At 43.6% G+C, this 57,671-nt stretch carries 45 protein-coding genes (1 of these 45 running past the window's edge); 23 read left to right on the forward strand and 22 right to left on the reverse strand.

Annotated elements, in window-relative coordinates; genetic code table 11:
- Together BUA59_RS04915 and BUA59_RS04920 are read left to right on the forward strand one after the other, a co-directional pair.
- Window positions 1-228 carry the 3' end of an FAD synthase family protein gene (locus tag BUA59_RS04915; RefSeq protein WP_072838611.1) on the forward strand. 1,281 nt of this gene lie to the left of the window's left edge, so only the last 228 of its 1,509 coding nucleotides appear in the window; its start codon lies off the left edge, out of view; it ends in the stop codon at window positions 226-228.
- 271 nt (window positions 229-499) lie between these two features.
- Window positions 500-1,246 carry a SapC family protein gene (locus tag BUA59_RS04920; RefSeq protein ID WP_072838612.1) on the forward strand — a complete coding sequence of 249 codons (747 nt, stop codon included), beginning with the start codon at window positions 500-502 and terminating at the stop codon, window positions 1,244-1,246.
- Between the two features lie 305 nt (window positions 1,247-1,551).
- On the opposite strand, the gene BUA59_RS04925 is transcribed toward BUA59_RS04920, so the two are convergent.
- From BUA59_RS04925 to BUA59_RS04945, 5 genes are all read right to left on the reverse strand, one after another.
- Window positions 1,552-2,862, reverse strand: coding sequence for an NAD(P)/FAD-dependent oxidoreductase (locus BUA59_RS04925; RefSeq protein WP_072838613.1), 1,311 nt, complete (start codon window positions 2,860-2,862; stop codon window positions 1,552-1,554).
- A 181-nt stretch (window positions 2,863-3,043) separates the two neighbouring features.
- Window positions 3,044-3,814: an amino acid ABC transporter ATP-binding protein gene (locus BUA59_RS04930; RefSeq protein ID WP_072838614.1), complete on the reverse strand. Its 771-nt coding sequence runs from the start codon at window positions 3,812-3,814 to the stop codon at window positions 3,044-3,046.
- Window positions 3,814-5,172, reverse strand: a complete 1,359-nt coding sequence (locus tag BUA59_RS04935; RefSeq protein ID WP_072838615.1) for an amino acid ABC transporter permease — start codon at window positions 5,170-5,172, stop codon at window positions 3,814-3,816. The genes BUA59_RS04930 and BUA59_RS04935 overlap by 1 nt, the downstream gene beginning before the upstream one ends.
- Entirely contained in the window at window positions 5,173-6,405 is a 1,233-nt protein-coding gene (locus tag BUA59_RS04940) for an amino acid ABC transporter permease (protein WP_072838616.1), read from the reverse strand.
- Window positions 6,406-6,517: 112 nt separating this feature from the next.
- The gene (locus BUA59_RS04945; protein ID WP_072838617.1) at window positions 6,518-7,549 is read right to left on the reverse strand and encodes an amino acid ABC transporter substrate-binding protein; all 1,032 of its coding nucleotides are present in this window, start codon (window positions 7,547-7,549) and stop codon (window positions 6,518-6,520) included.
- A 200-nt stretch (window positions 7,550-7,749) separates the two neighbouring features.
- Between BUA59_RS04945 and BUA59_RS04950 the strand changes: the two genes are divergently transcribed.
- The 3 genes from BUA59_RS04950 to BUA59_RS04960 all read left to right on the forward strand — a co-directional run bounded on the left by BUA59_RS04950 (window position 7,750) and on the right by BUA59_RS04960 (window position 10,094).
- Window positions 7,750-8,679, forward strand: coding sequence for a LysR family transcriptional regulator (locus BUA59_RS04950; RefSeq protein WP_072838618.1), 930 nt, complete (start codon window positions 7,750-7,752; stop codon window positions 8,677-8,679).
- A complete protein-coding gene (locus BUA59_RS04955; protein WP_072838619.1) occupies window positions 8,666-9,259 on the forward strand; it encodes a DNA-3-methyladenine glycosylase I in 594 nt (197 codons plus the stop codon). The genes BUA59_RS04950 and BUA59_RS04955 overlap by 14 nt, the downstream gene beginning before the upstream one ends.
- A gap of 109 nt (window positions 9,260-9,368) precedes the next feature.
- Entirely contained in the window at window positions 9,369-10,094 is a 726-nt protein-coding gene (locus BUA59_RS04960; RefSeq protein ID WP_072838620.1) for a hypothetical protein, read from the forward strand.
- A gap of 28 nt (window positions 10,095-10,122) precedes the next feature.
- Here the strand turns inward: BUA59_RS04960 and BUA59_RS04965 are convergent, their stop codons facing one another.
- Both BUA59_RS04965 and BUA59_RS04970 read right to left on the reverse strand, forming a co-directional pair.
- The gene (locus tag BUA59_RS04965; protein WP_072838621.1) at window positions 10,123-10,968 is read right to left on the reverse strand and encodes a hypothetical protein; all 846 of its coding nucleotides are present in this window, start codon (window positions 10,966-10,968) and stop codon (window positions 10,123-10,125) included.
- Window positions 10,952-11,929 (reverse strand): type IV toxin-antitoxin system AbiEi family antitoxin, encoded by a 978-nt coding sequence (locus BUA59_RS04970; protein ID WP_072838622.1) that lies wholly within the window; start codon window positions 11,927-11,929, stop codon window positions 10,952-10,954. The genes BUA59_RS04965 and BUA59_RS04970 overlap by 17 nt, the downstream gene beginning before the upstream one ends.
- A 368-nt stretch (window positions 11,930-12,297) precedes the next feature.
- On the opposite strand from BUA59_RS04970, the gene BUA59_RS04975 reads away from it, so the two are divergent.
- From BUA59_RS04975 to BUA59_RS04995, 5 genes are all read left to right on the forward strand, one after another.
- Window positions 12,298-13,596, forward strand: coding sequence for a methyl-accepting chemotaxis protein (locus BUA59_RS04975; protein ID WP_072838623.1), 1,299 nt, complete (start codon window positions 12,298-12,300; stop codon window positions 13,594-13,596).
- A 791-nt stretch (window positions 13,597-14,387) separates the two neighbouring features.
- Window positions 14,388-15,671, forward strand: coding sequence for an S-methyl thiohydantoin desulfurase family protein (locus BUA59_RS04980; RefSeq protein ID WP_072838624.1), 1,284 nt, complete (start codon window positions 14,388-14,390; stop codon window positions 15,669-15,671).
- Between the two features lie 54 nt (window positions 15,672-15,725).
- Window positions 15,726-18,464 (forward strand): response regulator, encoded by a 2,739-nt coding sequence (locus BUA59_RS04985; RefSeq protein ID WP_072838625.1) that lies wholly within the window; start codon window positions 15,726-15,728, stop codon window positions 18,462-18,464.
- Between the two features lies 1 nt (window position 18,465).
- Window positions 18,466-19,386, forward strand: a complete 921-nt coding sequence (locus BUA59_RS04990; RefSeq protein ID WP_072838626.1) for a GGDEF domain-containing response regulator — start codon at window positions 18,466-18,468, stop codon at window positions 19,384-19,386.
- Window positions 19,387-19,962: 576 nt separating this feature from the next.
- Window positions 19,963-22,125: a methyl-accepting chemotaxis protein gene (locus tag BUA59_RS04995; RefSeq protein WP_072838627.1), complete on the forward strand. Its 2,163-nt coding sequence runs from the start codon at window positions 19,963-19,965 to the stop codon at window positions 22,123-22,125.
- 83 nt (window positions 22,126-22,208) lie between these two features.
- On the opposite strand, the gene BUA59_RS05000 is transcribed toward BUA59_RS04995, so the two are convergent.
- The 6 genes from BUA59_RS05000 to ypfH all read right to left on the reverse strand — a co-directional run bounded on the left by BUA59_RS05000 (window position 22,209) and on the right by ypfH (window position 28,323).
- Complete coding sequence (locus BUA59_RS05000; protein WP_072838628.1) at window positions 22,209-22,829, reverse strand: FMN-binding negative transcriptional regulator; 621 nt, start codon at window positions 22,827-22,829, stop codon at window positions 22,209-22,211.
- Window positions 22,830-22,852: 23 nt separating this feature from the next.
- Window positions 22,853-23,737, reverse strand: a complete 885-nt coding sequence (locus BUA59_RS05005; protein ID WP_139248837.1) for a GGDEF domain-containing protein — start codon at window positions 23,735-23,737, stop codon at window positions 22,853-22,855.
- A 444-nt stretch (window positions 23,738-24,181) separates the two neighbouring features.
- Window positions 24,182-25,699, reverse strand: a complete 1,518-nt coding sequence (locus BUA59_RS05010) for a pectate lyase family protein (RefSeq protein ID WP_084122179.1) — start codon at window positions 25,697-25,699, stop codon at window positions 24,182-24,184.
- A 219-nt stretch (window positions 25,700-25,918) separates the two neighbouring features.
- Window positions 25,919-26,680, reverse strand: a complete 762-nt coding sequence (locus BUA59_RS05015) for a sulfite exporter TauE/SafE family protein (RefSeq protein ID WP_072838630.1) — start codon at window positions 26,678-26,680, stop codon at window positions 25,919-25,921.
- Window positions 26,681-26,842: 162 nt separating this feature from the next.
- Window positions 26,843-27,610 (reverse strand): transporter substrate-binding domain-containing protein, encoded by a 768-nt coding sequence (locus BUA59_RS05020; RefSeq protein WP_072838631.1) that lies wholly within the window; start codon window positions 27,608-27,610, stop codon window positions 26,843-26,845.
- Between the two features lie 86 nt (window positions 27,611-27,696).
- Window positions 27,697-28,323, reverse strand: coding sequence for an esterase (ypfH, locus tag BUA59_RS05025; RefSeq protein ID WP_072838632.1), 627 nt, complete (start codon window positions 28,321-28,323; stop codon window positions 27,697-27,699).
- A gap of 232 nt (window positions 28,324-28,555) precedes the next feature.
- Here ypfH and BUA59_RS05030 point away from each other — a divergent pair, with 232 nt between their 5' ends.
- Window positions 28,556-29,626, forward strand: a complete 1,071-nt coding sequence (locus BUA59_RS05030) for a bifunctional transcriptional activator/DNA repair enzyme AdaA (RefSeq protein ID WP_072838633.1) — start codon at window positions 28,556-28,558, stop codon at window positions 29,624-29,626.
- Window positions 29,627-29,766: 140 nt separating this feature from the next.
- Entirely contained in the window at window positions 29,767-30,177 is a 411-nt protein-coding gene (locus tag BUA59_RS05035; RefSeq protein WP_245813094.1) for a gamma-glutamylcyclotransferase family protein, read from the forward strand.
- Here the strand turns inward: BUA59_RS05035 and BUA59_RS05040 are convergent.
- The 7 genes from BUA59_RS05040 to BUA59_RS05070 all read right to left on the reverse strand — a co-directional run bounded on the left by BUA59_RS05040 (window position 30,146) and on the right by BUA59_RS05070 (window position 37,277).
- Entirely contained in the window at window positions 30,146-31,321 is a 1,176-nt protein-coding gene (locus BUA59_RS05040; RefSeq protein ID WP_072838635.1) for an aldose 1-epimerase family protein, read from the reverse strand. The two genes, BUA59_RS05035 and BUA59_RS05040, sit on opposite strands and share 32 nt — an antisense overlap.
- A gap of 130 nt (window positions 31,322-31,451) precedes the next feature.
- Window positions 31,452-31,904, reverse strand: a complete 453-nt coding sequence (locus BUA59_RS05045) for a phosphatase domain-containing protein (RefSeq protein ID WP_072838636.1) — start codon at window positions 31,902-31,904, stop codon at window positions 31,452-31,454.
- Window positions 31,886-32,455, reverse strand: a complete 570-nt coding sequence (locus BUA59_RS05050; protein ID WP_072838637.1) for a histidine phosphatase family protein — start codon at window positions 32,453-32,455, stop codon at window positions 31,886-31,888. Before BUA59_RS05050 ends, BUA59_RS05045 begins: the two co-directional genes overlap by 19 nt.
- Entirely contained in the window at window positions 32,439-33,539 is a 1,101-nt protein-coding gene (locus BUA59_RS05055) for an MBL fold metallo-hydrolase (protein ID WP_072838638.1), read from the reverse strand. The genes BUA59_RS05050 and BUA59_RS05055 overlap by 17 nt, the downstream gene beginning before the upstream one ends.
- The gene (locus BUA59_RS05060) at window positions 33,536-34,579 is read right to left on the reverse strand and encodes an ABC transporter ATP-binding protein (protein WP_072838639.1); all 1,044 of its coding nucleotides are present in this window, start codon (window positions 34,577-34,579) and stop codon (window positions 33,536-33,538) included. The genes BUA59_RS05055 and BUA59_RS05060 overlap by 4 nt, the downstream gene beginning before the upstream one ends.
- A complete protein-coding gene (locus BUA59_RS05065; RefSeq protein ID WP_072838718.1) occupies window positions 34,567-36,249 on the reverse strand; it encodes an ABC transporter permease in 1,683 nt (560 codons plus the stop codon). Before BUA59_RS05065 ends, BUA59_RS05060 begins: the two co-directional genes overlap by 13 nt.
- A gap of 50 nt (window positions 36,250-36,299) precedes the next feature.
- On the reverse strand, window positions 36,300-37,277 hold the full coding sequence (locus BUA59_RS05070) for an ABC transporter substrate-binding protein (RefSeq protein ID WP_072838640.1): 978 nt from the start codon (window positions 37,275-37,277) through the stop codon (window positions 36,300-36,302).
- A 145-nt stretch (window positions 37,278-37,422) separates the two neighbouring features.
- Between BUA59_RS05070 and BUA59_RS05075 the strand changes: the two genes are divergently transcribed.
- A complete protein-coding gene (locus BUA59_RS05075) occupies window positions 37,423-38,172 on the forward strand; it encodes a DeoR/GlpR family DNA-binding transcription regulator (RefSeq protein ID WP_072838641.1) in 750 nt (249 codons plus the stop codon).
- A gap of 122 nt (window positions 38,173-38,294) precedes the next feature.
- Window positions 38,295-40,280: a methyl-accepting chemotaxis protein gene (locus BUA59_RS05080; RefSeq protein ID WP_072838642.1), complete on the forward strand. Its 1,986-nt coding sequence runs from the start codon at window positions 38,295-38,297 to the stop codon at window positions 40,278-40,280.
- Between the two features lie 63 nt (window positions 40,281-40,343).
- Here the strand turns inward: BUA59_RS05080 and BUA59_RS05085 are convergent, their stop codons facing one another.
- Window positions 40,344-41,774, reverse strand: coding sequence for a coniferyl aldehyde dehydrogenase (locus tag BUA59_RS05085; protein ID WP_072838643.1), 1,431 nt, complete (start codon window positions 41,772-41,774; stop codon window positions 40,344-40,346).
- Window positions 41,775-41,868: 94 nt separating this feature from the next.
- Here BUA59_RS05085 and BUA59_RS05090 point away from each other — a divergent pair, with 94 nt between their 5' ends.
- From BUA59_RS05090 to pbpC, 9 genes are all read left to right on the forward strand, one after another.
- Complete coding sequence (locus tag BUA59_RS05090; RefSeq protein ID WP_072838644.1) at window positions 41,869-42,489, forward strand: SGNH/GDSL hydrolase family protein; 621 nt, start codon at window positions 41,869-41,871, stop codon at window positions 42,487-42,489.
- Window positions 42,490-42,944: 455 nt separating this feature from the next.
- Complete coding sequence (locus BUA59_RS05095; protein WP_072838645.1) at window positions 42,945-43,814, forward strand: NAD(P)-dependent oxidoreductase; 870 nt, start codon at window positions 42,945-42,947, stop codon at window positions 43,812-43,814.
- 521 nt (window positions 43,815-44,335) lie between these two features.
- A complete protein-coding gene (locus BUA59_RS05100) occupies window positions 44,336-45,928 on the forward strand; it encodes an ABC transporter substrate-binding protein (protein WP_072838646.1) in 1,593 nt (530 codons plus the stop codon).
- Between the two features lie 120 nt (window positions 45,929-46,048).
- Window positions 46,049-47,059 (forward strand): ABC transporter permease subunit, encoded by a 1,011-nt coding sequence (locus BUA59_RS05105; protein WP_072838647.1) that lies wholly within the window; start codon window positions 46,049-46,051, stop codon window positions 47,057-47,059.
- A gap of 10 nt (window positions 47,060-47,069) precedes the next feature.
- Window positions 47,070-47,984 carry a dipeptide ABC transporter permease DppC gene (gene dppC, locus BUA59_RS05110; RefSeq protein ID WP_072838648.1) on the forward strand — a complete coding sequence of 305 codons (915 nt, stop codon included), beginning with the start codon at window positions 47,070-47,072 and terminating at the stop codon, window positions 47,982-47,984.
- An 11-nt stretch (window positions 47,985-47,995) separates the two neighbouring features.
- Window positions 47,996-48,964, forward strand: a complete 969-nt coding sequence (dppD, locus tag BUA59_RS05115) for a dipeptide ABC transporter ATP-binding protein (protein WP_072838649.1) — start codon at window positions 47,996-47,998, stop codon at window positions 48,962-48,964.
- A complete protein-coding gene (locus BUA59_RS05120; protein ID WP_072838650.1) occupies window positions 48,961-49,989 on the forward strand; it encodes a peptide ABC transporter ATP-binding protein in 1,029 nt (342 codons plus the stop codon). Before dppD ends, BUA59_RS05120 begins: the two co-directional genes overlap by 4 nt.
- A gap of 171 nt (window positions 49,990-50,160) precedes the next feature.
- Window positions 50,161-55,020: an alpha-2-macroglobulin family protein gene (locus tag BUA59_RS05125; protein ID WP_072838651.1), complete on the forward strand. Its 4,860-nt coding sequence runs from the start codon at window positions 50,161-50,163 to the stop codon at window positions 55,018-55,020.
- Window positions 55,020-57,308 (forward strand): penicillin-binding protein 1C, encoded by a 2,289-nt coding sequence (gene pbpC / locus BUA59_RS05130; protein ID WP_072838652.1) that lies wholly within the window; start codon window positions 55,020-55,022, stop codon window positions 57,306-57,308. The genes BUA59_RS05125 and pbpC overlap by 1 nt, the downstream gene beginning before the upstream one ends.
- Window positions 57,309-57,354: 46 nt before the next feature.
- Here pbpC and BUA59_RS05135 read toward each other — a convergent pair whose 3' ends face one another.
- Window positions 57,355-57,669, reverse strand: coding sequence for an antibiotic biosynthesis monooxygenase (locus BUA59_RS05135; protein WP_072838653.1), 315 nt, complete (start codon window positions 57,667-57,669; stop codon window positions 57,355-57,357).
- Window positions 57,670-57,671: the final 2 nt, after the last annotated feature.

The raw sequence follows: 57,671 nt of genomic DNA on the forward strand, positions 1-57,671 counted from the left end.
GCGCCCATGTCTCAAACCGAAGCCGCCGCTCAATGGATAAAATCGCTCAACGTTAACACAGTTGTTTGTGGCGAAGAGTGGCAAGGCAGCGAACGTTGGAATGCGCTGAGTCTGCGCTTAGAAAAAGACCACATTGCTGTTTTATATGCTCCTCGTACGGCAAACATCTCCACAACAGATTTAAAAAATTACATCCTAAAAACGCTTAACGAGACACACGCCAAATAAGTAATATCTTACTGTGAAAGCTGAGTTTATGTTGAATCAATCAGATAAGACGAATCGCAAAGAAATAGCCCAGTTGAATACCGCTAAATAGGACTCCATCATATTGTTTCGTTGTGAAAAAATGGCAAAACTACCGAACATGATTGCATATGCCTTTAGACAAATTGTCTATTCTATCGCTTTCCCAATAAAGTTAGATTAACCTAATAAAAATACACTAATGCTAATTCCTCTTGCTAATTTTAAAAAGAATACTAAAGGACTTAATGCGATGTTCACTAAATTGACACCAATAAATAAAGAACAGCACGCTAACTTAAAAGTAAAGGCCATTGAAAATTTCGATTTTGCCAGCAAATTTCATATCGCGTCTGTAATGGTGCATGAGTTTGTTAAAGCGGCATCGGTATATCCGATTGTTTTTTTAGAAGACAAGTCTCAGGATGAATTTAAACCTGTTGCTTTACTTAGCCTAGATGCAGGCGAAAACCTGTTCATTGGTGAAGATGGCAAATGGCAAGCGTCTTACGTTCCTGCGATCATTCGTCGCTACCCATTCGCTTTGGCTAAAAATCCCGATCAAGACAGCTTTACTGTATGCATTGATGAAGACAGTAAGTATGTGGGCACAGAAGACGGTCAACTACTGTTCAATGATCAAGGGGAGCCAACGGAAGTTATTGAAAATGTAAAACGCTATTTAGGCGAACTACAACAAATGGAAGTGTTTACTATAGCCTTTTGCCAATTTTTGGCTGAGAACAACTTGTTCACGCCACTAAACATGCGTGTTAAAGCCGCCGATCAGATCAAAAACGTTACCGGTTGCTACGTGATCAATGAAGAGCGTCTAAATAACCTTTCTGATAAGAAATTCCTTGAAATTAAAGCAAAAGGTTATTTAGCGCCGCTTTATTCCCACCTTACTTCTCTTTCTCAAATTGAGCGTCTAGCCTTGCTTAAACAAGGTATCAGTGCCGTTGAAACGCCTCAGCAAGCAGAAAGTAGCCTGCAATAAGCTAACACCGCCTATTTAAAGCTCCTAGAAGCCGTCTCAAATAACTATTTTAGACGGCTTCTGTTTATGAAGACTAAAAAAACAACATACAGACTAAGCCCTCTGCAGTATTTCACTTATAAAAACGCCTGTATTCGATTGGACAAACAATTTGATACCGCTTGCTAGAAATACAATAATAAATGAACACACTCTTCTTGTGGCAAAAGTCGACACCTTTTCTAAGACAAGGATTTAAATCATAAAACCCCAGTCGTTAACTGAGGTTTTGAGGGGTTGAAATCAGGCGTTTCTAATTGATGCTTTTACCAACCCCGACGGTCGGCGAAGTCATGCCATCTCATGATCGCTGGCAAGAACCAGGGCTTGCCAGTGTAAAGTGGACGAGTATTAAACGGGAACTGGTCAAAAGACGTTTTTCCTTCCACTTGGTTAAGCACTTGCTGCGCGATTTTGCGACCAAAATAATTCGCACGACCGACACCAGAACCACAATAGCCCATGGCATAATGCATGTCGTCCATTTTGCCGATGTGTGGCACATGGTCAAAGGTGTAGGCAACATAGCCCGACCAAGCGTAATCGATTTTTGCCTCTTCAAGCTGAGGAAAAGTACGAATCATAAAGTCCTGTAGGTATTTCGAATACAGCTGTGGCTGATCGCCACGACCAAATGCTCGTCCGCCAAACAAGATGCGTTTGCCATCAGGCGAAGGTCGATAATAGGCAACCAAACGCTCGGTGCCACCATGAGCGCGTAATTTCGGGCTCACGGAACGAATCACAGATTCAGGTAATTCTTCAGTGGCAATCATCGCAGAACGAATAGGAATGATGCGACGTTTGAATTTATCAAACTCGCCACCTGTGTAGCCATTTGTGGCGATAATCACTTGATCGGCATCGATAACACCACCATCGTACTGAACCTTGTAGCTAGCACCCTGTTTACTGACATCGCGCACCTTGGTGTGCTCTAGCATTAACACACCTGCTTGCTGAGCAATTTGGCAAAGTCCACGATGTAACTTGGCGGGCTGTAAGGTACCATCGGTCGGATAAATCACACCACCGTGATACGCGTTAGAACCTACTTCTTCGAATTGATCCTGACGGCTCACGGCAATAGCGGGGAAATCCACGACTTTCGCAAGCTCTTCCGCTTGCTCGATCAAGCCCGCGTAATGACTAGGGTGACTGGCACCACGGAAGCGGCCACACAAGGACAAATCACAATCAATTCCCTCTTCCTTGATAAAATCCACCAGCCAATTAAAGGCTACTAAGCTTTCACGAATCGTCTCATGAACATTGTCACGACCATACTGGCGTTCGAGTCCATCGACGCCTAATTTGCTGAAGCTTGGCCCAAGCAAACCACCATTTCGACAGCTCGCGCCTTCGCCTAAATGCCCAGCTTCCAGTAGAACCACTTTGAGTCCCGCTCGCGCCAATGTAATGGCTGCAGAGATGCCAGTAAAGCCGCCACCAACAATCACAGCGTCGACTTTTTGTGGGATTTCAAAGCGTGCATTTGTGTGTATTTTGCTCGCCAAAGACGTATCTGCCAGCCAAAAAGGCATGTTGGTATACGTCGATATATTTTTTGCCAACATATCGATTTCATTCCATAAATAAGGGTAAGTTCGTATTCTTCTGTGATCAATAACTTACGATGTCGCGAGCGAAGCTAAGACGAGGCAAAAATAGACGAGAAAGCAGAGTTTATAATTATAAATGAGCATTTTGAGTCTATTTTTAACAAAGTATTAACGAGCACAGCAATCGTAAAAATTTTTAAAGAACGTGTTGTAAAAACTCTCTCGTCCTATCCCACTGGGGATTAACCAGCACCTGCTCTGGCGGCCCAACTTCGATGATTTCTCCATCGGCCATGAACACCACGCGATCAGCAACCTGTCGAGCAAACTGCATTTCATGAGTAACACACACCATGGTCATGCCGGTTTTGGCGAGGTCGATCATCACGTCCAATACTTCTTTGACCATCTCTGGATCGAGTGCGGATGTTGGTTCATCGAACAGCATGATTTTGGGTTCCATGGCGAGGGATCGGGAAATCGCTACGCGCTGCTGTTGACCGCCTGATAATTGCCCTGGATAACGTGTCGCAAGATGGGCAATCCCGACGCGATCCAACAAACGCATCGCCATTTTGTCGGCGTCACGTTCTGACATCTTGCGCAGCCAAGTCAAACCCAAGGTACAGTTCTGCAAAACAGTAAGGTGAGGGAATAAGTTAAAGTTCTGAAACACCATGCCCATGGTTTGGTGAATGATCTTATGGCTTTGACGATCCCGAGAAAGCGGCTGGCCAAACACGGAAACCACACCTTCTTGGTATTCTTCAAGATGGTTCAACGAACGAATCAAGGTCGATTTACCTGAGCCCGACGGCCCACAAACCACCATGATTTCGCCTTCACTAATGTCTAGAGAAACGTCTTTAAGAACGTGATGATCTCCGTACCACTTGTTCAGGTTGTCGATTTTAATCGCCGTTTCAGTCACGGCTTTTTGAGCTAAATTTCCTGATGACGTCGTCATTAGCGATCCACCTTTAAACGTTTTTCAAGATTCAAACTGTATTGGGACATGCTGTAACACAAGATAAAGAAGAGCACAGAAATCATCACCAAAGGCTCGGTGTGCATTCCCACCCAGTCTTTGTCGTTGGCAATGTTGCGCGCCATCAACATGATGTCGAACAAGCCAATGATGGAAACCAGCGTGGTGTCTTTCAGCAAACTGATAAATGAGGTCATGATGTTTGGAATCATCATTCTTAGCGCCTGTGGCAGAATGACCAGCACCATGGTGTGCAAATACCCTAAACCAAGCGTAGCGGCCGCTTCGTACTGCCCTTTTGGAATCGCCTGCAAGCCACCGCGAATGTTTTCTGCCATATAAGCACCAGCAAATAAACACACCGCGACCAACACTTGTGTGAGCTTGTTAAACTCCATATCCGCAGGCAAAAAGATGGGCAGCAAGGTCACCGCCATAAATAAGACTGTTATCAAGGGTACAGAACGAACTAGCTCGATCACTGTCATCGACAACCAATGAATCACTGGCAATTTAGAACGTCGACCTAGCGCTAAAATCACACCAACAGGAATCGCCATGGTAATGGCAAAACCAGCAATAATGAAGGTTAGGAACAAACCGCCCCAACGCTCAATAGGCACTGGCTCAAGTGATACTTGGCTAAGGCCAAGAGCGATCACCAATGCAACAAGCAGCCAAACAGCAACAAAGCTCAACAGATGAATACGACGCTCAACCAAGCGAGACACCAGCGGCACAAACAGTTCGTTTAAGCCTTTTTTCCCCAGCGCCGACAAGATCCAGTTAGCGTAGATAATGATTAGGAAAGCCAAGGCAAGACAGGTCATCGCGCCATGTACCAAGCCCAATTCCTCGCCGAAACGGCCGCCTAAGAAAAGATAAGCACCCACAAAAGGATACAGGCCAATCCAAGACAACAATATAAAATTGCGTAATGGAATACGCTTCGACATCAGCGGCAATAACCAAACCAATCCGAGCAAGACGCCGATATTGACGCGCCATTGCTCGTCCACCGGAAAGCGCCCGTAAATTAAGCCATTAAACCAGCTAATAACACCGGCCCAACAGGCGCCGTCTGGGCTGATATCCATACATTGACGACGATTATCCGCGATAAAAACCGCATTAAATACCGCCCAATCCAACACATGTTTCGCTAAATAAAACAGTACAGTCGCCACACACAAGGTCAGCAAGCTGTTGCCAATACTGTTAAAACAACGATGACGAATTGTGCCGAAAATACCTCTTTCACTTTTACGTGGCGGACGAGGTGGCGTCGGGACAAATTGCTTTAAAACAGGTTGGTTTTTCACATTCAAATCGTCCATTTATCGCACCTTATACTGCACGCTGTCGTTGTACTTGTTGAGCAAGTAAGAGATCAGCAAACTGATGAAGATATAGAAACCCATAACCATAAAGATGATCTCGATAGCGCGTCCGGTTTGGTTCATGGAAGTTTGCATGAACACAGACACCAATTCCGGGAAGCCAATCGCCACCGCCAGTGACGAGTCTTTTGTCGCTGCCAACCAAGAGTTGGTCATTGGCGGAATAATGGATCGAATCGCTTGAGGAATCAGAATCAAGCGCAACGACTGAACGCGTGAGAAACCAATGGTAAACGCAGCTTCATGTTGTCCTCGGTCGATAGACTGCATACCAGCTCGAACCGTTTCAGCGATAGCCGCAGATCGATACACCGTCATGGCAACAAACGCCGCACCGAATGACGCAGGAAGAAACGCACCGCCGCTGAAGTTAAAGCCTTGTAGTGTTGGAACAGACAAGCTCGTCGAATTAGAAAAGCTCCAAATCGCCCAGCAAGCAACTAACGCCCACGCAACTAAGCCGATATAGAATCCTGTGGAACGAGAACCTGACAAGGTGTAATAAGGTTTAGACCAACGAAATAAGGCGTAAAGCGCAGTGATCAAGGCCACTCCAAGGGCAACAATCCATCCCCATGACAAGGTACTTTCCATTGTCATCACATAAAGACCACGATTATTTAGGAAAAGCCATTCGCCAAGGTGATAGCTTTGGCGAGGCGCAGGCAAGGTCGAAAACACTACAGTAAACCAAAAGATAATTTGGATTAATAAAGGCACATTACGCACAACTTCTACGTACCAGCGCGCAAGTTGAGAAACCAAAGGGTTGTCGGATAGTCTTAAAATCCCCACCACTGTACCAATAAGAGTTCCGACAACAATCACACAAAAAGACAAAATCAGTGTGTTGACAATACCGACTAAAAATACACGCCAGTAACTCATACCCGGGTCGTAAGGAATCAGACTCCAGCTAATATTAAATCCTGCCGTCACTTGCAGAAAATCAAAGCCAAACGTCATGCCTAAACGGTTTAAATTCTCACTGGCATTGGCGAATAAAAACCACAAGCCGAACAACACTAGCACTAAGACAATCGCTTGTAGGATCACCGCTCTACTTGAATCATTATTAAGCAGAGACATCCATTTTTGTGTCGTAGACGAAGGCAAACCAGTACCCTTAGTAGGACTTTTCTGTGGTTTACTCGTAGAGGACTGAATCATATCTATATACCGAACGAAGGAGGAAAACTAAAATTGCAATAGATAGGCCAAGAGACCTATCTATTCATATATAGAGACCTTTACACGATGTTTCGATCACAATAATCGTGTATTAACGGAATGATTTTGCGTACATCAACCCGCCCTTAGTCCACAATTCATTCAATGTACCTTCACGATCTAAACCCAAAACACTATCAGTTCCTACGTTACGTTCGTACACTTCACCGTAGTTACCAACATTTTTAATAACTTGATATGCCCAATCCTGAGGAAGTCCTAGACCTGTATTCAGATCGCCTTCAACACCAAGTAAGCGGCGAATCACTGGGCTTTGACTTTCTGCGCGCATTTTCTCAACGTTTTGTGAGTTCACACCAAATTCTTCTGCTGCAACCATGGCAGCAAAGCTCCATTTCACAACGTTCGCCCATTCGCTGTCGTTTTGTTTCACTGCAAACGATAAGGCTTCTTTGGAAATAGTTTCAGGCAAAATAACGTAATCATTTGGATTCGGTGCTGCAGAACGTTGCGCTGCTAAACCCGATTTATCATTGGTTAATGCGTCACAATTGTTGTTAAAAAAGGCAGTGTTACGGACGGAAGAGTCGTCAAATACGACGGTTTTAATATCTAAATTATTCGCACGGCTGTAATCCGCGATGTTCAATTCGCTAGAAGTTCCGGTCAATACACAAACCGTTGCACCATTTAGCTCTTTTACAGATTTCACGCCCAAATCTTTACGCACCATGAAACCTTGGCCGTCATAAAAATACGTATCAAGGAAATCTAAGCCCTGTGCTGAATCACGGGAAAGCGTCCACGTCATGCCTTTTGATAAAATGTCACCTTTACCACTCTTAATCGAAGTGAAGCTTTGCGCCCACTGTACCGGCAGAAATTTTACTTTAGAGGCATCACCAAAAACCGCGGAAGCCACGCCACGACACATATCAATGTCCATGCCCTGCCATTCGCCAGCCTTGTTTAAGCTGTAAAAACCTGGAAAAGAGTTACCAATTACACAGTTTACATAGCCACGTTCTTTTACCGCATCTAAGGTAGAAGTGGTATCCGCTGCATAACTATTCGCCGCTAGAAGCGTTGTAGTTGCTGCTAACGCTAGAGAAAATTTCTTCATTGTTCGTTCCTTTTATATGCTGTTGATTTTATGGTTTCTTTTTATTCGAACTCATTTTTATTATGAATCGAGTCCGCGATCCCATCGTTTTATTAAATCTTTTGATGCAGATCAAACAACTAACAGTTAGGATCTTATGTGAAGATTTTCTATAATCACACTGAATATTTTTAATAGTCTAATAACTTTAGGTTATGCCGATGAACATCAATAAATTGCGTATATTTCACGAAGTGTTTGTTACTGGCAGCATCACTAGAGCCGCAGAGCGGAGCTATGTCAGCCAACCAGCGGCCAGTAAAATGCTAGCGAATTTTGAAGATGAAATTGGCTATAAATTGTTTGTGCGTAACAACGGCAAGCTCATTCCGACAGATGAAGCGCTCTACTTGCACGAAGAGGTCTATGGCATCTTGCAAGGCGTAAACCATCTAGAAGACAGCATAAAACGAGCAAAAAACAGCAAAACAGGCAGATTACGCATCGCCACCATTTTCGGTCCGTCCTATCAATTTTTACCTGAACTCATTGCCGAGTATATGAAAGCAAACCCTGGCGTAGATGTGAGTTTACACCTCTCTGGCTGCTCGGCCATTCGACAAGGTATCGCATCAGGACAATATCAAATCGGCTTGGTTGATAAAGCCCAAAGTTCCTCAAAGCACGACTCAGTCGCCTTCGACTTACCTTGTTATTGTGCAGTACCAAAAGATCACCCAGCTGCCCAGCTAGACGTTATTCACCCTAATGATTTATTGGATCTTAGCTGGATTACTCTGGATTCAGAAAACGCTACTACAAAAGCATTAAAACGCATTTATGCTGAAATGGGATTGCCATTGAATCGAACCCTAGAAGTCCATACGACCATTCATGGCCTTTCCTTTGTTAACTTGGGAATGGGCGCCACCTTGGTCGACATACTGAACTTCCGCTACTTTGACAAAGTCTTTCAATTGCCCAACGTCGTGCTAAAACCCTTCTATCCCTGCATTGTTGAGCCCCTTGAAGTACTGACCTCTAACTTGAGTCCGTTATCAGGCCTCGCCAAAGATTTTTACGACGCATTGATACGTAAATTAGAGATACAAACTCAGCTTCCACCGGACACAAAGCATGCTTCCCGATGATAAAAAGCGCTGCGCGTGGGCCAGTTCCGCACCTGACTTTCCTGAATACCATGATAACGAATGGGGCTTTCCGGTTGATGACGACCAGCGTTTGTTTGAAAAACTCTGTTTAGAGACCTTTCAATCAGGCTTGAGCTGGCGAACTATTTTGACTAAGAGAGAAAATTTTCGCCTCGCCTTCCAGCAATTTGATTTTCATAAAGTGGCATTATTTGGTGAGAAAGAAATAGCAGAACTACTTAACAACCAAGGCATAGTGCGGAATAAACGCAAAATCCTCGCGGTGATTAACAACGCCAAACGCGCCCTAGAAATGGTCGACAAAGAAGGTTCGTTAGCTGCTTTCATTTGGCGCTACGAACCCGACGAAAACACCCTTCCTCCACCAGAAACCCAAACCACTTGCGCTGAATCTATCGCCCTTTCCAAAGAGCTCAAAAAACGTGGCTGGCAATTCGTCGGCCCAACGACAATGTACGCCTTCATGCAATCCATGGGACTCATCAACGACCACGCAGAACACTGCTTTATGCGGGAGGAAATTGATCAAGCGAGGAAGGGGTTTGTGAGGCCGCTTTAAAATATACTTTAACAACAAAAAATCTTTAGCCTTAACTTGAATCTCTCGCACTTATCAAAGATAGTAAACCTCCTGCCAAAACTTCGCAGCATAAGGACTAGATCAAAATATGAAGGATATTTTTGAAGCGATTGAAACCAGAGTCAAAAGCCCCGTATTTGGCTATTTTGTTTTATCCATGCTCGCGGTTAACTGGAAGCCTTTCTTCTTCCTATTTTTTGATGATAGTAGCGTCACATCCCGTTTTTCTTATTTTGATCTGCATTCGAGCTATACAACTTTGTTAGTTTATCCAGCCTTATTGGCCGCTCTTTATTCAATTATTTACCCATGGATTCAATACACATTTATCTGGATTAGTTCAAAACCAGCTCATCTTAAAAATCTACAAACTCTCACTGCCGAACATAAAAGACTAATTGAACAACAAAAATTAGAGAATGTACGTAATGAACAGAAAAAAGAAGCAGAGCTAGAAGTAATCGAAAGAGCAAAAAGAGACCAAAAGGTAGCGGAAGAAATTACGGACGAAGAAACTAGAGAAAAAGTCCAGTCTGAAATAGATGAGATTCGTCAAAACCCTCATCCTAGTAGCAGTGATGCGCTCAGCACAGAGCAAATAGAGATCTTAAAAATAATAGCTGAAAATAACGGCAGCATTTTTAAAGACTCACTGATCCAAAGCTTCTCTTGGGGCACAATTACAATTGAATATTACATCGAAGACCTAATAAGCAGAAAGTATGTAGTTTCTGATCAACGCTCTGCTGGCGGTACACGCTTTAGCCTTACAACAAAAGGAAAAAAATACGCGATAGATTGTGGATTTGCTTAAACACGCTATTGCTTACATGGCTTTTAAATTAAGCCAAAAATATATCCAATCCCTCCCAAAAGTCAGCCAACCTCTGCTCTATCTGATCAGGATCAAGCCCACAGCCTATTTTAAGCAAATCATTAATAAACATTTCGCTTTGAGATGTTTGCAGCGCTACCAGCTGACTCAGCGTTTTAGAATTGGTATTCGGGTGATACAAAATCATATTTAGGTCATGGCCCAATAAAAATGCACCTTGTCGCTCTATGTCGTAATTCAATTTTTCAGCGGGTATAAAATCGTCATAGAGTCGGTCGAATTCTACATTGGGATACTCTGTAAGGATGGTAAGAAAGTCTGTGACGTCTTTGTTGGTTTCTAATCGACGCTCTTGCCATGCCATTAATTTCAACAATACCAAACCCGCTAAAGACGTCACTTTTACACTTACACCTTGGCCTATATCGACCAATACAGCATGATCAAAAGCTTCTTGAAAACCGGTTACAGACATGGTGACGACGTGTTCTGGCGGCCATTGAATCTCACCTGTTTTGTCAGCAATAGAACCAAACGGAATGATATCGATAGGTAAACCACTGCTTTCATGCATCAATCGATGAGGCAATTTTGTCTCGCTTAGCCCTGAATCTAACAAAGCACTTTTGACATCGGTAAAACTGTCCCAACCTGATACTAATATTGCTGTATCTATATCATGTGTTTTTCGACCTGGATCTCGGCCGAACACATGAAAAAGTAGTAAATCTCGCGCTGTTGCTCCAGCAATAAAATACGGTATATCAAGCTGAGTGGTTACATCGATAATGATGTTAAGCACTGGCTCAAATGCTGAGTTTAACGGGTGCTGTAGTTTATAAATATTGCTCATGTATCATCCTTGCGACTTCTATATTGCGGCTGTCCTTGCTCGCTTCTAATTCTGCCACGGCCAATAAGGCTTGGCTTGTTTCTGACCATGCTAATTTGTCGCCCCAAAAGGCTGGAACTAACCATAAAAGCCCTTCTGGATTCGGGCGGCATTTAAGTTGAGCTAATTTTTGCTGTAACGGCTGGCGGGTAAACAGCTGTAACTCTTGAGGATGAAGGTATTGGGTTAACTTTTCTGCTGCGGCTTCTCCGCCCCAAAAATCGTCCTCTTCCATTGGAATATCTTGCCATTCCCTTTCTAACTGTAAACGAATGCCGCCTAGCTTAGGTCTAATCGATAAACGATAGGATTCGATCCAAAGGCTTAGCATCCGCTCTGTGTCTAGCATTCGTCTCGTATCGCCAAGGCTAATCAACGACTCGGCTTGAAGAATTCCCAAACCTTTGCTCACCATGCCCAATGAAATATTGGCGTATTCAGCAATCTCGCGGTATGACAAATTAAGCACATCGGGACTAGATAAAAGAGCAAACAACAACTTTGCTGCACCTTCACCTAACTTGTTGCTTTTACTTGCAAGGTTGAAGTCATTCTTCGATTGAATCGTTTGTTGAGATTCAATCCAAATATACAGAGCGCCGTTATTAATTCTCACATTCCCTGCGCTATCAATAAAATTAACCCCATTCTCTATACAGATATCTGCTAAGTAAGGCGTCAGACGATTACAAATCAGCAATGTATTAGGCGCTGTATCAGCTAATAATGAGCTTAAGCTTTCCTTGCGATGAATAGTTTTTACTGCAACATAGAAATGATATTCATCACCACTCACGGTTAAACACAATTCGCCATCGGTAAAGTACTCACCGTTAACACACTCATTTTGGACAAAGCCAACTTTAATGTGGGCAGGTAGTAACGCCAACGCATTCACAGCCAATGCAGATTGTTTTGTCATAGTTGATTTCACTTAAATTAAGCTATCGTTCACAAACCAAAACCGTTCATGATTCATGAACAGACTATAGACATGAACATAAAATAATACAAATGTCCTTTCGCCTTCATGCAATCCATGTGACTCATCAACGACCATGCAAAAAACGGCTTTATGCGGTAGGAGACAGATAAAAAATGAGTGGATTTTAAACAACAATCAGACAGTAAAAACTTAATTATGTAATTTACTTTTGAAGAAAAAGCGCCTAGTTTTATCGAATATAACTTAGGAAATAATGTGTAAATTTCATGTTTTACTGTGAGTTAAAAAACATGAAAAACCATAGTTTCTATGTGGGTTAAAGACCGTAATTAAGGACAGCCTAAATGATTTTTAGCAAGAACAAAGACAAGCCATCGACTTCGACCCCAGAGAACCAAAAACTAAAACAGTGTCATGATGAGTTAAACGCGATAAAGCAAAATACCGCGTGTATTAGCTTTGATGTAGACGGCATTATATTGGATGCTAATCCGATTTTCTTAGAAGCTGTGGGCTACACACTAGAGCAAATCGTCGGTAAGCATCACCGTATATTTTGTGATGCAGAATATACAAAATCAACAGAGTACAAAGCTTTTTGGGACGATCTAAAGAAAGGAAAATCCTTCCACGATACTTTTTTACGCTTCAAACAAAACAAGCAGCCAATCTATTTAGAAGCCAGCTATTTTCCTGTATCAGATGAAAGCGGTAAGGTTATAAAAATACTTAAAATAGCCAATGACATCACAGAAATGCAGGAGTCACTGAAAAATAAAAATGCCATATTAACCGCTCTAGATCGCTCACTAGCCGTAATTGAATTTGATCCTGAAGGCAATATACTTCACGCCAACAGTAATTTTTTAAGAGCAATGAAATACGATCTACAAGACATTGTTGGCAAACATCATAAAATGTTTTGCGATGAGAAATTCTACCGAGATAACCCAAGCTTTTGGTCTAATTTAGCGCATGGACAACACTCTTCAGGACGTTTTCAGCGCTTTGATGGTAACGGCAAAGTTATTTGGTTAGAAGCCACTTACAACCCCATCTTTGACGAAAAAGGCCGAGTCTATAAAGTCATTAAATTCGCTTCTGACATTTCAGAACGAGTTAATAATGCCATGAACGCGATTGAACTTGCCGCCGCCACTTCGGAGCAAACCAGTCAGGTATCATCAAACGCAGTAGAGATCCTCAATGCCTCAGTACAAACCTCCAATGATATTGCTGAAAAAGTAAAAAGTGCTGCCGAGATAGGGGATTTACTTAAATCACAATCCAAAAGCATTTCAGACATCGTTGTGACTATTCGTTCTATTGCTGATCAAACTAACTTGCTCGCACTTAATGCCGCAATAGAAGCTGCACGCGCAGGCGATGCAGGTCGTGGTTTCTCAGTGGTAGCCGATGAAGTTCGCAAACTTGCCAGCAATACCGCCACAGCGACAGCAGAAATTGGCTCGGTTGTAGAAAAGAATCACAACCTAATTAATGAAATGGATGACATGTTACGCTCGGTAACAGGCATTGCTCTTCATGGCAAAGAAAGTATCAACGAAGTATCACGAGGCCTTACTGAGATTTCATCTGGTGTCGCGAGATTCGTCGAAATGGTCGACAAAATGAAGGATTGATCGACCTTTAACTAAAGCGTGAAGAATTAAAAAGGTCTAATGCTGTACAACGGTAGCTTGTATACGGTGAGCACGCCAAGAGCATATCTCGATGTCGGTCGATTTGAATCGGGTCTTGTTATTCAACACCAGCCCACAAGGTATGCTGCTGAATGCAAGGGAAGTTTGAGGGGTTGGAGAAAATTAAACCTATCAAGCCATCCCCACGCCGATAGTTGCTCGCGCCGGAATACCTTCGGTGCTGAAGCCTTTTAAACTATAGGCGTTGATAAGTTGGTATTTGCTCTCATGCACTTTAACCATCAAGGCGTTTTTTCTGATGCAAATAGAGCAATTACATGTGATTAGTTCATGTGCATCGGGGACGATTTTGAATTGAACATTACCGCAATGGCAACTTCTTAATTACTCTTTTTCTTGCATATGGAGCGCCTTACAAGAGGTCATTTTTTCAACCATATCTGTTTACGGCCTTCTTGATTAAGATCACTTTAAAAAACTGTCTTATGCTCAATAATACAGTGCTCTATCTACCATAATTTGCTGCCTTGCCCATGCTTGCTTACGACATCACGCATAGAGCCAACACTCTATTTACTTTACATTCCCTCTGGGCCGAATACAAAAAATAACCTTAAAGCATAAGACGGCACCAAGGGAGCTATGGCATACAAGAATATATTTAATGTATAAGTTTAGTATCGGTTCGTCATAATTATGCATTTTCAAATTGATATAAAGAAAATATCAATTACTCATCAATATCAGTCGATTTAAAAGGACTTAACCTAATGACTATCTTAACAACAGAAGCACTTTTCAATATCGTCAATGGTTCAACATTATTAGCAAGTGGCGGCGGTGGTTCGATTAAAACGGCCTACTCGTTTGTTAACCAAATAGTAGAAACGAAAAAATCTATTACGCTGTGCTCACCCGGTTCGATGAAACACAGTGATTTTGGTGTGGTAGTTGGTGCAATGGGGTCTCCTGAAAGCTTTGAAAAAATAGGCTTACAAGGCGCAGAAAAAAGAGCGGTTGAGGTCATGCAAGACCTAAACAAATCAAAGAGAATCAATTTCACCATTTCTGTTGAAACTGGATCAAATATTTTTGTCGCTATGCTAGCGGCAGCAAAAACGCTAGATCCAGCTCTTGTTATTGATGCTGATGGTGCGGGACGTTCAGTACCGACTTTGTCCTGCTTGAGCTATAGCTCCAAAATAAACATCACGCCTTTTGTCGTACTAAATGCACCCCATGGAGAGGTACTTGTTGAAGGTGATATCGTTTTAAACTTGCCCCAAATTAGTGACGGGGACCTAGGTGAAGCAACGAAGAAGAAGGCTCAAGCCAGTATCGTTGAAAATATGGTTAGGCCTATTTTATCGTCTGAAGGCAGTTTTGACGGTGTAGGTGCTATTTCAGGCTGGATCATGAATGGCAATCAAGCAAAGTCAGCACTTGTATCAAATACAATCTCAATGGCGCAGAGCATTGGAGAACAACTGAATAAATTCAAAGTCGATGATAAGAACATTATCCATGACCTTGCTGTGTTTTTAAACACATTAAATATATCCCTATACTCTTTATCTGAGACCAACTCACCTTTTATTCTTAAAAGCAAAGACAGTGTTTCTCAGGGTGGGTTTGATTTTAATAAATTATCTTTTACTCAAACGGTTAGCGGCCGAGTAAGAGAGCAAATTGTCATTAACCAAAATGAAAACTTACTCATTTGGGACAAAGATAAAGATCATCCTCTGACTATCTGTCCTGATTCAATTTGCATGCTAGGTAAATTAGACGAGACGATTAAAGATGACATTCTGGCTGGTTTAAGCTCACTCAGTGGAATAGAGAAAGAAGAAGCTGATACATCACTTTCAGGATGGCATGGCCTTTCAGTAGAAGACCTCGTAGAGGGGCAAGAAGTGTATTTATTTAGTTTACCGGCCCCAGAAACACTCAAAAATGAAAACCAAGAAGTCTTTTCTGCTCTGGCAAAGCAATTTGGCTACTACGGATCATATGAGTCTTTAGACAAGCTGCTAACGAAAGAAAACATCTAACGCGCCAAACTCAACCGATAATCGTCAAATTTTTATTATTAACATGGAGGTGTCATGAAATTTAATGAGCTTTTTGATCAAGAAGAACATGACTTTATGATTAAAGAATGTCTTTTTCAGTTATGGAGTCATTCTGACGACCTCATGTTTATCGTTGCTGTCGAAGAGAATGGCGAATTTTCTCTTTATGATAACAATGCAGCTTCTCGGATTGCGATGGGTATTGAGCCAAACAAAATTTATCATCGCAACCGCATTCGCGATATGTTTCCTGAAGAGATTGTCGAAGGTTTTTACAGTACTTATCGGGAAGCCATCACCAGTAGAAAGCCTATTTCAATAGAGCAATATACCGTAAATGATGGAAAGGATTTATTCTACAACACCTTGTTAGTGCCTATATTTGATGAGCAAGACAATCCTGCCTTTATTTGCGGTATCAGCCATGAAACGACCAAAATCAAAACCGCCGAAAAAATGGCCGTTGAAGCAGGAGAAAAGCTGAAGGAATACAATGTTGGGCTGAAACAAATCAATGACAACCTTGATGCAAAAGTCAGGGAACGAACAGCCGCACTGGAACTCGCTAAAGCGGAGCTGGAAGAGGCGCTAGAAGCGAAGTCATCATTTGTCGCGAGAATGAGTCACGAAATCCGTACGCCTATTAACGCGGTTATCGGCCTAAGTGACCTAGCTCTCAATACTTCCCCCAATCATAAAGAACAGCAAGACTACCTACAAAAGATACGAGACTCCGGCGATATTTTGCTCAGTTTAGTCAACAATGTCTTGGACTTTTCCAAAATAGAAGCAGGTAAATTAACCGCTGAGTCAGTGCGTTTTTCAACGGAGAAATTAATTCGAACCACAGTCAATATGAATGTATTTGGAGCCTATGCGAAAAAGCTCGAGTTAGTAACAGACATCGCTGATGACATTCCTGAATACTTATTAGGGGACCCGCTCCGTATTCAACAGATATTGGTCAACTTAGTGAGCAACGCGATTAAGTTCACAGAAAGCGGGAGCATTGTTATTCGATTACGTTGCAATAAGTTGGATGGTGAGAATATTTTGCTGCAGTGCGAGGTCACTGACTCAGGTATAGGTATCTCATCCACTCAACTCGAACAGCTTTTTTGCCCCTTCACACAGGCAGACAATAGTGTCACACGCGTCTATGGTGGAACTGGATTAGGATTAACAATAACTCGTCAGTTATGTGAATTAATGAATGGGGAAATCAAAGTCGAAAGTGATGTTGGCAAAGGTTCAACCTTCACCGTCTTATTGCCTTTAAAAGTCCCCACTCTGCAGCCAAAAAATGCAGCAATCGACTCTGCAAATATGCTTAAAGCTCTAGTAGTGGATGATCATCCGTTATCTAGAGACATTCTAGCCAAACTATTAGCCAGCTTTGGTATAGAAAGCACGTGTGTGGGGAGCGGCTGGGAAGCCATCGATGCTATTCACCAATCAGATCAATCCGGCGTTGCATTCGATGTAGTTTTCATGGATTGGCAAATGCCAGGTATAGACGGCATAGAAACTTCAAAAAAGATAAAAAATTTATTCAAAGAATTAGCGCCGCCTATCTTGATGATATCAGCCTATGAAAAGCATCATATCCAGCCTCACTTGGACACAGGTATTATTCGGCAGTTTATAGAGAAGCCTATTGGTAAATCGACACTATTCGATGCAATAAATCAGTTTTTTAATATTGAGAAAATAGCAATATCGAATAAAAAAATAGCTCCGATACCTCAGCTATCGGATTTTCATATTTTACTTGTTGAAGATAATCTAATTAATCAGCAAGTAGCATTGGGGTACTTAAAAAGCACTGGGGTTCAAGTAGATTGCGCTGAAAACGGAAAAATCGCCATTGATAAGATAAAAGGTACTCAGTATGACCTTATCCTTATGGACATCCAAATGCCGGTTATGGATGGATTAACCGCATCAGCTATCATTCGTGGCATGGATCTTGGTTATGAACTTCCGATTATTGCCATGACAGCTCACACTTCTCCAGAAGACAAAGAGAAAAGTCTCTCTGCGGGAATGAATAATCATATCCCTAAACCTATTCCATCTGACTTACTTTATAAAACACTGAGTAACTACTTAATAAGTAATAAAAAAAATAGAAAGGCTGACGCTGAGCTATTGCCCGTAAAACCAGCTTTAAACGATAAATTATCTATGCTTTTCAAGATAAGTAGTCTAGAAGCTGGGAAGGCTATTGATTCTCTAAAAAATGACACATCAATTTACCTAAAAATAGTGAGATCTTTTTGGACGCAATATACATCGCTTTTAGAAGACCCTAATACTCGATTTTTAACCTTAGACAATCGCAACTTACTAAACGACATACACTCTTTGAAATCAAATGCGGCTTACATTGGCGCTCAAGATATATTTAAAGATTGCGTAGTCATTGAACGAAAATTACTAAAAAATGAGTATGTTGATGGTTCACTGTTAGATGCTGTGATCAGCAAACTATCGATTCTTTTGACAGCGCTAAATCTTGTCTTTGATCAAATTGAGTACAAGGATATTGATTCAAGAATCAATCTTAAAAGCACGCTTAGAAAGGTACTGCCATTGCTGGAGCAAAGTGACTTTAAAGTAGAAAATTATTTTCATGCATTACATCATAAATCCATGAACACTCAATATAGTGAGGATATTACTCAAATAATACAAAATATTACCGATATTGAGTATGAGCAGGCGGCAAAGCTTGTTCGTCAACTTTTAGTAAAATTACCAGGTAGCTAGAATGCCCAATTCATTTAGTGTCCTTATTATCGATGATGAAATCATAAACTTACAGATCATCAGTGATATCTTACGTAGCGAAGTCGACATTATAATGGCAAAAAGCGGAGAACAAGGTGTCCGTAAAGCGTTAGAGCTTTCACCAGACCTAATTTTACTCGACGTTATGATGCCTGATATGGATGGCTTCGAGACCATGGAAAAGCTGAGCCAAGATTCACGGACATGTGATATTCCTGTCATCTTTATAACGGCCTTAGATGACATAAAAAATGAAGAAAAAGGGCTCTTACTTGGAGCAAGTGACTATATTCAAAAACCAATACACGCTTCAATCATAAAAGCTAGAGTAGCCTTGCACCTTAAATTAATAAATCAACACCGTATACTTGAACGCTTAAGTACCATAGACCCATTAACCTCTTTAGCAAATCGTCGGAAGTATGAAGAAACAATCCGGTCTGAATGGAAATTAATGGAAGAAATTAATGAAACTTTATCCTTAGCCGTTATCGACATTGATAATTTTAAACAATATAACGACTTTTATGGACATGCTGCAGGCGATAAAGTTTTACAAAAAGTAGCGGCTATTCTAGCTAATAACTTTAAACATAATAGCAATCTAGTAGCACGATATGGTGGAGAAGAATTTGTGGCAATCATGCCCAGAACTTCAAAAAAAGAAGCTTTGCAACGTCTTAATAAATGCATTAGTGAAGTTCAAGAAATGGCCATTACCTGTAAAAAAGAAAACGACAATGTTGTCACTATTAGTGCTGGAGTCTCTTCTATCATTCCTAACGATGGCTTTAAATTTGAGTCTTTATTCGCTGCCGCAGATGAAGCTTTATACCTTGCGAAATATGAAGGAAAAAACCAAGTCAAATGGAAAAGTGCTAAAGCCAACGATATAGCTTGATTGTTTTTTACGCAACTCTGATAAATTTACATGGACGTAAAAACACTGTAGATAAATATTTTTTTCAACTTATCTATCTGCCTAAGAATAAAATTTTTTAATTTTCATACCTCAATTTTTTGTAATTCTGACTATTTTTCCTGACATGAATCAAACCTTTGTGTACTTTTAAATTAAAGCGATCCAAATAACACTTGATCTTGGTTATTTAGCATCTTTACTACTATGGTTAAACCATATTTTAAGAAGGTGATTTTCATCTTTTTTTCGTTATCTCCCTCTTATCTTTCTATTTTCAACTGAAAATCTCTAGTTTTCTAACGTTAACTAAGGAGATTGCATTTGTTGTTAATGCCATACCTACCTATCGTATCTCGCTTTAGTAAAGCCGAACGATATCTAAATAACAGTTCGATTATCTTTAAGTCTAAACGAATGGATTCAAGACCTTAGCCCATTGATGGGGATTCTTTGGGTCTACGGTTTCATCATTCATAGTACAGCCTGCGTTTATGTTTGGTTGCTTGAATTCGAGATCGTTCTCCGGCTATTTATCATCCATTACGAAGGTTCTCTATGAGTATAAAATCGATCAGAACAAAAATCGCCTTGGCTGCTGGGGTTTGTCTTATCGCCACATCCGGTGCGATTGTGAGTTTCAGTGTGTATACGTCATCGGCTTCTCAACAATCCGTTTCTCGACAAACATCCACTTTAGTAGCTGACGTTTCATTGCGGGAACTAAAAGAAGCCACAGCCAAGTCGGCACAGTTAATTAGCCAAAGAATCGAGGATGGGTTAGGACTTGCCAGAAACCTTGCTACTTCAGTATCGGCGATGAAGTCTTATGGCATCGCCAACAATGAGAGCAATTTAACTCGAACCTCTTTGAACGATATTTTAATGGCTGCGTTAAAACGCAACGAACAGTTAAACGGTACCTACAGTGCTTGGGCGCCCAATGCGTTCGATCAACAAGATATTAAGATGGCAAATACTGAAGATGGCAATAACCCACAGACGGGACGATTTACACCTTATTGGACTCGTAATAATAATGGCAATATCAGTGTTCAGCCGTTGGTAGAATACGATTCAACAGAGCAACACTCTAATGGCATCATGAAAGGGGCTTGGTATCAAGTTCCCAAAAATACGCTAAAAGAAACCGTTACAGCGCCACTACCTTATATTGTTCAAGGTAAGTCAGTATGGCTGGCAACTATGTCAGCGCCAGTCGTTGTGGATGGAAAGTTTTTGGGAGTAATGGGAGCAGATTTCAACCTAGATTTTGTCCAACAGCTCGCTAAGGATGTCTCTGCTCAAATTTATGATGGAGCGTCTCATGTCACCATCACAACAGACAAGGGTCTTATCGTTGCAGACAGTCTAAACCCAGGAATCATTGGACAAAGCACGACAAAGATTTACGGTGATAACGCGTCAAATATGATTACCTTAATCAAGGAAGGAAAAGACTATTCTAACGATAATGCACAAAACAATGTCTATACAGTTTTAGTTCCGATTAGCCTTGGCGATTCTGGAGTAAAATGGGGCATTACCCTAGAAGTAGATAAAAGCATCGTTTTACAAGAAGTGACGCAACTCAGTGATCAATTAGAATCTGATAATTCTACCGCCATCTGGTATCAATTAATCATTGGTGTGGCCGTCACCATTTTGGCAATTTTAGGACTAACGATTATTGCCAATAAGATTGCTCGCCCCATTATGCTGTCCGTCCAGATGGCGCAAAACATCGCAAAAGGTCGCTTTGATAGCCGTTTAAATTATCACTCTGAGGATGAAGTTGGCCAATTAGCCGCGGCATTAGATGATATGGCTGAATCTCTGCAGAAACAGGTGCATGTTGCAGAACGAATTGCCGAAGGTGATTTAACCGTGCGAGTCGTTTTGGCATCGGAACAAGATCAATTAGGCAAGGCGCTAGAAAGAATGGTCGGCGATTTAAATCATATTGTTTCGCAAATCACTCAACGTGGCGAAGTCATCGGCAATAATGCGAAATCCGTATCAGACTTAAGCCATGACTTAGCCAGTGGCGCGACGGAATCAGCGGCGTCGGTCACTCAAATCAGCGCGACAATTACTGAAATTGCAGCACAAATTCAACAAAGCTCTAAACACGCAAAAGAAGCCAGTACGCTTTCTCAGACCAGTTTTGATCTGGCGAAAAAGGGCGATGATTTAATGTCTGAATTAGGTGACGCCATGGTAGAGATCGAAACCTCTGGCAATAACATCAACAGCATAATTAGCACTATTGAAGACATCGCCAATCAAACTAATTTATTAGCCTTAAACGCCGCCATCGAAGCCGCACGAGCAGGCGAATATGGACGTGGTTTTGCGGTCGTTGCAGATGAAGTAAGAACCTTAGCGGCGAGAAGTGCTCAAGCCGTTCAAGAAACCTCCAAGCTTATAAGTGCATCGGCAGTGAAAACGCAACGCGGTATCAATTTGACATCGCAAACGTCCATTGCGCTAGCAGATATTGTGAAAAATATTAGCCAAGTGTCATCGCTGATGATGGAAATCGCCGAGGCATCCGCCGAGCAATCTATCGGAGCAGAGCAAGTATCAGAAGGTATTAGCCAGATTGATGAAGTAACACTGCATAATAGCCGTAACTCTGAATTATGCGCTCAAGCAGCTTCACAGCTAACCGAGCAATCTAAAAACTTAAGCGAGTTAATCAGACAGTTCAAACTCTAAATTTTCTGATTAAACACGTTACAAAATGGCCTCCCTTTGGTGAGGCCATTTTTTTGTTAATTAGAATGAAACCTTTGCCTTCGCTAAAAAGACGATTTCATTAAATCGGCCATAGGATGCTGAGTTTGGGTTAAGCCATCTCGTACGCCGTTTTTGTTTTCGGCACTTTGGTTTTGGCTAAGTTTAAATTTAGCCTGAATATCAGTCACGGTGATTTCAACGCCAACAACAGCAGCTTGAAGTCTGTCGATGTATTCCTGTGGTGCATCAGAAATTGACCAAGGCGCAGGTTGTTTTTGTTCGTGAGTATTGGTGAGTTTTTCCAGTAACGATAGTTTCCATTCAGCTTCATGCATAAAATCTATCGTGCCTTTAATGTGAACGGCGCGATAGTTCCACGTTGGAACCACTTTGCCATCTACTTTTTTAGAGGGATACCAGTTTGGCGTGATGTAGGCATTCTCACCTTGGAAAATAACCAATACATCCGCTTGATTCGCTAGGTTCTGCCAAAGCTTATTGGCCTTGGCGATATGGGCTTGCAAGACAACCCTATTCTCTGCATCGACATGAACCAACATAGGAATATGCTCGGCATTCAAACCGTCATCACCATTCGAAACTAACGTCGCGAAGGGAAAGGTTTTAACAAAGGCTAACTGCTCCTGGAGATCGTTTACTTCAAAATGCTTTGGTGTATACACTTAGATGCCCCTTACCATATGTGTTAACTAGCGATACTATAGGTATTTTTTCCGTTGGCTTTCGCATCATAAAGTGCTTGATCCATAGCTCGTATGCAGTCTCGATGCCTATTAGCATAGTGATTCGCCAATCCAATACTAATAGTGATCGGCCGTCCAATACCAAAATCAGTATGCGCAACACTATAATTTAGTTGCTTTAGCTTTTCCTCTAATTGGGCAAGGTTTTGTTCTGCAAAAATAATAATGAACTCTTCACCGCCCCAACGACCCACGGTATCCAACAGGTCAATATTATGCATTAAAACTTCAGCCAGCTTGATCAGTACTTTATCGCCCTGATCATGACCAAACTGATCATTCACTTTTTTGAAATCATCTACATCCAGCATGGCGATATAATGATTGCCTATAGCATTTAGTAATTGATCTTCCATGTAGCGCCGATTACGCAGCTTAGTTAATACGTCTGTGGTGGCCAACTCTTGTAACTGGCGATTAGTCTCTTCCATCATTTGGTAAGCTTTTCGACGGCTAGAATCATAGAAAAAAGACACAATTAGCAGTAACGAATAAATAAAAGAAAAGTGTATCAAGCTGATAGGAAGAAATATCTCGGGTTGCCAAGTATCCATTTGCGTAAAACAAAAATAGAAAATACCAGCAAAGTACACAAGGCTGAGTATCGACCCATTACGATAACCTAGAAGAAAAACCCCCATCACCGGCGTTAGAAATGCAAAAACGAGTGCAAATTCTTCATTACCATCGATTAAGATAAGTATAAAAGTATCAATAGAAACAATAAGTTGAAGAATAGTCGCAGCAACTTTGGGACGTTTTTTTATCAGCAGGTAATATCCACCAATGATACAAAAGAACAACGACACAGAGTTCGCTATTAACATTGGCGGAAAATAGTCTATGACCAAATTATAATAAATGAAGAAAACGAAACTAGAAGAGATAAACAGCAGCGCTGAAAATAAAAATCCTCGGAAACGAAAATCAGGATGCGTACGTTGAGTACCAAACCACTTCTCTAAAAGCGATACCACTAAGTAGACCTCTATCTTTAAAAATAAGTCATTCCTTACGTAATTGTAGAGTGCTAATTTTAGCGTAACTAATTAGTACTCCAGCAAAAGATGTGCCTGCATCGTTCCTTTATTGAAGAGTAAACGAACTTATTAAAAAAAAGAATAAATATAATGTAAATAATGGTTTAGCTGTGTAACGCACGATTTGTTGACAGAAAAAAACTGCCTTTTTGAAAAAAGATGATCAAAAAAATGCCGATGCATTTAGATAAAATGGCATCGGCATAAAAGAAAACGCTCTATATTTCAGATCTAAAGTTTACCAGCTCCTGCATTTTCTTTGACGTAGTCAATGACTTCACTAGCAGGCAATACTGGCGTTGGGCCATATAAGGTTGGTGTCCAGCCCACATCTTTAGAAAGTGGCTTGCCACTTGCTTTGTTCGCCCCTTCAACGATATCAATCATTTTACCGTTGAACATAGAGCCTTGATCATAAGCGACCTTACCCTTCATATTGCCAATCGCATGGGAAGGATTGCCGTTTTCAATTTCAAAAACGTTGGCTTCTGAGTATATCGCTGACTCTTTACCCGCACCCAAAACTTGACGAACAATATTATGTTTAGGTTTGTTAATCAAAGAATCCACATGGCGCTCATAAGCATTGGCGCCAACGCCGTCACCTTGTGCATTACCGACAAAATAGTTGTTATACACATGCACCTTGCCATAACGAACACGCGGCATACGCTGACCGACATTTTTAAAGTAATTTCCATGCAAGGTAACTCGTAAATAGCCAGTGTCTGCGGTTTTGCCATCACTGTTACCAATCAAGAAAGCCTTATCATGATCATGGAAATAGCTGTTAGAAATCGTCACTAGATCCGCCTGATTGGTAATATCAACCAAGCCATCATGATGCTGAACTTTTTGTGTAATTTCATTCTGTGGGAACGGATAGACGGGCGGGAACATGGAGTCTGGGCGATCCCCATCTGAGAAAGTGCTGTGATCGATCCAGACGCGCTTACCGCCGTTGATGGAGATCAGGTCGTATTCAGAATTCCAACGTCCGCCCGGACACTTCTGTGGTCCTTGATTGGCATTAACGTATTCCCCCATACAGCCGGGATAGTTTGGATCGATTTTGAAACTGTCACCTGGATCCCAACCTGGGAAATAATCAAATGCGTCTTCAAAGGCAATATTTCGAATGATGACATTTTCGACACCCGCACTAATTTGCAAAGTGCCTTTAATGATTTTTGCGTTCTTACCTAAACCAAGGATGCTGGTATTAGAAGGGACATCAATGACAATTTGATCTTTTTGTTTTTTAGCCGAGGCTAAACGAGCTTCTTCCTGAGGGCCGGTTAAATCTCTATTTGGACGTTTTTTGATAAGTGGCTGTATGTTCCAAACAGCAGGTGCATAAGCATTTTTATAATCTTCGAAATTATAAGGCGCAACACGATAATCTGCTTCGGTCAGTTCACGGCCTTGATCATTAGATGACAAGTTAATCGTGCCACTAATTCGAATAATCTTAGGCGAGTTGCCGGCTTCTTTTAGCGCATCAACAAAGGCTTTCCGACTACTGACGGTGTAAATATGTGCATCAAGCGCATCTGATCCACCCGTAACTTGACCTTCGGCAGCAGCCCAGCCATCGTTGTGAGGAAGCACAGGTCGCGTCATATCTTGCGACATACTATTCTTTCCAGTATTTGACAGCTTCTGTGACGTGTTATCCGTGCTTACAGCTGAACATCCGGCAATTAAGCTGGCCGCCAGACAAGACGCCGCTAAAATTTTTCTATTCATTTTATTCTCCAAAGATATTGAAAATAAGCAGATTAAGAAGACTCGCTATGCGTATTTTCAAATCGCATTTTTATTTTTATTAGCAAGAATATAGAGAACACGCTATGACAGTGCTCTCTATAGGAGAATAGATTATCAGGAAATATAAAAAATTAAAACATTGTTTTATTTTTAATAAATTACTGTTTTCAAATTCGAGCAAATGGATCCTTTAGCTCTTTAATCACTTAAAAGGGCTGCGGCACTGCCACAAACCGTCATGATAAAAAGAAACCATTTTAGATGGCTTGGATTGGCTTTTATCGCCATTTTCACAGCAAGGAATGAGCCTAGCATGGTGCCTGAAGCAAGGATCAATCCAGGAATCCATAGGATCTGGTCGTTCCATATAAATACGCCTAATGCTAAGGCCGTAAAACCTAATGTACAGACCATTTTTAGCGCATTAGTGCGCACTAGGTCATAACGTAAAGTGCCAGCCAATGCAGCGATCAGGATAAAACCGACACCCGCCTGAACAAATCCTCCATATACACCAGCGATAAACAAGGCAATCCATGCACTCGGTTTTTCCGAGACTTTAAACGGCACAGTGCCTTCTGGTGGCGCTATCATGGTAGGTCGGACAATCATAATTAACGTCATGCCTATCATGGCGCTTAACAATAGCGGCTTGAGCCAGGTTTCTGGTGCATAACTGGCTGCGAAAGCCCCCACTACGCCGCCCAGCAAGGATGGAATCATCACCGGCAGGATGTCAGCGTTATCCAACTTTTTGGCTTTACGAAAGCCAAATGTCGCTGCCACGTTTTGTAAAAATACCCCAACACGATTGGTCGCATTAGCGATGTCAGCCGGCATCCCCATGACCATCAAAGCCGGTAAAGTCAGGTTAGAACCACCGCCCGCCAAAGTATTAATAATGCCAGCAAGAAAACCTGTACCGATCAAAAGCGAAACAGTAAATAAACTGTAATCCATAACATCATCCTTAATTGACTCTTGAGCGAGTCGGAAGAGAATAAAAAGAGGAAACGAATAATAAGGAGAATTAGGCAATCTGACAAAAGATTATTAAGGAGAGGAAGATGAAACTGGCTCAACTTCCTCATCTAAGAAAAAGTTGAGCGGATAGAAAATGACTTATTTAAGAGAATTGTTTGCCATCAAGGTTTCATCAACACCTTTTAATTTCATCTCATCCATCATGAAATTAACGGTATTCAACAAGCGCTGCTCACCCTCTGGAATCAAATAACCAAATTGACTTTTGGTAAACGGATTTTCTTCACGTACCGCGTCTAAATTTTTGTTAATGACTTGATAATAAAGAGCTTCTGGCGTTTCTGTTACCATCACATCAACTGTGCCTGTTTCGACCGCTTTCGGTACATCTAGATTATTTTCAAAACGAACAATAGTTGCTTTGCTAAGATACTGATCGGCAAATTTTTCATTGGTGCCGCCAATATTTACGCCTACTTTCACTTCTGGCTTATTCACTTTTTCTAGCGTATCAAACAAGGATTCGCTACCTTGAGTAACAAGAAAACATTTACCAAATGTCATATAGCCTTGGCTTTGTTCCGCTGCCATTTGGCGAGAAATTCGACGAGTAATACCGCCCATGGCGATGTCATATTTGTCATCATCCAAACCTTTTAATAAGTCCTTCCACGTCGTTTGCACAAACTTCACTTCCACGCCCATCTCTGTCGCAAAGTACTTAGCCACATCAATATCGTAGCCCGAAAATGTACTGCCATCGTAATACGAAAAAGGCTTGTAATCGCCTGTGGTTCCAACAGTGATATAGCCTTGTTTTTGAATGTCTTCTAAACGATCGGCTTGCGCGATAGTGCTGTAAGCCATAGTGGACGCTAGTAATAAAAACGACGCAGTGAACTTCATAAGTGTGGACCTAACATGGAGATGAAAGAAATATATAAGCATTTGCTATGCCATGTTTTCAATTTTTATCGCGCTATTCAACGAACTCACAAACGCTGCAATAAACAATCCACCACCGCTTGGTTCACGCTGTGAGCGAGATGAGGAATAAGATCATAAGTCGTCATTACACCAGAGTCTATCAAGGCATCATACGCTGATTTAGACAGGCGATAGTCAATCACATTATCTTGATTACCATGGATAAAATGTATTTGCGTATTCACGAGATCTTTCTTTGGATCTCTCTTTGGTAGTAAGGCAAAGCGCCCTGACAACGACACGATTTTCTCCGCTAGTTTTTCATCGACCATTTGTGTCGAAGACAAGGACATAATTGCCCCTTGGGAAAAACCGATTAACGTCGTTTGTTCCGCGTTCAATCCACTTTTTTGCTGCCAATATTTCACTGTTTCAACAAAGGCTGGCATCGCCGCTTCAATGCGTTCCACTCGATTTTCCTCTGTCACGCCTTGCACTGAAAACCATTGGTAGCCTTTGCCAAAATCAGATGCATCAGGCGCTTGTATCGACACGACAACAGCCTTGGGAAAAGATTTAGCGAGAACATCACCCAAAGGAGCCAAGCTCTGTGGTGTGGCGCCAACACCATGGAATAATAAAAACAAACGCGTTGGCGAATTAGGTTCTTGTATCACAACAGTACTAGACATGAGGAATCCTTTAAAACAATCACTTAATAATATGATGAATACTCTATTCTTCTAAAAAAACAAGATATATAAGCTATTCCTTAAGTTTCTATTTCATATTTAGAAATAATCGATAGCCGAATAAAAAATAATAAAAAATGCTCGTCCAATTTTCGGTTGTTGCTTCATTGACAATCAGGCTAACCTAACTCAACAAACAACTTCAGTCATTATTCAAACAACGGACAAACGCATGTTAATAACAGATAAAAAACAAGCCGATAGTTATTATCAAGCCTTACTAAACCGTGAACCTAGTTATGTAGGCGTATTTTTTGTCGGCGTCAAAACAACCTCTATTTTCTGCATTGCAACTTGTCGAGCACGCAAACCAAAACGTGAGAACGTTGAGTTTTACACTCATTTCAAAGACGCCATGGACGCAGGTTTTCGCCCCTGTAAAGTCTGTCGCCCCACTGAAAACGCTCATGAAGCACCTTACGAAGTGCAAGCGGCAATGAACCTTGTGCGAGATTGTACTAAGGCGAAAATCAACGACCAAGAATTGAGAGAATCTGGAATACGACCCATCTTTGTGCGTCGTTGGTTTAATCAACATTACGGCATGACGTTTCAAACCTTTCAGCGCATGTATCGTATCAATTATGCGTTTCAAGAATTAAAGACAGGCAAAAGCGCCACCAATACTGCGTTAGATTCAGGCTACGATTCTTTGAGTGGTTTCGGTTACACTTTTAAAAAGTTACTCGGTCATGCACCGACCCTAAATTTGGAGAATGCTGTGATTTTAATCGATAGGCTGACAACACCCATTGGCCCTATGTTTGTCTGCGCCACTGACGAAGGAATTTGTCTGTTGGAATTTGTCGACCGACGCATGTTAGAAACCGAGTTTGAAGACTTACAACGTCGCTTAAAAGCGCCGATTGTTGCGGGTGAAAATTCTCATATTAAGCAGCTAAAACTAGAATTAGAAGAGTATTTCTCAGGCAAACGCAACGACTTCAGCGTGCCGCTTCATACGCCAGGAACCGACTTCCAAAATTCTGTCTGGCAAGCCCTTGGCACGATTCCCTTTGGAGAAACAGCCAGCTACCAAGAACATGCCACGCGTTTAAATAACCCAAAAGCAGTTCGAGCCGTCGCCAGAGCTAATGGCATGAATCGTGTTGCCATTGTTATTCCTTGCCATAGAGTGATCGGAAAAGACGGCAGTTTAACCGGTTACGCTGGCGGATTAGAGCGAAAACGCTGGCTACTTGATCATGAAAAAACGCATCGTCAAAGCCTCGAAAAAAGCTGAGATCAAGTGCTAGAGTGCCAGTAGTTTCATGAATGCATCAAGGTTATGTCATGGCAACGTAATTTACTTGTACAAGGCTTGAAATGACCATTAAGCCAGTTCATCTTCTACACTTTGATTGTAATTAGATGGAATTCAACATGCCTACAAACATTATTGCTGTATATGGGACGCTTCGTGAGGGGCTGAATAATCACGAACTTCTTGCCGACTGCAAACGCATCGGCCTAGGTTGGTTGACCGGTTTTCGCATGCACAATCTAGGAGACTTCCCAGGTATTGTATCAACCCATGAAAACGGCGGTCGGATACGCGTAGAATGGTATGATGTATCAGACGAAATACTCGCGTCTTTGGATCAACTTGAAGGTTATGACCCAAAGACACCAGAAAGCTCTTTGTACATTAGAAAACGTGTTTTCTCGCCCTATGGCCGAGGCTGGATTTACGTGTACAACAAATCCCTAGACCACGCACCGTATATGGAAGCAGGTGACTGGGAACGATATTCTCGAACCTCTATGCCTCACCAAGGCGCACAATCGGCGTAGACAATACTTGAGCCGTTTGAGTACTTTGTAATTGAGCGATATTTGCCACACTTGCTTGGACTTGATCTTCATCCGTTAACAAGCCAAAACGCACCACAAAGTGTTTCGATTCACCAGCACCAATTGTCGGCACCAAACCTAAGTCGCGCTGATAAGAACGGTTATAAGCAAAGCTAGTGCCCGGCTCGATTCCCACCACATAACCTTGTTCCAGTGTGTCCGTATTTTTCCACACGGTAAGCACTGGCAAGGTATCGATTTGATAACTCACTTCTATGCCACAGCACGCGTTGGCGTTATGTAACAGAGCATAAGAAAAACCTTTCTCGTCACTAATCGGACGAATATTAAACACCATTTCGTCAAAGTCTTTAGTTGGTGCAGGCATCTGATTCCAATCGTTCAAACCACCAGCTGCATAGTCGTTAAAAGGCGACAGTTCCGCCATAGGAACATGTAACTGCGCGCCATCTTCAAGAATCGGTTGGGCAAAGTTATTATGGTAGATAGCTTGGTATTCACGCGGATAACTACCTTTGTTGGTCAAGGTATCTTCAACCAATAAATAAGGCTCATCTGGCGTTAATGACAATACCGTTTGCAGTTCAAAGTTAGTGAATTTAAAACGTTTTTCATCGACTCGACCACGTAAAGTCACACGATAAGGCGGTACTTGCTCGACCTCTAAAACCACTTCGTCTGCAGGTGTGTTTTGGATACGCCCGTGTAATGTCAAAAACTCGTCGCCGTCTTGACCGGGATGCCCAGCCCATTGGTAACCACAACGCACTATCATCTCGTTAAAACCATCTAACCAACCAATGCCGCCGGACGCTTCTTGGTTAACAAAGCTTGGATGCACGATTTCTTTAACCGGCGAGTCCCAACCAAATCGTACTTCTTTTCCTGTCGTATCTTTCCTAACGACATCAAGAACCGCCATGCCACGAGTCGGCACAACACGAACCACAGAGTCACCCACTGTCAAAGTGATCAAGCGAGAGCCGGTTTGCTTGCCGCCCATAAGACATGTCTGCTGCACACTAATCGGAATATCTTTCGGTAAGCCCATTAATTCTGCGGATAGAGACAGATTTGCTACATCGATATGTTGTTGATTACTAAGAAGAACAAGTTGAAACATAGGCCAAGCTCCGAATAAAATTTACTCATGCTAGCGCGAGCTAGATAACAAGGCTAGCCATGAGGATAAAATCTGCTATTTATTCAATGTTGCTTGTCGCTCCGTTGAGTCGTTCTGGTAATAATTCTATTTAAAAATCCCCTGGCGCACACTGTAGGCAAGTCAGCCCTAAGTTACGCCAACCTTGAACCACAGCGTCGCGGTCGTCCAATACCAACCAAGGCGTAAAACCATCTTCGTGGATTTTCTCCAACAAGGCTTTTTTAACATCCTCGTCTGGCAAGGCATCAGCATTGTCTGGGCGTAGATAAATGCCATCGCACGGAATTTGGTGTTTTTGAATCCATTCAACCGAGTGCTGTTTATGGGACTCAGGACGGCCACTGCAAATTAAAATATGTTGGCCTTGTTGCTTGAGAATATTGACCAAACGCAGCACATTTTCGATCACTGGTGCATGTTTCATGTGTTCAAAAAAAGGGTCCCAATGCTTTTCTGCACCAAGCACCCAATGGGCTACTTCAGTGTGATCGAACTCAGCAAGAGTGCCATCTAAATCAACAATTACGGCATTTGGTAACATGTAAAGCTTCCTTTAAAAGGGGTAATTTCCCAGCCGTTTTCGTCTTGGCTAGGCACAAAAGAAATAGGAGTAACGTTGCCGATTCTTGGGCAATACGGCGTGCCGTTGATAACATTGTTTAGCACTCGATAAACACCAGAATGCGCGATGATCAGAGGCCACGAATGCTCGCTGAGGATCTCATTCAATGCGCCTAGCACTCGAGTCTCGAAGTCTCGCCAAGATTCACCATTAGGCGGCGTCACGTCATAAGGCAGCTGCTGTTCTATCGGGCAGCCTTCTAAGTCGCCCCAATTGCGCTCTTTAAGTTGCTCATAAGCCATAATGGTTTGTTTTGGCACCGCATGAAATGCGGTCTCTTGCGTACGTTGTAACGTACTGGTTGCCACAACACTCCAATCAATGGCGCTTAATATTGGCGCTGCATCTTTGGCTTGCTGAATTCCGGTTTCACTTAACGGACTATCGGTAAAACCACCTATACGAAACGCGGCGTTAAACTCGCTCTGCGCATGACGCGCAAAGACAAAAGGTTTAGGTATTAAGGTCATAATCTAACTCTATACAATCTAACTCAATGTAAGAATCTGCAGTGACGCTTGGACCAAGGGCCTGTCGCCACTCATTTAGGTCTTTCATGGTATAAAACAATGGAACACATATACGGCAGCCAAGATGATCCACCAGCCGTTTCAAATCTTGCTTACGCGGATGCACATTCCAGCGTTCAAAATGTGCTCTATCTTCGCTCACGGCCTGACGAGCGTGTTCTGGCAAATGTCCGGTATAAACCGGCAAATATCGCGATGGTTGTTGCAATAAAACAGCCGCTTCACCACTCAATCCATCAGGATCACCACACAGCACCACTTTGGCATTGGGATTGAACGGTTGGCTTTTCATGTTTTCCAGGATAGGTCTAATCTCGCTGCACACACTATCTTTAGGCCCAGCCAAAACAGTTTCAGGCGCAATGCAATCTCCTCCTAGAGTCCAATCATGAAACCCTAGTGAAGTTAACCAGCAGGCCATTTCTAACGCTCGTCCAGTTTGCGGAACGGGCATCAGCAAGGCGCGCTCGTCTTTCAGATAATGCAGCAAGGCGTTTTTACATTGCTCTAATGAATTGTCATACAAGCCGTAAGACGCATCGAGTAAAGCAACACTGGCAAGCGGAGGCATGGTAAAAGGATACAAGCCGGATTCTAGGCTAAAATCGCCGCTGTAAAATACGCCCTCACCCATATCAAGATGCAGCCACACACCGCCAAAAGAATGCCCTGCCGAACCTGTTGTCACCTTTATGCCAGACACATTCGTCGAGCCACAAATAGGTAAGGTATGAAGGTTTAAATGCGTAGGCAATTGCTGCTGAACGGGCGAAGTCGCGTAAACCGGAACCTTGCTATCAATATCGATCAAACCGCCCATATGATCTTGATGATCATGGGAAATAAAAATCGCATCTAAGTGATCGGGTTGCGTCCAGCCTTTGTCTTCGCCCACCTCTAACGCGCCGCCCGCGTCGAGTAAAAAACGAATCGGTTTTGACTGATGTTCTGCCTCGTAGGTCACCAAAATCGCGGCGGCGGTTTTCCTTCCTGCGCCACTTAAAATATCAATGCTAACCTTCATGATTCACTCTCAAGTGACCAAGCTTGCCCAAGACGAACCTGATGCAGGCTTTCTAGCGTCATAGGTACATCGCTGTACGCGAGTAAGCGCTGGCCATCTTTTAGCGTCAATTCAATATCGTAACGCTCACCACGAAAAATACAGCTGTGAACACTAACAATCAGTGCTGAATCGTCCGCGCTGACGAAATGAATATCTTGTGGACGCACGAGCACAGAGCTAGCCGCTTTATCTGGTGAATGCTGGCAAATCAACTCAGTCAAATTTGTACCGCTCACGTATTGCGAAGGAGCAACCGCAGCCACCGACAACACAGAACCTCGACCAATAAAATTCGCTAACCAAGTGTTTCTTGGTCTTGCATACAGTTCCTGAGGCGTTCCCCATTGCACCAACTGCCCTTTATTCAACACTGCAATTTTATCGGCCAATGACATGGCTTCGGATTGATCGTGGGTGACATAAACCATGGTCGCGCCAGTACGTTTGTGAAAGGCACGGAAGGTTTCTTCCATCGTCGCTCGCAAATGTCTATCTAAGTTGGCAAGCGGTTCGTCAAACAACACCACATCTGGCTCGGTGACCAAACTACGCGCCAACGCCACTCGCTGACGCTGACCGCCACTTAGTTGCGCTGGCAATCGATCTGCGTATTCTTCTAACTGAACAATTTCCAGAGCGTCTTTAATTCGTTTGTTGCGTTCTGCCACCGGCGTTTTCTGTACTTTAAGCGGATAGCCGACGTTTTCTTTCACCGTCATGTGCGGCCAAAGTGCATAAGATTGAAACACCATGCCGAAGTTTCTTTCTTCTGTTGGCACATGACGCGTCGAACTAGAAAGACAGTCATCGCCATGAATGATTTGACCACCTGAAACGTTCTCAAATCCTGCCAGCATTCTTAAAATGGTCGATTTACCACAACCACTTGGCCCAAGTAAGGCAACAAACTCACCCGGCTCAATCGTTAAATTCAAACCTTTTACAACCGGCGCGCCATGAAAAGATTTTTCAACGCCATCCAATATTAACCGTGCCATGGAATCACTCCTTTGGGCAGACGAGGGGCAAACAGACTTAATAAACTCATTAGCCCTGCGACCAGCAAAACCACCAGCACAGCAATGGCCGAGGCCAAAACACTGTCGCCACTTTCATCGAGATTAAAAATCAATACACCTAGGGTTTCATTGCCTGCGCTCCACAACAAAGCAGATACCGTCAGTTCATTAATCGAGATCAAAAACACCAGTAATCCACCTGCAAAGAAGGCAGGTGCAGTGAGCGGCAAAATAATGTCCATCAAGCGCTGTATCGGTCTTGCACCTGCAAGCTGAGCGGCTTCTTCTAAAGCGGGGTCAAGCTGAGACATGGCGCTTAATACCGGCTTCAAACACACACTCAAAAAACAAGACAGATACGCCAGAAAAATAATGCCCAACGTGCCGTACAAGCTGACCTCAATAAAAGGCAAAGGCTTGGCGAACAACAAAATAAAAGCAATGGCTAAGACGATACCAGGGATGGCGTAAGGCACTTCAATCAAACTGGCGATCACAGCTCTAGTTCGCATTGGCAAACGCATCAATAAATAACCCAATGGCAAAGACACCAGCATCAAGACTAAAGCACTGAAAAAAGCCAAAAACGCGCTGTTTTCGAAGGCTCTGGAAGTAACGCCTTGCCGCCCAATCATTTCGTAAAACGCGGCAAAGGTAATGGTATCCGCGTTCAATGGCATGCCGAGAGCAGGCACCAATGAGCTCACAATCAAAGCAAATAGCGGGGCGACCAAGATAAAACACAACACCAAGGCCAAGAGGATTTCGAGGGGCAAACGCCATTGCTTAAGACGAAAAGACAGCGACTGCGCCGTGTGACCTAACAAGGCATAACAACTGCGTTGCTGTAGCCATTGCTGCAACAACATGCCCGCCAACACCAACAACGCAATAATCATCGACAAGCCCGCCACTTGGCTCAGCATATCGTTACCAAATCCTGCCATTTGCTGATAAATCAAGGTGGGTAAAACGATGTAACCTGCAGGAATCCCTAACATCGCCGGAATACCAAAATTACCCAGAGAAGAAACAAAGGCTAATGCGGCGCCAGCGATAATCGCACTGCGACACAAGGGCAAGATGATATCGACCCAAATTCGAAACTGAGAAGCACGAGATAGTTGAGCGGCTTCTAATAAATCCTGAGGCAATGAAATAAGTTGAGTACGCAAAGCCAGAAACACCAAGGGCGCACTTTGTATGCCTAACAACAAAGCTATGCCTTCCGCCGAATACATAGGTTGTGGGCTGCCCAACGCTGGCGCGATGCCTAGCGTATTTAAAATTGGGCTCGCTGGACCAAACAGTTGTAACCAACTCAACGCCGTCACTTGTGGCGGAATCATCATCGGCAACATAAAACAAAACACCCAAATGGCGCGACCACGAATATTCGTTAAAGTCACCACAAAGCCAAAGCCGCAACCCAAAATCACCGCGATGAGCGTCCCTAAGCCTGAGGTGTAAAAACTATTGCGTAATGCCGTCCAAGTCCGCTCACTTCTGAGTACTTCTGCCATAGGTGAGGACGTAGAAAAGGCAGTATGACTTAAGGCCTCGACCAACAAACGCAGGCTGGGCAATACACTTAACGTTGCGATTAACATGAAGAGTCCGATGGACAACCAGCGAAGCTGGCTATCCATGGATGTCCCGTCCATAAAGCGTCTTTTTAGTAACAAAGGAGTCATCTTGCTTAACCTTCAAAAATCTTGCTAAAACGCTCTTTGTTCGTTTCATTGTCACGCAATGTTTTTGCCGCATCGAACGGCATCAAACGAATGTCTACACGCTTAGGAAAACCTTCTGGTACACCAATATCACTTCGGGCAGGCAAATAACCCTGCTCTAATACCAGAGCTTGACCTTCTTTTGATAAGAGAAAGTCTACAAATCGCTTCGCTGCAGCTTTGTTTTTAGCTTCTTTCATGATCGCCACTGGCTCAGTCACCATGGTGACGCCCGTTTTAGGAAAGATAAATTCAATCGGTGAACCTTTTGCCGCTTCACGAATCGCTAGGAAATCCACAATCACACCGTAAGGCTTAGTACCTGATGCCACCGCTTTTAGTACACCACCATTGCCGCCTTGCGCCATCGCTTGGTTGGCATGTAATTGCTCAAAATAATTCCAGCCTAGTGATTTGTCAGCAGTTAGCGTCGCAAGATGAATCAGCGCAGCACCAGAATACAAAGGGCTTGGCATCGCTACTTGGTTTTTGTATTCAGGCTTGACGAAATCAGCCCAATCCGTTGGATGTTGCGGCGCTTGTTTATGACGAACAATGCCTGTAGTAATCAGTTTCGTGCCGTAATAATAGCCATCTTTGCTGTACAAACTATCTTCGTATTGATCGCGATTAGGGCTCATATAGGAATACAAATAGCCATCAGACACCATAGATTCCATGGTCACGCTGTCAGCAATAAGCAGTACATCGGGTTTCACCACGCCAGAGGATAATTCCGCGCGCAATTTCGTCATTAATTTGGTCGTTCCGTCACGCACCCACTCCACTTTTATATCTGGATTGGCCGCTTCAAACGCATCCACCGTCATTTGCGCATCTTTGTTTGGCTGACTGGTATACAAGGTCAAAACATCTTGAGCTTGTACGGAAAGAGGAAAAGCAAGTGCCGCGGCACATAGCAACAAGGTCTTCTTAACGGTCATGGAGAAACTCTCTTTTTGATAAGTGAGCTGCAACAATACCGACATAATTTGACACTATAGTGACGAAAAAATTTCGTTTAATGCTGGTTTGCTTTCGTTTCGACGATCTTTACTTAAAAAGCCTCATAAAAAGGACAGAATCACTATGAACAAACGGCACTATGACATCGTGCAATGGGTGAATAAGCAAGGACGCCAAACATTACAGGCCGTCGCCGACGAATTTTCGGTCTCAGTACAAACCGTTCGATCGGATATTAGGCTATTAGCCGAAAAAGGCTTGGTATTACGCAGCCATGGTGAAGTGATCCCTTTTCCTCATCGAGAGAACATTAGTTTTGATCAAAGACGAATCCGCCATGCGGCCGGAAAAAAGCACATTGCCGACCTTTGTGTGAGCAAGTTGGCGGACTATCAATCAATCTTTCTTGGCAGTGGTTCAACTGTGGCTGAAGTCGCCAACCAGCTTTCGCTCTTCCAAGGCTTACAAGTGATGACAACCAATCTTCATGCCGCACGCAATTTATGTGAACACCCTGACTGCGAGCTCACCATATCGGGTGGTCGAGTAAGAATGCGCGATCAAGATGTCATAGGTGGAGACGCCATGCGTTTTTTTCAGCGCTACCGAGCGGACATCGGTATTTTTTCTGTCGCAGCAGCCAACAAACAAGGCCATTTATTTGATTTTACCGATGACGAAGTTATGGCGCGAGAAGCCTTGGTTGAACATTGCCATTATCGAGTTTTGGTTATCGACAGCACAAAATTTGATACTGAATCCCGCTGTTTATGGGGAAAAATGAGCGATTATGATTGTGTGATTACCGACCAAAAACCGTCTTCATCTTTACTCAGCACACTAAATTATCAAGGCGTTGAAATATTGTATTAACAATCGCGAGGTTAAAATAAAAGCACCTTTGTATAAATTGTGTAAAAAATGAGCTTGCCCTCGGTCTTTATATAAGACTATTGTCTTAGGTACCCACCCACATCGCAAAGATTGAGGTTGTTATGAAGTCACCCATTAGAATCCGACAACAGATTAATATTGGTTTAGTGGTCATTCTATTGCTCGCTCTCGCCAGTATTTATATTGTTATAGAAACGAAAGTAAAACCCGACTTAACTGCAGAACGCCAACAACAAATTTCCGTTAATCAAAAAGGATTGAGTGAATTACTCAGTGCGAAGTTAGAAAAAATTCAATTGCTGACCAGTACTTTGGCTTTGGCCAGTTCTGAGCTTCCTAAAGACGAAGCCTTATTTAAAAAAGTATTCCCGAGCATTATTAATAACCATGACGACAAAAGTATCGCCGGTGGTGGTATCTGGCCAGAACCTTCTGCTTTTACTCAAGGAACGCAGCGTCGTAGTTTTTTCTGGGGCCGCGATGGTTCTAAGATGAGCTATCTGGACGATTATAATGACCCTGCAGGTTCTGGTTATCAAAATGAAGGCTGGTATACCGTTGGTAAAACGTCTCCCGTTAATCGTTGTACTTGGTCTGAGGCTTACATTGATCCGGTCACCAAAATTCCAATGGTGACCTGTACCATTCCAATGAAAGAAAAAAATACGTTCACGGGTGTAACCACGGTGGATATGATGCTAGATGGCATCACCAACACCCTTGAACAATACGGCGCCGAAAACCAAGGCTATGTATTTGCCATTGATCAAGCTGGGCAAATGCTGAGTTTCCCTAAAGGCAAAGCCAATTTAGTCAAAAACGATGGCAGTATGTTGACTGCGGCTGAGCTTGGCAATCAGTTACCTTGGTTAAAGTCAGCATTAGATAAAATCAGTGGCTCGCAGCAAGTAATCACGCTCGATCATGATGACATATTAAATGGAGCGGCCTACGTCGATCTTTTTAAGCACCCACAAACGGGCTGGACGATCGGTTTAGTCGTTCCTAAAGCACGCATGACAGAAATCGCTCAAAGCATGGGCTTGTTCCTGATGATTGTCATTGGTGCTTTATTAGTCGTCGTTAGCATCATTGCCATTTCTTACTTCCGCAGCTTGCTTGGTCAGATCAACCAAACTACTCAGCAAATTCAAGAGCTGGCCGATGGCGGCAGCACCCAAGAACTTGAAGTCGGCAAATTAAATGAGCTAGGCGATTTACGTCAGGCCGTTAATGCCTATGGCGATAAGCTGAAAAAATTACTAGAACAGATTCATATTGAATCTGCCAACCTAGTGAAAGATGCTGGTCGCTTAAGCACATTTAGCAATGACTTTTTAAATAAAGCCAACAGCCTAAGTGATGAAAACACCACATTGGCGGCAGCGACAGAAGAGCTGGGCGCGACCTCTCATGATGTTGCCATGTACGCCAATGAAACCAGAGAAACTGTTGAGCGCATCCACAAAGACGTACGCAACAGCGGTAATGAAATGAATACCGTTATCGAAACAATGCGCTCTCTTACCAGCGCTATGACGCAAGCACAAGCCAACATTCTTCAGTTAGACGAAGATAGCCGCCGTGCGAACGGCATGTTGGGTGTTATTCGAGCCATTGCCGAGCAAACCAACCTCTTGGCACTAAATGCTGCCATTGAGGCAGCTCGGGCAGGGGAAACAGGTCGAGGCTTTGCAGTGGTTGCAGATGAAGTACGTAACCTTGCGGCTAAGAGTGAGAGCTCTGCCGTGGAAATTGAACAAGTCCTAGGGCGTCTACAAATCGCGTCGAAAGAATCTGTCAGCTCTATGGAACTGGGCCATAGCGAAACCATACGTGCAGTAGCAACAGCAGAGTCAACGGCTAGCCACTTGCAGCAAGTCGTTAGCGCCTTCTCTCAAATCACCGATCAGGCGACACAAATTTCGGTGGCGGCTGGAGAACAGCAAAAAGTATCTCATGATTTGAGTCAATTTGTGTCTCGATTACAAGAACTCACTGGCAGCAACGCCAGCGATTCAAGTCATCTTAGCCGCATGAGCCAAGAGATCGATGCCATTGCCAATCGACTCAATGCCTTGAAATAGATACATAAAATACAGTAGAACGACAAATCCCACGCTAATTAGTTAGTGTGGGATTTTTTACGTTTACAGGAATGTCCTAAATTTTGCGACTAACCGATGAATACGACGCCGATACGGTGGACGCAGCAAGGCAAGAACATTCGGCCCACGTTTGTGTAATACCGACTTGCTATGGGAAAAGGTGCGAAAGCCTTCTTCAGCGTGATAAGCGCCCATTCCCGATGCGCCAATACCACCAAACGGCAAGTCCGCTTGTGCCACCTGAACCAAAGTGTGGTTGATTACCAAACTGCCACTGGTGATATTTTCCTCGCAGCGCCTTTGATCTTCATTTTGTTGCGTAAACAAATACATAGATAAAGGACGAGGTCGTTGCTGAATGTAAGACAAGGCCTCTGACATATCAGCATAGGTGAGAATCGGTAACAAAGGCCCGAAAATCTCATCCTGCATCACGCTCAATGCATCGTTTGGTTGATGCAGCGCATACAACGCCAGCTTACCGTCGCTTTCCTCTGGCCCTTGCGGCATCAAGTTGTCACATTGGACCCCAGCAGCTCGTGCTTGCTCTAAATAGCCTTTTAGGCGATCTAATTGGCGGACGTTAATTAAACTCGTGTAATCAGGGCTCAACACACCTTCTGGATAATAATCCGCAAGTTCCTGCTTTATATAATCGATTAAGGTCTGCTTTTGGTCGGAATGGCACATAACGTAATCTGGTGCGACACAGGTTTGTCCTGCATTGAGCACTTTTCCAAACACTAGCTTCTTAGCCGTATCACGTAAATCCGCCGACGGAGCGACCAGTAAAGGAGATTTACCGCCTAGCTCCAAAGTAATAGGCGTTAAATGCTCGGCGGCGTTGCGCATAATAATGTGCCCCACGGACGTCGAACCAGTAAACAAGAGATGATCGAATGGCAACAGACTAAACTCGTTGGCTATCTCTGCCTCACCTTCAACCACTTCCACCCAATCCTCCCCCAAAGCGTGAGTAACTATGTCGCGTAGCACCTGATTAGTTTGAGGACAAAACTCCGATAGTTTCATCATCACACGATTCCCAGCAGTCAATGCGCCCACCAAAGGCCCCAGAGACAGCAACACGGGATAGTTCCAAGGTGAGATGACACCTACCACACCTTTTGGCTGATAGAACACCTGAGCGCTAGCTGGCAAGGTACTGATGTGGACTTTGCGCTTTGAAGGTTTCATCCATTTAACAAGATGACGTTTCGCGTGCTTTATTTCACCAAGCAAAGGAACAAGCTCAAGTAACCTAGATTCTTCATGAGCGCGCTGTCCAAAATCTTTCTGCAAGGCGTCTAATAAAGAGGTTTCATGATCCATTAACGCCGCTTGCAAACGAGTAAGACATTGTCGACGCTCTTCAGCTGATGGTAAGGGGTTTTGCTGAGCCACATTTTTCAGGCGAGATAATGCCGAGTAGATGTCGTCTTTAGAAGAAAAAATAGCAGGTGTTACTTTCATGATGGCCTCTTCAACACTCGTTATTATTTTATGATCAAATGCCGCTTATTTACTACACTATCTAATGACTCATAACGAATGCAAGGAGCACATCATGGCGACTATTTTATGCTACGGAGATTCTCTTACTTGGGGCCGAGTACCTAACGGAGGACGTTACCCAAAACACCTACGCTGGCCAACCATGCTAAACGACTTATTAGGCCAACAACATCAAGTGATTAACTTTGGATTGCCAGGCAGAACGACGATCTGGAATGATCCCTTCTTAGAAGGTAGAAATGGCCTAGCGTACCTTCAAGCGGCATTAGAAACCTTTGGCCCTGTCGATATTTTAATATTGATGTTGGGCACTAATGATTTGAAGCGACACTTCCATATTGGAGCCTATGAAGCAGCAAAAGGTGTGGAAAAACTGATCGAGAAGTCAAGAATACCAAATACTCACGATTTCCCAGTCCCAACCCTTGTAGTGATCGCTCCGCCAAATATTTTATCCCCAACGGGCTCTATGGCCGAAAGTTTTGACGGTGCCATTGAAAAATCACAACATTTTCATCAGTACTACCAAGATATCGCCATTCGCAACCAATGTATTTTTCTCAATGCTGCTGGGGTCTTACAGCCAAGTGACGTTGATGGCGTGCACTTAGACACGCAAGCAAATGAGCAATTAGCAAACTCGATATATTCTTTGATAAAAATGGAAATATAAGATTAAGCATTTGTTTTATATTGATTTTTTAATAAATTTCAATAAATGAGGCAATTTCTATAAAAACGAACCAATCGCAACTAGATAATATTATTAAGAGGACTTAATCAGATTAAGTCGTTTATAGCTATTGACAAAGAAGGGAAGATCTATAAGCGCAAAAGGAAAGAATGGAAATCGTATAAAATATGCACGATTCTTTGTTCATACTCGCTTTTTTACGAAATAATCGCTCACTCAAATTTTCTTGCACAAAGTTATCCACAGGAAGAGTGAGTGAGCGCCCTTTATCAAAACACCGCCTGAAATGCTACCCAAATAGCAATAATCCGCTTCTGTATGCTCCATTTCCTTGTTTTTTGTACCTCGTAATTGCTAAGCAAATCCGTATGATCTGTTTATTAAATTTGTCTATCAGATCCATATCTCGAACAAACGTAGTAAGGAGAAAAGCAATGAAAGTAAGCTTCATCGGACTCGGAACTATGGGTTACCCAATGGCTGGTCATGTGAGTAAAGCGGGTCATGCAGTTGTGGTTTTCAATCGATCTACTCAAAAAGCTCAAAACTGGTGTGAAGAATACACTGGCACCTTTGCGACGACTCCTGCTCTTGCTGCGCAAGACGCCGACATTGTATTAACCTGCGTGGGTAATGACGACGATTTACGCGCCGTATATTTAGGACAAGACGGCGCATTCCAACAAGCAAAAGCCGGCACGCTTTTTATTGATCACACGACCGCTTCGGCAGAAGTGGCAAAAGAGCTTCATCAAGCCGCTCAAGAACGTGGTTTCTACTTCATGGATGCTCCCGTTTCTGGTGGCCAAGCGGGTGCAGTAAATGGCGTATTAACCGTAATGATGGGTGGCGAGCAAAGCGATCTAGATAAAGCTCAGCCTGTATTAGATTGCTACGCAAAAGCCACCAGCTTAATGGGCTCAGTGGGTAATGGTCAGATAGCAAAAATGGTCAATCAAATTCTTATTGGCGGCGTGTTGTCTGGTTTGTCTGAAGGGATTCGCTTTGCTCAGAAAGCCGGTTTAGACATCGCTTCATTAGTTGAGACTTTAAAACATGGCGCTGCGGGTTCTTGGCAATTAGAGAATCGCGGCGAAACCATGGCTAAAAACGAGTTTGACTTTGGTTTCGCCATTGAATGGATGCATAAGGATTTAGGTCTGTGTCTTGCTCAAGCTGAAAAAATGGGCATCAAGATTCCATTAACCCAGGCCGTTGATCAGGATTACCAAGCACTAATAGCAGAAGGTCGTGGTCGTCAAGACACCTCTGTTCTAGTGAAAGCGCTCGATAAAAAAGCCTAATTTTAGTGTTTTAGGTCGTTTAATGTTTCGGTGATGGAGCATTAAACGGTCTTCCTAAAGGCCAACAAACTAGTTGGCAACCTCATGTCTCATCTCCTTTTTAAACTTTTTTATAAAAAATTGTCCTTTTTCTTTCACATTCCTTACTTATGTTTTTTCCTGCAAAACCTTTGTGCTCAAGGCTTCCCCTTCGTTATAGAGATTCTGTATTCATTACACGCATAGGCCATATCGTTATTTCGATTGGTTATTTAAATTGGCTTGAGTAATCTTCAGAGACGCTATTTTTGATGCTTCTGTTTATTCAGGCTCATCATTTATAGCTAAAGGGGGCTCAGGGACGAGGCAGAGCAACCCCATTCGAACTAGGAGTTTGGATGGGGTTTGTTTTAAAACTGTAAAAGACTCGAACGACAAAGATGGCTCTTAACCCTGCCAAGATAATCACAAAAGTAACGAATACCTTGATTCGACTTCCCACGTGTTCGACACGAATATAATTATGCTAATGGAGAGTTACAATGAAAAAAGGGTTAGCAAAACTGACGCTTGCACTCATGGCCGCTGGAGCAATCAGCACTTCCGCTCACGCTGCAACAACACTGGTTTATTGTTCAGAAGGTAGCCCTGAGGGCTTTAACCCGGCATTTTATACTGCTGGTACTACTTTCGATGCGACATCGAAAAACATGTTCAACCGTTTAGTCGAATTCAAATTGGGTACGACAGAAACTGAACCAGGCTTAGCAACAAGCTATGATGTATCAAGCGATGGCCTTGAATACACTTTCCATTTGCGTAAAGGCGTGAAATTTCACACTTCTAAAGACTTCACACCAACACGTGATTTTAATGCCGACGACGTAATCTTTACTTTTGACCGTCAAGGCAACAAAGAAAATCCTTACCACAGTGTGTCAGGCGGCTCTTACGAATACTTCACTGGTATGGGCATGGATACCTTGATTAAAGAGATGGTGAAAGTCGACGACTACACAGTGAAATTCATTTTGACGAAACCAGAAGCGCCTTTCATTGCTAACCTTGCAATGGACTTTGCGTCTATTTTCTCTAAAGAACAAGCCGACGCTTACATGAAAGCCGGCACACCAGAAAAATTGGACATTGATCCAGTTGCTACTGGTCCTTTCCAAAAAGTTCAGTATCAAAAAGATTCTTTGATCCGCTACACAGCGTTTAAAGACTACTGGCAAGGTAAAGCAAAAATCGATCGTCTTGTTTTCTCTATCACACCAGACGCTTCTGTTCGTTACGCTAAATTGAAAGCGGGCGAATGTGATGTTATGCCGTATCCAAACCCAGCTGATCTTAAGCAAATGGAAGCGGATCCAAATATCAACCTAATGAGCCAAGAAGGCTTGAACGTTGGTTATTTGGCATTTAACACGCAGAAAAAACCATTCACTGATCCTCGTGTTCGCCAAGCACTAAGCTTAGCTACTGACAAGAGCGCGATCATCGATGCTGTTTTCCAAGGCGCTGGTAAAGTCGCTAAAAACCCAATTCCACCAACTATGTGGTCTTACAACAAAAACGTTGTTGATTACCCATACGATCCAGTAAAAGCGAAAAAATTACTTGCTGAAGCGGGTTATCCAGATGGTTTCTCAACCAATATCTGGGCAATGCCAGTACAACGTCCATATAACCCAAATGCGCGTCGTATGGCTGAAATCATGCAAGAAGACTGGTCCAAAATCGGTGTGAAAGCAGAAATCGTTTCTTACGAATGGGGTGAATACTTAAACCGTTCTAAGAAAGGTGAGCACGATACCGTGTTGCTAGGTTGGACTGGTGATAATGGTGACCCAGATAACTTCCTATATGTATTGTTAGGTTGTGATGCTGTTGGTGGTGCTAACCGTGCGCAGTGGTGTAACGAAGAGTTCAACAACTTACTTCTAAAAGCGAAACAAACTTCGGATAAAGCAGAACGTACTAAGTTGTACGAAGAGTCTCAAGTTGTTTTCAAACGTGAAGCTCCATGGATCACTATCGCTCATTCAGTGGTTTACGAGCCAATTCGTAAAGAAGTTAAAGGCTACAAAATTGACCCACTTGGCGGTCACTACTTCTACAACGTCAGCAAATAACCAACGTTTAGAAATATGTCCTTTGGACAACAAAACACTTACTCGCTGGGACGTGAGTAAGTGTTTTGCTGACCGAGCAGATTGCTCGATCGCATAACATCCCAAGAGAGCCAGTCCTTTATGTTCCAATTTATTTTCCGTCGCTTAAGCCTCGTCATTCCGACCTTTCTCGGGATTACCTTGCTGACTTTTACCCTTATTCGCTTAATCCCCGGTGATCCAATTGAAGTCATGGCCGGCGAACGCGGAGTGAGTGCAGAACGCCACGCCGAATTAAGTGCTCAACTAGGCTTTGATCAGCCGTTATATGTTCAGTATTACCACTATGTCACTGGCGTTTTACAAGGTGATTTAGGCAACTCCCTCATTACCAGAGAACCGGTAATGAAAGAATTCCTAACGCTTTTTCCAGCTACCATTGAGTTAGCATTTTGTGCCGCTATTTTTGCGATTCTGATTGGTTTGCCTGCGGGCATTTTTGCCGCGGTTAAACGGGGAACTGTGATTGATCATTCGGTGATGACGTTTTCTCTCACCGGTTATTCAATGCCCATATTCTGGTGGGCGCTGTTATTGATGTTGGTATTTTCCGTTAACCTGGGTTGGACACCGGTATCCGGACGGATCGACGTGGTGTATTGGATAGACGACGTTACCGGCTTCATGTTAATTGATTCATTATTATCAGGTGAAGAAGGCGCGTTTTCTTCTGCCGTTTCGCATCTGATCTTGCCAAGTATCGTTCTCGGCACCATTCCTATGGCGGTTATCGCCCGTATGACACGTTCTTCTATGTTAGAAGTATTGAGCGAAGATTACATTCGTACCGCTCGAGCGAAAGGCATCGCTCCTTGGCGAGTCATCGTAATTCATGCGTTACGTAACGCCTTGATCCCAGTGATTACCGTAATTGGTTTGCAGGTGGGTATTTTGTTATCTGGTGCGATTCTAACCGAAACCGTATTTGCTTGGCCGGGCATTGGTAAATGGTTAATCGAGTCTATCGGACGCCGTGATTACCCCGTTGTACAAGGCGGTATTTTGATTGTCGCTTGTATCATCATTGTCGTGAATCTCTTGGTAGATATCACTTACGGCATTGTTAACCCACGAATTCGACACAGCCGATAAGGAGGCGTTTATGACAACATCTACAAAAACGTCCACGACAGACATTCCATTGACCGCACCTGTGCCAATGACGCCATTCCAAGAGTTTTGGCATTATTTCAGTAGCAACAAAGGCGCGGTGGCAGGTTTGATCGTTATTGCGATCATTTGCTTCATGGCGGTATTTGCTAACTTTGTTGCGCCGCATTCCCCATCTGACCAATATCGTGATGCGCTGTTATTGCCACCCGCTTGGTTAGACGGCGGTAACTGGTCTTTTGTTTTGGGTACGGACGATGTGGGCCGAGATATCTTGTCTCGCTTGATTTATGGTTCACGTCTTTCTATTGCCGTTGGCCTTGTGGCGGTAACTGCGTCTTTGATAATGGGCATTCTACTTGGTCTAGTAGCAGGTTATTTCAGAGGCATGATAGACACAGCCATCATGCGTATCGTCGATATCATGTTGGCAATGCCAAGCTTATTGTTGGCGATTGCGATCGTAGCGATTTTAGGGCCAAGCATTGTGAATGCGGCGTTGGCGATTTCCATTGTCTCGCTGCCACATTATGTACGCTTAACCCGTGCAGCAACCATGGCAGAAATGTCTCGCGATTATGTCACCTCATCTCGTGTCATCGGCGCTAGTCCGCTGCGTTTGATGTTTGTCTGCATTTTGCCAAACTGTTTAGCACCGTTAATCGTGCAAGCAACGTTAGGCTTCTCCAGCGCCATCCTAGATATGGCAGCCCTTGGCTTTCTTGGCCTTGGCGCACAACCACCAACCCCAGAATGGGGTTCGATGTTAGCCGATGCGTTGCAGTTTGTTCAGCGCGCTTGGTGGGTGGTTACTTTCCCCGGTTTGATGATTTTGATCACAGTACTGGCGTTTAACCTCATGGGTGATGGCTTGCGTGATGCCCTTGATCCCAAGTTGAAACAGTAAGAGAGGTTGTTATGTCACTGTTACAGTTGGAAAATTTAAGCGTTACCTTCGGCAGTTTTCGCGCCGTAGATAACATTAGTTACAAGGTCGAAGAAGGGGAAGTTCTCGGCATCGTTGGGGAATCTGGCTCAGGAAAGAGTGTAAGTTCATTGTCTATCATGGGCTTGATCGACTTCCCTGGAAAAGTCAGCGCAGATCAGTTGACCTTCGATGGTCAAGATCTGCAAGCCATGCCAGAAAAGCAACGTCGTAAGCTAACTGGCTCCGACATTGCGATGATCTTCCAAGATCCGATGACCAGCCTTAACCCATGTTTCACTGTGGGTTACCAGATCATTGAAGCGTTAAAGACACATCAAGGCGGCAGCAAGAAAGAACTAAAATCGCGCGCTATTGAGTTATTAACGCAAGTAGGCATTCCGGCACCGGAATCACGTTTGGATAATTACCCTCATCAGCTGTCAGGCGGCATGAGCCAGCGTGTGATGATTGCCATGTCTATTGCCTGTGATCCACGCTTATTGATCGCAGACGAGCCGACAACCGCGCTAGACGTGACCATTCAAGCACAGATCATAGATCTATTGATCGAGCTACAACGCAAGAAGCAAATGGGCTTGGTGTTGATCACTCACGATTTGGCTCTTGTGGCCGAAGTGGCTCATCGCGTTATCGTTATGTACGCAGGACAAATCGTTGAATCTGGTCCAGCGTCGGAAGTCTTTAGCACCCCAAGACATCCATACACGCAAGCCTTACTGGCTTCTTTGCCTGAGTCTGCCTCCGGCAAAGCACGCCTTGAAGCGTTACCAGGAGTGGTTCCAGGTCAATATGATCGCCCATTGGGTTGCTTGCTCAGCCCACGCTGTCCTTATGCGACGGACCATTGTCGCAAGGTTGAACCTGCGAACCAAGGCGACCTTGATCGCCAAGTGAAATGCCATACGCCATTGGACCGCGAAGGGAGACCAGCCGCATGAACCAATCCGATAGCAAGTTAATTTTGAAAGCCGAAGATTTAAAACAGCATTACCACGTCAAACAAGGTCTGTTTAAGCCTGACGCGGTAGTGAAAGCCGTTGATGGTATTAGCTTCAATCTTGAAAAAGGCAAAACCTTGGCGGTAGTAGGCGAATCTGGTTGTGGTAAATCCACCCTTGGCCGCATGCTTACCATGATTGAAACTCCAACCAGCGGCAAGCTAGCGCACCTTGGTGAAGACTTACTAACCTTAAGCGCAGACGCTCAAGCGAAGCTACGTCAGAAGATCCAAATCATTTTCCAAAATCCTTATGGCTCGCTGAATCCACGCAAAAAGATCGGTGCTATTTTGGAAGAGCCATTGGTGATTAATACCAAGCTTTCCAAAGCAGAGCGCAAAGAAAAAGCTCTCACGATCATGGCGAAAGTCGGCTTAAAAACCGAACATTACGACCGTTACCCACACATGTTTTCTGGTGGTCAACGCCAGCGTATCGCTATCGCTCGTGGTTTGATGCTCGACCCAAATGTCATTGTGGCCGATGAACCTGTGTCCGCGCTGGATGTGTCGGTTCAGGCGCAAGTATTGAACTTGATGATGGATTTGCAGGAAGAGTTTGGTTTGAGCTATGTGTTCATCTCTCATGATTTGTCTGTGGTGGAACACATCGCCGACGACGTCATGGTGATGTATCTAGGTAAAGTGGTTGAACAAGGGACTCGCGAACAGCTGTTCGAGAACCCAAAACATCCTTACACCTTAGCTTTGTTGTCTAGTACGCCACAGCTTTCACCAGACAAACGTCGCGTTCGTATTAAGCTGCAAGGCGAACTGCCTTCACCGCTCAATCCACCTTCTGGCTGTGCTTTCCACGGACGCTGCAGCTATGCCAACGACCGCTGTAAAACCGAAACGCCATTGCTACGATTAGACGATCAAGCGGAGCAAGAACAAGGCCACATGATTGCTTGTCATGCTGTGGAAGAGAATCGTATTGAAGCTATTGAGGTGGGTGCTGCGTAAGCAAACCAATCTAAGATATATGAGTTTTAAAGGCGCCCGAAAGGGCGTTTTTTTGATCTACTTTAATGCCCGCCCTTCGTTCATGTCATAATCCGTGATCTATTGCACCTTGTAACCCATAGTATGAGCTAATAGAATCCGCTTCATATAAACGCAAAAGGGATGCTTGTCATGCGGTCAGTTCTATCCGGTCTTCACCTAATTTGGATGAGTTTGTTACTGCTTTCCAGCACGCTCCACGCGGCGGATTTTTATATATCAGATGTCAGTGAAACCACTCAAGACAACGCGCCCGCATTGGTTATTCGCTTTACCGATTCGATTGATCCTCAAAGCGACCTAAGCAAATCTATTTCTGTAACACCCAATCCCACCACTGGCAATATCTGGATACCGCAAAATAATGGTCGCCAATGGGTACTGCCATTTGTTGAACCCAGCACCGAATACACCATTAAAGTCGACGCAAAACCAAAATCGCTTGCGGGAAAAGTACTAACCGAGAAAGACAGTGAAGGCAATCTTCATAGCTTTGAACGAACAGTTAAAACCCGTGCAATCGTTCCCGGCGCCAATTTTTCCGGTAAAGGCAGCTTTCTCGTCGGTAATATTCAAAATGGCATTCCAGTCACTGTTATCAATCAAAAATCGGTGGACTTAGATGTATTTCGGGTTCGTGATGACGCTTTAGATCGTTTTCTTGATGAAACGTCTTTCCAAGGAATGAATGATTACTACAGCCTCAATCGGTTAAAAAAGTACGCCGATTTAGTCCATTCTGCACGCTATGAAAATGATGCCAAAGCCAATCAACGTAAGACCTACAATTTAAACCTAGATCCTGTCTTAGAAAAAAACGCCCCAGGCATTTATGTGGCCGTTATCCGCAAGCCAGGTGATTATGACTACGCCTACGACACGGCGGTTTTCACCATCACAGACATCGGTTTACACGCCAGAAAATACAAAGATTCTTTGGTGGTTTACAGTCACTCCATTGCTTCTGCGAAACCAATGTCTGGTGTGAACTTACGCTTTTTATGGCCAAAAACAGATAAACAAGCGGCGCACGATCAAACCGCCACAAGTGGTCTAGATGGCAGCTATCAATTATCGACCAACGACTTGCCACAATCCGTGGTTGCTCGTCATGGCGACAGCATTACCTTCTTAAAATTAGACCGTGATGAATTAGACTTATCCGCCTACCCAAATGTGCCAAGCTTACATCGCCCTTACCAGATGTTTATGTACGGCCCGCGAGACCTTTATCGCCCTGGTGAAAACGTCTCGATTAATTTATTACTGCGCGATTTTGACGGCCAAAAAGTGGCGAATTTGCCCCTGCAGGCCAAGCTTTACGATGCTCGTGGCGAACACAAAAAACAGTTCACTTGGCAACCTGACAGCACCAACCTTTATCAAACAGACTTCCAGTTAGACGACAACGCGCCAACAGGAAAATGGCGTCTTGAAGTCAGTATTAATGACGATTATGTGGATACCTATTGGTTTCAGGTCGAAGATTTTTTACCGGAAACCCTAACGCTGTCCTTTTACGATGATGTTCCTAATCAAACTCGCTATGCTCCAAAAGGCCGTTTTGATGTTCCGATTCAAGGCGATTATCTCTATGGCGCGCCTGCAGCAGGCAATGATGCCGATGCGGTTATCACTGTCACACCTTCGACGACGCCGTTTCCGTCGCTAAAAGATTACTACTTCGGCAATGCCAACGAAAAAATCAATGGCCGCACGCTGAAAACAGCCCCTATCAAACTGGATAAAGATGGCAAAGGAGTGATTTCCATCCCCGACAATTGGGCCAACACGCCAGTACCATTGCGCTATCTTGTCAGCGCCAGCGTTTACGAAAGTGGCGGCCGTCCGGTAACGCGCAATCAGAACATCATACAATTACCAAGCTACGAAAAATTGGTTGGCATCCAGCCGTTATTTAAAGATCGACCAGCGTCCAATGAAACGTTGCAATTTAAATTATTAAGTGTCGATCAAGAAGGGGAACCGGTTGCTGACAAGCTCAGTGTTCGCCTGTCTCGAAATTACCGCGAATACTTCTGGGAATACAACGAATCCCGAGGCTGGTACTGGAATTATCAGAGCCATATTTATACGGTCGGTAATGAAAATATTAACGTGAAAAACGACGCTGTCACCGTTGATTTCCCTGTGCAATGGGGCACGTATATTTTGGAAGTCACCTCTGAAACGGGAACAAAGAGCACCTTTGAGTTTGAGACAGAATGGAGTTGGGATAACCAAAGTAGCAGCAATTTAAAACCCGACATGCTGCAAATGTCATTAGATAAACACCACTACGAGCCAGGCGATAAAGCAACTTTGCGTTTAACCAGCCCAGTGGCTGGCGATGGCATTATCAATGTGGAATCCACTAACGGAGTTCGATACAGCCTGCATAAGAACATCGAAAAAGGCACAAATGAAGTTAGCTTCGATGTACAACAAAATTGGAATCGACACGACTTATACGTCACGGTGATGGTGTTAACGCCAGCGGACCAAGTCACCGAAGTCGCACCAAAACGCGCCTTAGGGATGGTGCACTTACCCATCATTCGCCCAGATGCCATTGCCGACGTAGAGCTGACCACCGAAGAAAAAGTTCAGCCAAACAAAGTAGTTAGCGCACATATTAAGGTAGCGAATATATCAGAACTTGGGAATCAACCACTTTATGCAACGGTCGCTCTTGTTGATAAAGGTGTGCTGAATATTACGCGCTATAAACCACCTCAACCTGAGCAGTATTTTTATGCTCCGCGCCGTTTTGAATCGGCGTATTTCGATATCTATGGCAAGATCATAAATAACCTAGGTTATGACATGATTCGCCAGAAATTTGGTGGCGATGCCTTTAATGAATCCGATGCAGAGCTCAGCCGCGGCGGTAAAAAACCAAAATCTGATGTGCAAATTATCTCCTTCCTGAGTGAGCCGGTTGCTCTCGTCAATGGCGAAGCCGATGTCAGTTTTGATCTGCCTAATTTCAATGGCAAATTGGAATGGATGGTTGTGGTCTATGGCGATCACAGTTACGGCAGCGCCCATAAAGAAATGATTGTCGCGGACAAGCTTGTCTCGCAAATTACCATGCCGCGCTTTCTTGCCATGGGTGATAAGAGCCAAATCAGCATTGACCTGCACAACCTTTCCGATGCCAAGCAGACATTTGATGTCAGTGTGGAAGTAAATGGCGCTGTCATTAGCGAAGGTTTGCAGCAGAGCCTAGAGCTTGCCGATAAAGAAAAAACCGTGCTTTCCATTCCTATCACAGGGGCTGACATGGAAGGCCAAGGTGTTATTACGCTTAATGCCACCAATGGCGACGACATCAATATCACGCGAGCGTGGCGACTTGGCGTACGAAGCCCTTATCCTTGGGCAACGAATCAATTACGTGCGACGCTAGAACCAGGCGAGCAATGGAAGCCGAGCTTTGATATCAGCTCATTGCGAGACAACAGTGTTCAAGCAATGTTAACGATTTCTAATCGCCCTGCGATCAACTTTAGAAGCCAATTCGAGAACTTATTACAATATCCTTATGGCTGTTTAGAGCAAACCACCAGCTCGACCTATCCTTGGCTATTGTTAAACGAAGACATGGTCAATCAGCTCGATTTGAATGACAGTATTGAACAAGAATTTAAGCAACCCTTTAGCGAAGCCTTCCGTCTAAAGCAAATCCAGGACGGAATCGAAAAACTTAAGTCAAAGCAATTGAGCAATGGCGGCTTCGGTTACTGGGATTCGAGCAGTTGGGAATCTCGCTGGGGCACCGTTTATGCTACAGAGTTTTTAGTCGATGCGCGTAAACAAGGCATTGTCATTGATGACGATATGCTGAGCCGTGCGATCAAACGATTGACCTTCTTTGTCAACAATAACCCCGAAAGCGACATGTGGAGCGAAAGCTCTGATTATTATCAGTTCTCCTATCGCGCTTATGCCGCGTTTGTCTTAGCCAAAGCGGATGCTATTAGCTTGAGCTTTGTGCGCCGACTCTTTGATCAATCATCGACAACAGAACTAAACGAATCTGGACTTGCTTGGATGCACTTAGCCGGCGCCTTAAGCCAATTAAATGATAAAAACCGAGCAGAAACAGCACGCCAGCTAGCATTAAACACCCAACGTAAGCGTTACGCTTATTACCGAGATTATGGCTCTGTGATGCGTGACCAAGCCTTAAGTCTTGCAGTTGCCTTAGAACTCGGACTGGATGACGGAAACCTTGCCGATAAGATGATTAAGAGCCTACAAAGCAAGCGTTGGTTCAGTACTCAAGAGCGCATCGCTTTATTGAAGGTCGCAAGTCAGTACGCACAAAAAAGCAGTGAGTGGCGCGCCACCATCCAATTACCATCTGACGAACAGTCGCTAGTAAAAGAACAGGCATTCAATTCTGTGTTTGATGCAGACCAATTGCGCAAGCTCAAAGGCATTACCGCAGACGACCAAAAATTGTATGTCAGCCTGCAATACCAAGGCGCACCTAAAAACACCCCAGAGCCATACAGCGAAGGGCTGCGCATTAGCCGACAGTATTACGACCTAACTGGCAAACCGACGACGCCAACCACATTAACCAGTGGCGATTTGGTCATTGTGGAATTAAACGTTGCCACAGTTGATGATGACTTACGCATTCCTGATGCCCTGATAGTTGATCTTTTGCCAGCGGGCTTGGAATTAGAGAACCAAAACCTAAGCAATGCCAGCGTCGATTTGGATAGCATTATGATTGACGAAAAGCCGCTTGGTAGCTACTTCCGTGAAAATAACCTGCTGTATCAAGAGTATCGGGATGATCGCTTTGTGGCTTCCGTGAGCCTTTCCGATAAATCCGTGAAGAAGCTCTATTACCTAGCCCGAGCTGTCACACCGGGTACTTATCAGGTTGCACCGCCCTTTGTAGAAGATATGTATCGTCCTAATTACCGTGCCATTGGTACGTCGATTAATACTTTGGAAATACTGCCTCGTTAATGGCTCGTTTTAAGGCTCGATTCCGGTTATGGGCTTATTTGCCTATCACCGGAATACTGTTGTTTTTGTCTTTCTTGTTATACGACTGGGTTGTACCAGTCGATTTAGAATCCCGCTCTCTGAGTCAAACTGTTCTCGCCGAGGATGGTTCGATTTTGCGTAATTTTGCTGATGACAACGGCGTATGGCGCTTTCCTGTTACCTTAGACGAGGTTTCCCCAAACTACCTAGAAGCGCTGATCACTTACGAAGATCAATATTTTTACCATCACCCCGGCGTCAATTTTTTTGCTCTCATTCGTGCCACTTGGCAATGGATTAGCACAGGAGAAATAGTCTCTGGTGGCTCAACGTTAACCATGCAAGTGGCTCGTATTCGCTATCCAGAGGCCAGAACCGTATGGGGAAAACTCAAAGAGATCGTCCGTGCTCTGCAGTTAGAATGGCACTTTAGCAAAGCAGACATCCTCACCTATTACCTCAACCATGCGCCTTTTGGTGGCACCTATGAAGGCATTCAAGCCGCTTCTTTGGGTTACTTTGGCCATAAGGTAAAACAACTGACTGACGCCCAAGCAGCACTTTTGGCGGTCTTGCCGCAAGCGCCCAGTTATTACCGACCAGACCGACATAACGAACGCGCCCAGCAAGCTCGGGACAAATTGATGCGCCGCTTAGTAACACTGGAAGAGTGGTCTGCGGAGCGCTTAAACGATGCGTTAATCGAAGACATTCCCGCTGTAACCAAACAAGACTATCAATCTGCACCCTTGCTCGCTCGCAGGTTAGTGACACACAACAAATCGCCCCAGATAGAAACTTTTATACACTCTCAATGGCAAGGTCAGATCAGCAATTTGCTCAGAAATTATGTCCATGGTATTGGTCAGAAAGTTTCGGCAGCCGCATTGGTTGTCGAAAACGAAACAGGCAAGGTGAAAGTCTACGCGGGATCAGCCGATTTCAATGACAGCAGCCGTTTCGCTTACGTGGATATGGTTCAGGCTACTCGCTCGCCAGGTTCAACACTTAAACCCTTTATTTACGGCATGGCATTGGATGAAGGCTTAATTCATAGCGAAAGCTTATTAATGGATGTGCCTCTCAAGTTCGGGGACTATCAACCCGACAACTTCAATGGTGGTGTCAGTGGGCCAGTATCCGTTGCTCATGCCTTGCAAGCAAGCCTGAATATTCCAGCGGTACAAGTATTGGAGCAGCTCAAGCCCATTTACTTTTTCTTAAAAATGAAAAAAGCAGGCATCGAGTTGAAACTCCCGACCGGAGCGAAGCCTAATTTGGCGGTGGCTCTCGGTGGCGTTGGCTCTGATTTAGAAGATCTTGTCTATGCTTACACCAGTATTGGAAACAAAGGCCAAGCACAGCATCTGCGTTTTAGTACTGAAGATAAACAATCACAGCAACCTCTTTTGAGCGAGGGCGCTGCTTGGGTTATTCGAAAAATATTATTAGATAATCCAGGTTCTGTTTCTGGCTTGGCGGTTAAAACCGGAACAAGCTATGGATTCCGCGATGCGTGGGCGATTGGGGTGAGCGAACATTATACATTAGGCGTTTGGATTGGCAGACCCGATGGTGTTCCCATGCCCGGCCATTACGGTCAAGTTACCGCAGTGCCGTTATTAAACAATATTTATCAACGGCTCAATGATCGACGCCCAGATCCTCTGATGCCCGACAGCGTGTCTAAAGTAGACATATGCTGGCCACAAGGTGACATAGTTAAAACGGTTTGTGAGGAGAGCCACAGTGCTTATATTCTTGACGGCACCATTCCTAAGACTTGGTATAACACTGCGTCGCTACAGCAGCCATTCAACCAATCTGAATTTCAATTCTGGCAAGCAGATGATTCCAAGTTACGAGTCAATATAAGCTGTCAGGTTAACGCCAAACGTCATAAGGTAACCGTTTGGCCTGCGCCCTTGGATAATTGGCTAAGCTTGGAACAACGCCGTTCATCTCGAATACCGAGCTGGGATCCTAGATGTGAAACAACAGGCAATCTAGTCAGTCAATCTGCCGTGCGTATCTACGGGCTTGCAAATCAGGATGCGTTCCAGCTACCGAAGCAACAAAACCAAGAAATCACCCTTTCTGCGGAAGGAGGAGAAGCGCCTTTTTACTGGTTTTTAAACGGCGTGTTGCTACCCGACCAGCAAAGAAAAACCACATTAAAAGACCTAAAATCCGGCAACTATCAACTCACGTTAATAGACCAAGCAGGCTCAAGAGACCAAGTCGAATTTTCGGTTCTTCTCTATTAGAAATAGAGATCTATATCTTCGCTCTTGGTGGGCATTATGATCAGAGTTAAACCCAATGATTTTCTATCACATCGTAATGACGAACAAAGGTATCTGGATCTAGCTCATATTCATCATCTTCTGGGTAAAGTTTGGCAACTTCAATATCCTGACCGGCGAAAGCAATAATAGACTCACGAGTCGGCCAATAAGTAATCAGAGTTACCTCGAACGTTAACTCGTCCACTTCTCGACCAAAAATTTGAGCCCCTTTAAAACCTTCGGTAGCAGATGTGTCTTTCACACCTGTTTCATATAAGTAAGCAATGAAACCTTCTTTTTTAGCCATTGGGCAACGGGCTTTCCACTCTCTTGCGATCACGT

This window comes from Marinomonas polaris DSM 16579 (assembly GCF_900129155.1).
In the GTDB taxonomy this organism is placed as follows: domain Bacteria; phylum Pseudomonadota; class Gammaproteobacteria; order Pseudomonadales; family Marinomonadaceae; genus Marinomonas; species Marinomonas polaris.

Excerpts from the sequence above, each read along its gene's own strand:
- BUA59_RS04945 (WP_072838617.1), bottom strand. The coding sequence starts at position 7,549 with ATGAAGAAATTTTCTCTAGCGTTAGCAGCAACTACAACGCTTCTAGCG.
- BUA59_RS05120 (WP_072838650.1), top strand. The coding sequence starts at position 48,961 with ATGAACCAATCCGATAGCAAGTTAATTTTGAAAGCCGAAGATTTAAAA.
- BUA59_RS04975 (WP_072838623.1), top strand. The coding sequence starts at position 12,298 with ATGATTTTTAGCAAGAACAAAGACAAGCCATCGACTTCGACCCCAGAG.
- BUA59_RS05055 (WP_072838638.1), bottom strand. The coding sequence starts at position 33,539 with ATGAAGGTTAGCATTGATATTTTAAGTGGCGCAGGAAGGAAAACCGCC.
- BUA59_RS05070 (WP_072838640.1), bottom strand. The coding sequence starts at position 37,277 with ATGACCGTTAAGAAGACCTTGTTGCTATGTGCCGCGGCACTTGCTTTT.
- BUA59_RS05010 (WP_084122179.1), bottom strand. The coding sequence starts at position 25,699 with ATGAATAGAAAAATTTTAGCGGCGTCTTGTCTGGCGGCCAGCTTAATT.
- BUA59_RS05090 (WP_072838644.1), top strand. The coding sequence starts at position 41,869 with ATGGCGACTATTTTATGCTACGGAGATTCTCTTACTTGGGGCCGAGTA.
- dppC (WP_072838648.1), top strand. The coding sequence starts at position 47,070 with ATGACAACATCTACAAAAACGTCCACGACAGACATTCCATTGACCGCA.
- dppD (WP_072838649.1), top strand. The coding sequence starts at position 47,996 with ATGTCACTGTTACAGTTGGAAAATTTAAGCGTTACCTTCGGCAGTTTT.
- BUA59_RS05040 (WP_072838635.1), bottom strand. The coding sequence starts at position 31,321 with ATGTTTCAACTTGTTCTTCTTAGTAATCAACAACATATCGATGTAGCA.
- BUA59_RS05075 (WP_072838641.1), top strand. The coding sequence starts at position 37,423 with ATGAACAAACGGCACTATGACATCGTGCAATGGGTGAATAAGCAAGGA.
- BUA59_RS05005 (WP_139248837.1), bottom strand. The coding sequence starts at position 23,737 with ATGTTAATAGCGAACTCTGTGTCGTTGTTCTTTTGTATCATTGGTGGA.
- pbpC (WP_072838652.1), top strand. The coding sequence starts at position 55,020 with ATGGCTCGTTTTAAGGCTCGATTCCGGTTATGGGCTTATTTGCCTATC.
- BUA59_RS05065 (WP_072838718.1), bottom strand. The coding sequence starts at position 36,249 with ATGGATAGCCAGCTTCGCTGGTTGTCCATCGGACTCTTCATGTTAATC.
- BUA59_RS05095 (WP_072838645.1), top strand. The coding sequence starts at position 42,945 with ATGAAAGTAAGCTTCATCGGACTCGGAACTATGGGTTACCCAATGGCT.
- BUA59_RS05030 (WP_072838633.1), top strand. The coding sequence starts at position 28,556 with ATGTTAATAACAGATAAAAAACAAGCCGATAGTTATTATCAAGCCTTA.
- BUA59_RS05015 (WP_072838630.1), bottom strand. The coding sequence starts at position 26,680 with ATGGATTACAGTTTATTTACTGTTTCGCTTTTGATCGGTACAGGTTTT.
- BUA59_RS05050 (WP_072838637.1), bottom strand. The coding sequence starts at position 32,455 with ATGACCTTAATACCTAAACCTTTTGTCTTTGCGCGTCATGCGCAGAGC.
- BUA59_RS04930 (WP_072838614.1), bottom strand. The coding sequence starts at position 3,814 with ATGACGACGTCATCAGGAAATTTAGCTCAAAAAGCCGTGACTGAAACG.
- BUA59_RS05085 (WP_072838643.1), bottom strand. The coding sequence starts at position 41,774 with ATGAAAGTAACACCTGCTATTTTTTCTTCTAAAGACGACATCTACTCG.
- BUA59_RS05125 (WP_072838651.1), top strand. The coding sequence starts at position 50,161 with ATGCGGTCAGTTCTATCCGGTCTTCACCTAATTTGGATGAGTTTGTTA.
- BUA59_RS05080 (WP_072838642.1), top strand. The coding sequence starts at position 38,295 with ATGAAGTCACCCATTAGAATCCGACAACAGATTAATATTGGTTTAGTG.
- BUA59_RS04955 (WP_072838619.1), top strand. The coding sequence starts at position 8,666 with ATGCTTCCCGATGATAAAAAGCGCTGCGCGTGGGCCAGTTCCGCACCT.
- BUA59_RS04985 (WP_072838625.1), top strand. The coding sequence starts at position 15,726 with ATGAAATTTAATGAGCTTTTTGATCAAGAAGAACATGACTTTATGATT.
- BUA59_RS05045 (WP_072838636.1), bottom strand. The coding sequence starts at position 31,904 with ATGTTACCAAATGCCGTAATTGTTGATTTAGATGGCACTCTTGCTGAG.
- BUA59_RS05060 (WP_072838639.1), bottom strand. The coding sequence starts at position 34,579 with ATGGCACGGTTAATATTGGATGGCGTTGAAAAATCTTTTCATGGCGCG.
- ypfH (WP_072838632.1), bottom strand. The coding sequence starts at position 28,323 with ATGTCTAGTACTGTTGTGATACAAGAACCTAATTCGCCAACGCGTTTG.
- BUA59_RS04995 (WP_072838627.1), top strand. The coding sequence starts at position 19,963 with ATGAGTATAAAATCGATCAGAACAAAAATCGCCTTGGCTGCTGGGGTT.
- BUA59_RS04935 (WP_072838615.1), bottom strand. The coding sequence starts at position 5,172 with ATGGACGATTTGAATGTGAAAAACCAACCTGTTTTAAAGCAATTTGTC.
- BUA59_RS04925 (WP_072838613.1), bottom strand. The coding sequence starts at position 2,862 with ATGTTGGCAAAAAATATATCGACGTATACCAACATGCCTTTTTGGCTG.
- BUA59_RS04980 (WP_072838624.1), top strand. The coding sequence starts at position 14,388 with ATGACTATCTTAACAACAGAAGCACTTTTCAATATCGTCAATGGTTCA.
- BUA59_RS05100 (WP_072838646.1), top strand. The coding sequence starts at position 44,336 with ATGAAAAAAGGGTTAGCAAAACTGACGCTTGCACTCATGGCCGCTGGA.
- BUA59_RS04920 (WP_072838612.1), top strand. The coding sequence starts at position 500 with ATGTTCACTAAATTGACACCAATAAATAAAGAACAGCACGCTAACTTA.
- BUA59_RS05105 (WP_072838647.1), top strand. The coding sequence starts at position 46,049 with ATGTTCCAATTTATTTTCCGTCGCTTAAGCCTCGTCATTCCGACCTTT.
- BUA59_RS05035 (WP_245813094.1), top strand. The coding sequence starts at position 29,767 with ATGCCTACAAACATTATTGCTGTATATGGGACGCTTCGTGAGGGGCTG.
- BUA59_RS04960 (WP_072838620.1), top strand. The coding sequence starts at position 9,369 with ATGAAGGATATTTTTGAAGCGATTGAAACCAGAGTCAAAAGCCCCGTA.
- BUA59_RS04940 (WP_072838616.1), bottom strand. The coding sequence starts at position 6,405 with ATGATTCAGTCCTCTACGAGTAAACCACAGAAAAGTCCTACTAAGGGT.
- BUA59_RS05020 (WP_072838631.1), bottom strand. The coding sequence starts at position 27,610 with ATGAAGTTCACTGCGTCGTTTTTATTACTAGCGTCCACTATGGCTTAC.
- BUA59_RS04965 (WP_072838621.1), bottom strand. The coding sequence starts at position 10,968 with ATGAGCAATATTTATAAACTACAGCACCCGTTAAACTCAGCATTTGAG.
- BUA59_RS04950 (WP_072838618.1), top strand. The coding sequence starts at position 7,750 with ATGAACATCAATAAATTGCGTATATTTCACGAAGTGTTTGTTACTGGC.
- BUA59_RS04970 (WP_072838622.1), bottom strand. The coding sequence starts at position 11,929 with ATGACAAAACAATCTGCATTGGCTGTGAATGCGTTGGCGTTACTACCT.
- BUA59_RS04990 (WP_072838626.1), top strand. The coding sequence starts at position 18,466 with ATGCCCAATTCATTTAGTGTCCTTATTATCGATGATGAAATCATAAAC.